At 53.1% G+C, this 57671-nt stretch carries 39 protein-coding genes (2 of these 39 running past the window's edge); 36 read left to right on the forward strand and 3 right to left on the reverse strand.

Features of this window, described 5'->3' with window-relative positions:
- A protein-coding gene (locus I8J30_RS18450; RefSeq protein WP_210660529.1) for an alpha/beta hydrolase crosses the window boundary here: on the reverse strand, nt 1-678 show its 5' portion. The gene continues 165 nt to the left of window position 1, outside the view; only the first 678 of its 843 coding nucleotides appear in the window; the start codon lies at nt 676-678; its stop codon lies off the left edge, out of view.
- Between the two features lie 231 nt (nt 679-909).
- On the opposite strand from I8J30_RS18450, the gene I8J30_RS18455 reads away from it, so the two are divergent.
- The 6 genes from I8J30_RS18455 (at nt 910) to I8J30_RS33760 (ending at nt 6101) form a co-directional block, all read left to right on the forward strand.
- The gene (locus I8J30_RS18455) at nt 910-2022 is read left to right on the forward strand and encodes a Gfo/Idh/MocA family protein (RefSeq protein WP_210660531.1); all 1113 of its coding nucleotides are present in this window, start codon (nt 910-912) and stop codon (nt 2020-2022) included.
- 32 nt (nt 2023-2054) lie between these two features.
- Nucleotides 2055-3110, forward strand: coding sequence for an oxidoreductase (locus tag I8J30_RS18460; RefSeq protein WP_210660533.1), 1056 nt, complete (start codon nt 2055-2057; stop codon nt 3108-3110).
- Between the two features lie 38 nt (nt 3111-3148).
- A complete protein-coding gene (locus tag I8J30_RS18465; RefSeq protein ID WP_210660534.1) occupies nt 3149-3979 on the forward strand; it encodes a sugar phosphate isomerase/epimerase family protein in 831 nt (276 codons plus the stop codon).
- A gap of 140 nt (nt 3980-4119) precedes the next feature.
- On the forward strand, nt 4120-4875 hold the full coding sequence (locus tag I8J30_RS18470; RefSeq protein WP_210660536.1) for a hydroxypyruvate isomerase family protein: 756 nt from the start codon (nt 4120-4122) through the stop codon (nt 4873-4875).
- A gap of 124 nt (nt 4876-4999) precedes the next feature.
- On the forward strand, nt 5000-5815 hold the full coding sequence (locus tag I8J30_RS18475) for a phytanoyl-CoA dioxygenase family protein (RefSeq protein ID WP_210660538.1): 816 nt from the start codon (nt 5000-5002) through the stop codon (nt 5813-5815).
- A gap of 160 nt (nt 5816-5975) precedes the next feature.
- Nucleotides 5976-6101: a hypothetical protein gene (locus I8J30_RS33760; protein WP_276316149.1), complete on the forward strand. Its 126-nt coding sequence runs from the start codon at nt 5976-5978 to the stop codon at nt 6099-6101.
- Nucleotides 6102-6308: 207 nt separating this feature from the next.
- Here the strand turns inward: I8J30_RS33760 and I8J30_RS18480 are convergent, their stop codons facing one another.
- Both I8J30_RS18480 and I8J30_RS18485 read right to left on the reverse strand, forming a co-directional pair.
- A complete protein-coding gene (locus I8J30_RS18480; protein ID WP_210660540.1) occupies nt 6309-8273 on the reverse strand; it encodes a methyl-accepting chemotaxis protein in 1965 nt (654 codons plus the stop codon).
- 207 nt (nt 8274-8480) lie between these two features.
- Complete coding sequence (locus tag I8J30_RS18485) at nt 8481-9143, reverse strand: GntR family transcriptional regulator (RefSeq protein ID WP_210660542.1); 663 nt, start codon at nt 9141-9143, stop codon at nt 8481-8483.
- A gap of 263 nt (nt 9144-9406) precedes the next feature.
- On the opposite strand from I8J30_RS18485, the gene I8J30_RS18490 reads away from it, so the two are divergent.
- The 30 genes from I8J30_RS18490 to I8J30_RS18635 all read left to right on the forward strand — a co-directional run.
- Nucleotides 9407-10525 (forward strand): mandelate racemase/muconate lactonizing enzyme family protein, encoded by a 1119-nt coding sequence (locus I8J30_RS18490; RefSeq protein WP_210660543.1) that lies wholly within the window; start codon nt 9407-9409, stop codon nt 10523-10525.
- Nucleotides 10526-10540: 15 nt separating this feature from the next.
- Complete coding sequence (locus I8J30_RS18495) at nt 10541-11326, forward strand: SDR family NAD(P)-dependent oxidoreductase (RefSeq protein ID WP_210660545.1); 786 nt, start codon at nt 10541-10543, stop codon at nt 11324-11326.
- 66 nt (nt 11327-11392) lie between these two features.
- Nucleotides 11393-12430: a zinc-dependent alcohol dehydrogenase gene (locus I8J30_RS18500; RefSeq protein ID WP_210660547.1), complete on the forward strand. Its 1038-nt coding sequence runs from the start codon at nt 11393-11395 to the stop codon at nt 12428-12430.
- Nucleotides 12430-12756 (forward strand): cupin domain-containing protein, encoded by a 327-nt coding sequence (locus I8J30_RS18505; RefSeq protein WP_210660549.1) that lies wholly within the window; start codon nt 12430-12432, stop codon nt 12754-12756. The genes I8J30_RS18500 and I8J30_RS18505 overlap by 1 nt, the downstream gene beginning before the upstream one ends.
- A 65-nt stretch (nt 12757-12821) precedes the next feature.
- Nucleotides 12822-13826 (forward strand): DUF4432 family protein, encoded by a 1005-nt coding sequence (locus I8J30_RS18510; protein ID WP_210660551.1) that lies wholly within the window; start codon nt 12822-12824, stop codon nt 13824-13826.
- A gap of 1312 nt (nt 13827-15138) precedes the next feature.
- Nucleotides 15139-16848: an outer membrane protein assembly factor BamB family protein gene (locus I8J30_RS18515; protein ID WP_210660552.1), complete on the forward strand. Its 1710-nt coding sequence runs from the start codon at nt 15139-15141 to the stop codon at nt 16846-16848.
- 27 nt (nt 16849-16875) lie between these two features.
- Nucleotides 16876-17589: a hypothetical protein gene (locus tag I8J30_RS18520; RefSeq protein WP_210660554.1), complete on the forward strand. Its 714-nt coding sequence runs from the start codon at nt 16876-16878 to the stop codon at nt 17587-17589.
- A 154-nt stretch (nt 17590-17743) separates the two neighbouring features.
- Nucleotides 17744-18793, forward strand: a complete 1050-nt coding sequence (locus I8J30_RS18525; protein WP_210660556.1) for a zinc-dependent alcohol dehydrogenase — start codon at nt 17744-17746, stop codon at nt 18791-18793.
- A 569-nt stretch (nt 18794-19362) separates the two neighbouring features.
- A complete protein-coding gene (locus I8J30_RS18530) occupies nt 19363-20214 on the forward strand; it encodes a helix-turn-helix transcriptional regulator (RefSeq protein WP_210660558.1) in 852 nt (283 codons plus the stop codon).
- Between the two features lie 26 nt (nt 20215-20240).
- Complete coding sequence (locus I8J30_RS18535; protein ID WP_210660559.1) at nt 20241-21248, forward strand: Gfo/Idh/MocA family protein; 1008 nt, start codon at nt 20241-20243, stop codon at nt 21246-21248.
- Nucleotides 21249-21286: 38 nt separating this feature from the next.
- The gene (locus I8J30_RS18540; RefSeq protein WP_210660561.1) at nt 21287-24079 is read left to right on the forward strand and encodes an alpha-L-rhamnosidase-related protein; all 2793 of its coding nucleotides are present in this window, start codon (nt 21287-21289) and stop codon (nt 24077-24079) included.
- 839 nt (nt 24080-24918) lie between these two features.
- Nucleotides 24919-26664, forward strand: coding sequence for a sensor histidine kinase (locus I8J30_RS18545; RefSeq protein WP_338044891.1), 1746 nt, complete (start codon nt 24919-24921; stop codon nt 26662-26664).
- On the forward strand, nt 26665-28044 hold the full coding sequence (locus I8J30_RS18550; protein ID WP_210660563.1) for a response regulator transcription factor: 1380 nt from the start codon (nt 26665-26667) through the stop codon (nt 28042-28044).
- A 167-nt stretch (nt 28045-28211) separates the two neighbouring features.
- Nucleotides 28212-29960, forward strand: a complete 1749-nt coding sequence (locus I8J30_RS18555; protein WP_210660565.1) for an extracellular solute-binding protein — start codon at nt 28212-28214, stop codon at nt 29958-29960.
- Nucleotides 29961-30024: 64 nt separating this feature from the next.
- Nucleotides 30025-30918: an ABC transporter permease gene (locus tag I8J30_RS18560; RefSeq protein WP_210660567.1), complete on the forward strand. Its 894-nt coding sequence runs from the start codon at nt 30025-30027 to the stop codon at nt 30916-30918.
- A gap of 19 nt (nt 30919-30937) precedes the next feature.
- Nucleotides 30938-31822 carry a carbohydrate ABC transporter permease gene (locus tag I8J30_RS18565; protein ID WP_210660747.1) on the forward strand — a complete coding sequence of 295 codons (885 nt, stop codon included), beginning with the start codon at nt 30938-30940 and terminating at the stop codon, nt 31820-31822.
- 21 nt (nt 31823-31843) lie between these two features.
- On the forward strand, nt 31844-33265 hold the full coding sequence (locus I8J30_RS18570) for an alpha-amylase family glycosyl hydrolase (RefSeq protein ID WP_210660569.1): 1422 nt from the start codon (nt 31844-31846) through the stop codon (nt 33263-33265).
- Nucleotides 33266-33339: 74 nt separating this feature from the next.
- Nucleotides 33340-39852, forward strand: coding sequence for an S-layer homology domain-containing protein (locus I8J30_RS18575; protein ID WP_210660571.1), 6513 nt, complete (start codon nt 33340-33342; stop codon nt 39850-39852).
- Nucleotides 39853-40041: 189 nt separating this feature from the next.
- A complete protein-coding gene (locus tag I8J30_RS18580; protein WP_210660573.1) occupies nt 40042-43254 on the forward strand; it encodes a CARDB domain-containing protein in 3213 nt (1070 codons plus the stop codon).
- Nucleotides 43255-43448: 194 nt separating this feature from the next.
- Nucleotides 43449-46307 (forward strand): S-layer homology domain-containing protein, encoded by a 2859-nt coding sequence (locus tag I8J30_RS18585; protein ID WP_210660575.1) that lies wholly within the window; start codon nt 43449-43451, stop codon nt 46305-46307.
- Nucleotides 46308-47105: 798 nt separating this feature from the next.
- Nucleotides 47106-48020 carry a sugar phosphate isomerase/epimerase family protein gene (locus I8J30_RS18590; protein ID WP_210660577.1) on the forward strand — a complete coding sequence of 305 codons (915 nt, stop codon included), beginning with the start codon at nt 47106-47108 and terminating at the stop codon, nt 48018-48020.
- Nucleotides 48020-49096, forward strand: a complete 1077-nt coding sequence (locus tag I8J30_RS18595; protein WP_210660579.1) for a Gfo/Idh/MocA family protein — start codon at nt 48020-48022, stop codon at nt 49094-49096. The genes I8J30_RS18590 and I8J30_RS18595 overlap by 1 nt, the downstream gene beginning before the upstream one ends.
- Entirely contained in the window at nt 49093-49917 is an 825-nt protein-coding gene (locus tag I8J30_RS18600; protein WP_210660581.1) for a sugar phosphate isomerase/epimerase family protein, read from the forward strand. The genes I8J30_RS18595 and I8J30_RS18600 overlap by 4 nt, the downstream gene beginning before the upstream one ends.
- A gap of 119 nt (nt 49918-50036) precedes the next feature.
- On the forward strand, nt 50037-50528 hold the full coding sequence (locus I8J30_RS18605) for a serine hydrolase domain-containing protein (RefSeq protein ID WP_210660583.1): 492 nt from the start codon (nt 50037-50039) through the stop codon (nt 50526-50528).
- Nucleotides 50529-50577: 49 nt separating this feature from the next.
- Complete coding sequence (gene coaW / locus I8J30_RS18610; protein WP_210660585.1) at nt 50578-51399, forward strand: type II pantothenate kinase; 822 nt, start codon at nt 50578-50580, stop codon at nt 51397-51399.
- Nucleotides 51400-51570: 171 nt separating this feature from the next.
- The gene (locus tag I8J30_RS18615; protein ID WP_210660587.1) at nt 51571-53292 is read left to right on the forward strand and encodes a cache domain-containing sensor histidine kinase; all 1722 of its coding nucleotides are present in this window, start codon (nt 51571-51573) and stop codon (nt 53290-53292) included.
- Nucleotides 53289-54707 (forward strand): response regulator, encoded by a 1419-nt coding sequence (locus I8J30_RS18620; RefSeq protein ID WP_210660589.1) that lies wholly within the window; start codon nt 53289-53291, stop codon nt 54705-54707. Before I8J30_RS18615 ends, I8J30_RS18620 begins: the two co-directional genes overlap by 4 nt.
- A gap of 177 nt (nt 54708-54884) precedes the next feature.
- Nucleotides 54885-56618, forward strand: coding sequence for a type 2 periplasmic-binding domain-containing protein (locus I8J30_RS18625; RefSeq protein ID WP_210660591.1), 1734 nt, complete (start codon nt 54885-54887; stop codon nt 56616-56618).
- A gap of 81 nt (nt 56619-56699) precedes the next feature.
- Nucleotides 56700-57599, forward strand: coding sequence for an ABC transporter permease (locus I8J30_RS18630; protein ID WP_210660593.1), 900 nt, complete (start codon nt 56700-56702; stop codon nt 57597-57599).
- 18 nt (nt 57600-57617) lie between these two features.
- Nucleotides 57618-57671 carry the 5' portion of a carbohydrate ABC transporter permease gene (locus I8J30_RS18635; protein WP_210660595.1) on the forward strand. Its footprint extends 834 nt past the window's final position, so the window shows 54 of its 888 coding nt (coding positions 1-54); its start codon is at nt 57618-57620; the stop codon falls past the right edge of the window.

Below are 57671 nucleotides of genomic sequence, written 5' to 3' on the forward strand. Positions count from 1 at the left end.
GTCGCTCCCACCATGCATGAGCAGCAGCGGCAAACGCCATTCGGCAGCATGTTTTAACGCCCACATCCCGGCACCTTGAACGCTGAGGAAGAAACGAGCGGTGATGGAGCCGTGGCCAAGCGGATCCTCTTGATATCGTTTGAGCATGACCGGATCAGAAGTCAAATGGTCACCGTTCATAGGTCTTTTATTGGTATAAGAGGGGAATAATCGATTGATCACCCGCGCAATCATCACTTGGAGCGGAGGCGGGTTGAAGGCGAGCATTAGCCAAGGGCCAGTTACGATCACCCCGTTCACGTCCGGTTTCCGCCGGAGAACGTAGTTCAGCGTAACGTTGCCGCCCATGCTATGTCCGTATAGGAATACCGGTGTATCCGGGTAGCTCTCTTTTGCCGCAATCAGCATCGAATCAACGCCGTGAAGCAGCGCATCATAAGTAGGTGTATGCCCGCGTTTGCCCTCGTTCTTCCCATGTCCGACCTGATCGAAGCCGAAGACCGCATACCCCGCTGCCGTAAACATTTCAGCAACATGCTCATAACGGCCGATATGCTCACCCATTCCGTGGATGAGACCAATAACGGCTCGAACGAGCTGCCGATTCTCGGGCCTCCATTCACAAGCATAACGAACGGTGCCATCTTCGCATTGCAGCTGAAAACTACGCTCAATCATCGTTCTGCCTCCCGTAGGCGCTCATTCCGCCAGATGCGATTTTTCCGAATTGTTCTCTACATTGCTAATTCAAACTTTACCATAGTAGAACCGGGAAAATAAATGTGAACGCGAATCCCCCAAATTTTAGACTGGAAAGAAAGAAGGAGATACGGCATTATAGAGAGAAGTTGAACGGTAGCAAGTTTATTCTATTAAACCTAACGGTGTTGGATCAGGAAAGGTGGACGTATGCGTAAAACGAAAGTAGGTATCATTGGCAGCGGCGCAATCAGCGGCATTTATCTGGAGAACTGCATGGGCATCTTCAGCGGCGTGCTTGAAGTTGTAGCCATAGCGGATCTGTTCGTAGAATCGGCGCAAAAGCGTGCAGAAGAGTTCGGCATTCCCAAAGCGTGCTCACCTCAAGAATTACTGGCAATGCTTGAGGTCGAAATCGTCATTAACTTAACTTCCCCGACTGTTCATACGGATGTAAACTTGCAAATCCTGCATGCGGGCAAGCATGTCTATGCGGAAAAGCCGTTCGCGCTAACACGTGAAGATGCCGACCGCGTCCTCGACCTGGCTCGCGATAAAGGGCTCCGCGTCGGAATCGCGCCGGATACGTTCCTAGGTGCAGGCCTTCAAACCGCTCGGAAGCTGATTGAAGATGGCTGGATCGGTACGCCTTATGCGGCAAGCGGCTTGATCATTATGGGGAACGCTTACGATGCGATGCATCCTCAGTTCCACAATTACCTGCAAACCGGCTGGGATCCACTTTTTGATATGGCTCCATACTATTTGACGGCATTCGTTAATTTGCTTGGTCCGGTTCGCAAAGTGTCGGGCTCCGTAGGCAATGTGAACCGTGAGTTTACGGTTACGAATCCCAAATCGCCTCGTGTTGGCGAAACGGTGCCTATTACGGCGCCTATGCATGTTTCGGCCTTGCTGGAGTTTGATAACGGTGTATCCGCAACGCTGCAAGTTGGCAAAGAGAGCTTCGGTTATACGCCGCGCCTCGAGATTTACGGTACAGAAGGCAATCTGGTAGTGAACGATCCTAACATGTTTGACGGTGCAATTACGCTCCAGCAAGCAAACGGTACGGTGAAAGAGTTCCCGTATTCCCACGGTTTCTCGAAGAACAGCCGCGGCATTGGCGTAGCCGACATGGCTTACGCGATTCAATCCGGCAGACCGCACCGGGCAAGCGGAGAGCTGTCCCGTCATGTGCTCGATATTACAATTGGCATACTCGATAGTGCCGAGAGCGGCAAACATATTGCAGTTGCAGCACCTTGCGAAGTTCCGGCTCCACTGCCGCTTGGCTTGAAATATAATCAACTAGACGTTTAGCACATTTGAAATAAGATGGGGGTCTTAAAATCATGAGTGAAAAAATTCGAGTTGGACTGATCGGTTACGGTTTTGCCGGCCGTATTTTTCATGCGCCATTTGTAGATGCTGTTGACGGGCTGGAGCTGGCTGCCGTTGTTGAGCGCAGAACCGCCCATTCGAAGGACAAATACCCTGGGGTAAATGTCGTGAACGACGTCCGTCATTTGTACGAGGATCCGAGCATCGACCTCATTATCGTTACGACGCCGAGCACGGATCACTACGCTTTCGTAAAAGACGCGCTGCTCGCTGGCAAGCATGTGGTTGTGGAGAAGCCGTTCACACCGACTTCCGCAGAAGCGGACGAGCTGATTGCGCTGGCCAAAGAGCAGGGCAAAGTGCTGAGCGTCTATCATAACCGCAGATATGACGGCGATTACTTGACCGTCAAGGAGCTGCTTCGTCAAGGCATGATCGGCGAAGTAAGAGACTGCACTTTCTCATGGGACGGCTTCGACCCGGTCATGAGATCGACGAACTGGCGTGAAGGAGCGCAGCCGGGTACAGGCGTGTTCTACGATCTGGGCGTTCATCTCTTCGACCAAGCCCTTACGCTCTTCGGCATTCCGGATGCCGTTAACGGCGATGTCCGCGTGCAGCGAGAAGGAGCAGAGGCTCATGATTTCTTCGATGTGACCTTGTTCTATGGCAATCAGATGAAAGTAAGAGTGAAATCCTCGAAGTTTGTGCGCGAAGCCAGCCCGCGTTATGTATTGCATGGCACGGAAGGCTCTTTCGTCAAATACGGAACGGATCCGCAAGAGGCCGCGCTGATTGGCGGAGCGATGCCCGGCGATCGCGGATTCGGCATTGAACCGCGCGAAAATTGGGGAAAGCTCAATTCTTCGATCGGAAGCATGCACTTTGAAGGCGTTGTTGAAACGTTTCACTCGTCTTACAAGGGATATTATGACAATATTTACAAGCATATCACCGGACAAGCGGAGCTGAATGTAAAACCGGAAGAAGCGCGAAATGCGATCCGTCTGATCGAGCTTGCGCTTCAAAGCAGTGAGGAAGGCAGAACGCTGCCGGTTAAACTGTAGGCTGATTCACTCGTCTGCAAAATAGGAGGAACGAAGCTATGTTTCCATTCCAAGCGTCATTGAACGCGTCGACATTATTCCCTTTTAAGCTGAATGTGCTGGAGCAGATCACGGTTGCTGCCGAAGCAGGTTATGAAGGTATTGAGCTGTGGGTTTCGGATATTGAAGCTTTCCTTGCGGGCGGCGGTACTGCGGAGCAAATCAGAGAGTGCTTGACTCGGAACAACGTTGCGTTTGCGAACGCAATCGCATTCTTCAAGTGGGCGGATGCCGATGCAGCCGTTCGTGCCGAGGGTTTTGCCCAAGCGGAGCGAGAGCTGCGCATGCTTGCTGAGCTGGGCTGCCGCGCTGCGGCTGCGCCTCCTTTTGGCGATGTGGCCAGTGTTTCCTTGAGCGAAATGGGACAGTATTATGCGGAACTGACGGCGCTTGGCCGCGAGATCGGCATTGATGTTTATTTGGAGTTCTGGGGAAAAGCGAGCAATCTTTCGAACGTTAACGAAGCGAAGGAAGTCGTTCTTGCTTCCGGCATCGAGCAAGCACAAGTATTGCTGGACCCGTTCCATATGTACACGGGTGGAAGCAGCGTTGAGGACTTGAAGCAGCTTCAAGGCAGTCAGATTGGCATCGTGCATGCCAATGACTATCCGGCTGCTCCTTCAAGGGAAGTCATTACGGATGCTCAGCGGGTATTCCCCGGAGAAGGCGTTGCTCCTTTGAAAGAAATAGCCGAAGTGTTGTACGCTTCCGGCTACCGCGGTTTTCTGTCGGTGGAATTGTTCATCGAGGACTTCGGAAGCCTTACGGCTGCGGAAGTGGCGAGCAAAGGAATTACGACATTGAAGCAAGCTTTTCAGGTGGAAGTTTAACGAATTGGCGTAACCAGAGGGCTGGGCATTCGGATCAAATCCGGTGCTCGGCCCTTTTCCATTATCTTCTTTACAGCCGGGCACTTGCAGTCCTATAATCGACTCGATAGCGCCAAGTCAGGTTCTAAGGGGATGCTGTAATGAAACTGTCCGTATGTTTGGATGCTTTGTATCATGGGAAGGATTTTTTCGCGAGCTTAGAGGAAGTTCGCGGCATCGGGTATGACACCGTCGAGTTCTGGTCGTGGTGGGATAAGGATGTGGAACGTCTTGCACAACTTGCGAGCGATTACAACATGACGGTAGCGTCCATGTGCGTGAAATCGGCGAACTTGGTCGACGAAGCATTGCGAGAGGTCTATCTGGAAGGACTTCGAGAGAGCATTGTCGCTGCCAAGCGGCTTAACTGCCGCACTTTGATTTTGACGGTCGGGCAGGAACTTGCCGATGTGCCGCGGGAAGTGCAGCAGCAATCCATCATTGACGGACTTCGCGCGAGCGCGCCGCTTGTCGAGGAAGCCGGCATCACGATCGTGCTGGAACCGCTAAACACGCTTGTTGATCATAAAGGTTATTATTTATCTTCATCGGAAGAAGCTTTTCATATAATCCGTCAGGTCGGAAGTCCGAATGTGAAGCTGGTCTTCGATATCTATCATCAACAAATTATGGAGGGCAATTTGCTTGCCAACATTCTTCCGAATTTGGAGCTGATCGGTCACTTCCATGCTGCGGGCAATCCGGGTCGCCATGAGCTGAGCTCGGGGGAGCTGCATTATGGGCGGATATTTGAGGCCATTGATGCCGCTGGTTATGAAGGCTACATGGGACTGGAATATTTCCCGGTTGCCGCGCCGGAGGTTGGGTTGAAGGAGCTGCTCGCCGCTTCCCTTTAAGGAGTATAGTGGGGCGGTCGCGGTCACGGCAGCGGTATCGGTTACGGATGCATGGGCATAGGCGGGGGCAGTTCAGTAGTTCAAGATAGAGTATTGCGCATGAAAGACAATGGGAGGAGCATGAATGATGAAGTTGACGGATGAGCAGCTTGCGTTCTTTGATACCTTTGGCTTTATTAAGTTTGCCGGACTCTTGAAGGCTGATCATGAATGGATCACGGAGGAATTCGAAGCGGTTTTCCCGATGCTGGAGGAAAAACATGACGGCTCCAAGCGTACGATGATCGTTCCGTTCGTCGACCAGCGCGAGCGGCTGTGCTCGTTGGTCGATGACCCGCGGATTGCCGGGATAGCGAAATCGCTGCTGGGCGAGGATTTCAACTACATGGGCAGTGACGGGAACTACTACACCGGCGACACGCCTTGGCATCGGGATGGGGAGAACCGGGCGCGCCGGCATATCAAGATGGCCTTGTATCTGGATGAGCTGGACGGGTCAAACGGAGCGCTTCGCGTAATGCCCGGGACGCATCGCTTAGATGACCAGTATGGACAGGATGCGGCAAAAGTTTGCCGGTCCATTGGCCAGCTTGGCATCCATGGCGCAGACCTGCCGGCACAGGTACTCGATGTCGCGCCCGGCGATGTGCTGGTGTTCGACCACAATCTGTTTCACGCTTCCTTCGGAGGAAGCTCGCAGCGCCGAATGTTCACCTTGAATCTGTGCCAGCGCTTTAAGGATGACGAGATCGATGAGCTGCGCAGCTATATCTTGATGCATGCCCATTTTCGCGGCGAGCACTATTACGGCAAAGCGATGCTAAACAGTGCCACTGAGGAGCGGCGCACCCATTTGGAGCAGGTCGACTCCGTCTGCGGCGACTTCGCCAAACGGACCGAGCACCTCCCGCGCCTGCCGATGCGGATCGGCAGGCCTTAAATTGAAAATCCCCGCCGGGGAACGGTTATCCGTTCCTTGGTGGGGATTTTATATTTTTGTGGCGGGAAGAGTTGAGGTCTCAGCGAAAGAAGGGTACGAGGGGATCTACATGAGAGTGAATTTGGCGGAATGAGCGAAAGAAGAATACGAGGGGATCTACATGAGAGTAAGTTTGGCGGAATGGGCGAAAGAAGGGTACGAGGGGATCTACATGAGAGTAAGTTTGGCGGAATGGGCGAAAGAAGGGTACGAGGGGATCTACATGAGAGTGAATTTGGCGGAATGAGCGAAAGAAGAATACGAGGGGATCTACATGAGAGTAAGTTTGGCGGAATGGGCGAAAGAAGGGTACGAGGGGATCTACATGAGGGCAAATTTGGCGGAATGGATAAATTTCGGAGCATTGGCAGCGCCAGCACAGCATCATTAACAAAGGGGCAGCAGCCTTAAGCCATCTCGCGATGCGCCTGAGAGCCGCTGCCCCTTATCCTATTTACAACTTAAACCGATCTACACGTTCCTGCAAATCCTCGGCCATCTTGGTCAGGAAGGCGGCCGATGCGGCGATTTCTTCCATCGATGCAAGCTGCTGCTGCGCGGCGGCGGACACATTTTGCGTAGCCATTGCGTTCTCTTCCACAACCTCGGAAATCGCCCCAATTGCAGCTACTGTTTCTCTGCCGTCATTCGAAATCTGCTGGGAGACATAAGTAACCTCTTTAATCTGCGATTCCACCTCGAGCACAGAGCCTTGAATTTGCTTGAACAACACGCCCGCGCGGCTGATAACGGCAATTCCCTCCGTTACTTCAACCGATGTGGCTTGCATGGATTCAACGGCCATATGCGTACTGCTCTGCATCGATTGGACGACCTCGATAACGCCCTTGGAGGAAAGGGCGGTTTGCTCGGCCAGCTTCTTTACCTCTTGAGCGACCACGGCAAAACCCCTCCCATGCTCGCCGGCTCTGGCTGCTTCAATCGATGCGTTCAAAGATAACAGGTTTGTTTGGCTCGATATCTCTTGAATCATACCGACCATTTGACTGATTTCTAGCGATTGCTCGGACAAATTGGTAATGACGTGGGACAGATGCTCAAAAGTGCGCTCGATCGACTGCATTTGCGCTACCGCAGTTTGAATCGCTTCGTTGCCCTCCGCCGAGATATGGGAGGTTTGAACCGCCACTTCGGTTACTTGCTGTGCATTGGAGGCGATCTCTTCCACACCTTTAGACATCTCATCGACCGAAGAGGAGCCGAGCTTTACGCTGTTCACTTGCTTCTCGGCGCCGACTGCCATCAGTTGAATGTTTTCTGCGATGAATTGTGTAGCGACCGACGTTTGATCGGAGCTGGCGGAGAGCTGCTCGGAAGAAGCGGCGAGCTGATGAGAGGTTTCGTTCACCTCGATGAGCAACGTCTTCAGGGAATGAATCATATCGTTGAAGCTTGTGCCCAGCTGCGAAATTTCGTCACTGTTGCCGCGCGACGTATCGATAGCAACTGTTAAATCACCGCCGCTGATTTGTTTGGAAACGGCGATCAATCTTCGAATCGGAGCGACGATGGAGCGGATGATGAAATAGATGAGCGCTGCGCCGACAACCATGCAGATTACGATAACAAGAATGGTTTGATACAGAATGGCCGCCGCATCCGCATTGATTTCATCCACGCTGAACGTTCCCGCAAGCTTCCAGCCTGTCATGGTGTTCGTAATGACGGATTCCTTCATCGTCTGGCCCTTCTCTTCGTAGGTGAATAAGGCGGAATCAGCTGCATACATCGGGGTTGCGATTGCTGTAGGCACGGGAGCTCCGGGCTGCGCCTTCGGGTGAATCAAGTAGGTTTTGTCTGCGCCGGAGATCGTCACATAACCGTCTTTGCCGATCTTCACCATCTGAATTTGCTTGGATAGAGCGCCTAGATTAAGGTCAACGCCGATAACGTACGAATGATCCGGCGCGGATTTGGCGATGGTCACGACGATTTTGCCGTCCGTTGCATTGACATAAGGAGCCGTAACGATAATTTGACCGTTCTGCTTCATTGCTTGCTCATACCAAGGCCGTGTCCGTGGGTCAAAATCCTCCGGCAGCTCCTGCTTAGGCGTGAGGAGCATTTCACCCGTTGCGGTGCCGGCGAACGTATTGTCAATCTCCGGATGAAGCTTCCCAAACTTCTCGAGTTTGCCTTGCAGGTCAACGGCATCAGCCGCGGATAGACTTTGCGAGAGGAAATCGACGTCCCTGCGAATCGGCTCGACATAGCCGGTAAGCATTTGATCCAGCACGCGGACATTTTCGTTAACGGTCGCGTTCATTCGTGCTTCAATTTGATCTTTGGCGGTACCGTACGAGAACCAGCCAATGGCAAGGCTCGGAATAAGCAGGATAGCCGTAAAAGCCAGAATAAGCTTGTTTCGAAGCGTTAGTGCGAATAAATTGCGTTTCATGACTAGGACCAACTTTCTATTGTCTCATTTTATGGAAGCTGTGGTTCATTGCAGGCATTGTTGTGACATGAATCATTATCCACCTAAACTATTAAATAATGTTGTGAAAAGGTGCGGAAAACGATTAGGTTTTTGTTAGTTCTGTTAGCGCGCACAGGGAGAAATAAAAAAAAACGAGACCATTGCGGTCTCGTTTAAGGAGATGAATCATGATTTGGTAAAGCAAAGCAGATTGTCGTCGCTGTGGAGATGGTTCAGAATCGCTTGCTGGATCAGCTCCAGATCCTTCGTTCGAAACGCATCGAGCAGATCCTGATGATCCTTCTCCATGTGGTCCAAGTCGTAGAACGGCAGGTTTTTGGAGAAATGCAGGCGGATCTGATTGACGATGCTTTGCCATGTGAGCATGACCGTGCGTTCAGCGGCCATTTCCAGAATGGACTGGTGAAAAAGAATATCCAGATCAACGAGCCGACTCTTCGTGCCGCTCGCCACAGCTTCTCTCATCTCATCGATGATGCCCTGCTGCTTGCTGAAGAATGGCTCGTCCAGCTTGTCCAAATACCGTTTCACTACAAACCACTCGATATGGAAGCGGATCGGCATGAGGATGTGCTGCACTTCATCGGCATCCAGATCGGCGACGATCGTTTCTTTATAGGGAACGGAGTGCAGCAGGCCTTCGCGTTCGAGCTGGCGGATCGCTTCGCGAATAGGGCCGCGGCTGACCCCCATTTGCTCTGCAATCTCCATCTCTTTAATGCGCGCGCCGGGCTGCAGATGTCCGTTAAGGATCGCTTCTCGTAAATCATGCGTCACTTTCTCGCGAAGTGACGTATTTGCTTGCTGCTTGAATGTGAATTCAGCCATATCAGAATTGCTCCCTTATAAGAGTAAGACCCCCATGATGGTGCCGGGTTAACCGGATAAATCCTAGTATACGTTGTATGCTTAGAAAATGCACTTATTTTGTATTTTGTTAACAAACGGCAATAAACAATTAGGATGAATATTGTTGACAATAATTCGAGCCCAGAACTACAATAAGTTTAATTCAATGTAAGCGCTAAACATTATGAATGCGGCGAACATTTTACGGCATGAAGATATTACGCGAGCAGGGGGAACCGGCAATGAGAATTACAGAAGTGGAATCGATTTATTTGCGTATTCCGGATTTGGATGCTGAGCGCTGCGATGGTACGCAGGATACGCTTATGATCCGCATTCATACGGATGAAGGGATTACCGGCTATGGTGAGGTTGACTCTGTTCCGCTTGTGGCGAAGGCTGCCATTGATGCACCGCCTTCTCACTCGATTGCTACGGGTCTCCGCTCGCTTCTAATTGGCGAAAATCCGCTTGAAATCGATCGTCTGTGGGATAAAATGTACCGCGGTACGATCTATTTCGGACGCGGCGGTCCGGTCATGCATGCGATGAGCGGCATCGATATGGCGCTGTGGGATATTGCCGGCAAGAAGGCCGGACGTCCGGTGTCCGAGATGCTCGGCGGCACGTACCGTTCCAAGCTGAAAGCTTATGCGAGCTCGCTTATGCCGGACACGATTGAAGAGGCGGTTCGCCTTGCAGGTCAGTTCGCTTCGGAAGGTTACAAGGCGATGAAGTTCGGCTGGGGGCCGATCGGCCGCGATCCGAAATTCGATGAACAGCAAATTCGCGCGATCCGCGAAACCGTCGGCGAAGACATTGACGTGATGATCGACGGCGGTCTGGCTTGGGATTTGAAAGGCGCGCTCCGCATGGCGGAAGTGTATGAGAAGTACGGCGTGTTCTGGCTCGAGGAGCCGCTTCATCCGGAGGATCTGATCGGCTATCAGGAGCTGTCCAGACGGACGACGCTTCGCATAGCAGGCGGCGAGCAGGAGAGCGGCGTGACCGCGTTCCGCCGGTTGATTGAAGATGGCGGACATGATATTGTCCAGCCGGATTTGGGCCGCTGCGGCGGGCTGACCGAAGGCAAACGCATCGCGTACATGGCGCATGAGCGTCATAAGCTTGTTGTACCGCATGCGTTTAAGACGGGGATTCTGGTTGCGGCGAGCACGCATTTTGCTGCGGCGATTCCGAACGGATTCATGATCGAGCATACCGCTTCCACTTCGCCGCTGGCACGCGACTTGGTTTCGGAGGCGATTACGTTTAAGGACGGCTACGTGTACGTACCGGATCGTCCGGGTCTTGGCGTTACGGTCGATGAAGCAGTCGTGGAAAAATATCGCGTCAAATAGGAGGATTCATCTCACATGGCGAAAGCGGGCAGGTTTGACGGCAAGGTGGCTCTGATTACAGGCGGAGCAACAGGTGTCGGCTATGCAACGGCATGCCGCCTGGCCTCGGAAGGCGCATCGGTTGTCCTTACGGGCCGTCGCACGGATGTCGGAGAGCGTGCTGCTGCAGCGCTGGTCGAGCAAGGGTATCGCGCTGCATTTATCGCATGCGATGTGTCGGACGAAGCGGCGGTTGCCGCGATGTTCGCGCAAATGGAGAGCGTCTACGGGCAGCTTGATATTCTGGTGAACAATGCGGCGACGTTCGAACCGATGCGATTCCTCGGCGCGGAGATGAAGGACTGGCGCAAGGTGTTCGATATTATCGTCGACGGCACCTTCCACTGCACACAAGCCGCTGCGCGCATGATGTCGGCCAAGGGAACTCGCGGCTCGATCATCAATGTGTCCTCGATTAACGGCAGCCGCGCGCTGGATGAATCATCGAGCTACAATGCGGCGAAAGGCGCGATGGACCAGTTGACGCGCAATACGGCGCTGGAGCTGATCGATGCCGGCATTCGGGTGAACTCGGTCGCGCTCGGGTTTATCGAGACGCCGATGTCGGTGGTGGATGGCGTGAAGGAGCATGAGACGGCGTGGTTTCAAGATATTTATGTCGCCCGCGGCAAAATCGCCCAAAGGCGTCAGGGCCAGCCGGAAGAAGTGGCAGGCGTCATCGCGTTCCTTGCATCGGAGGATGCATCGTATATGTGCGGCGCGGTCATTCCGGTTGATGGCGGATTGTCGATAACCTTTTGATAAACGAGAGAGGTGCGGGAGCATGGTCTCCTTGCGCCTCTTCATCCTGAGAGGAGATTAGAGGCTATGCGAGCACTTATCTATGAAGGCCCGAAGGAAATGAATGTAAGGGAAGTCGAGGCACCGATCGCCGGGGAAGACGAAGTTGTCATTCAGGTCGCGTACAGCGGAATCTGCGGTTCGGAGCTGAGCGGATACTTAGGCAAAAACTCGCTCCGAAAGCCGCCGATGATCTTCGGCCACGAGTTCTCCGGCACGATTGCCTCCGTGGGCAGCCGGGTTGAAGCCTCCGGCGCATGGGCGATTGGACAGCGCGTCACGGCGAACCCGCTTGTGACCTGCGGCCATTGCGACAGATGCGCGAGCGGCAGGCAGCAGCTGTGCGTCTCGCGGAAGCTGCTTTCCGCGGCGCTGCCGGGCAGCAACGCGGAATATGTGAAGATTCCGGCGGCGTTCGTCTATGCGGTGCCGGATGGAATGACGATGCAGCAGGCTGCTTTGGCGGAGCCGACTGCGTGCGCGGTGCGTGTTGCCGAGCTCGCGGCTGCGAAGCCGACGGACAAGGTGCTCATTCTCGGCATGGGGCCGATTGGGCTGCTGGCTCTGCAAGCGGTGCTGCAATATGGCGTAAGTGATGTCATTGCCGTTGACATGAACGAGGATCGCCTTGCGATAGCGCGGCGTCTTGGCGCGAAGCATGTGATTTGTCCAGCCGGCGTTGATACGCTGGAGGAAGTGAAGCGGCTGACCGGCGGCAGCGGCGTGAACATTGCTATAGATGCGGTTGGCGCTGGCTTGACGCGCAAGCAGTGCGTACTGGCTTGTGCGACCGGAGGCCGGGTGGTTTTCACGGGGCTGCATGAGGAAGAGTCTGCGCTGCCGATTAATATCGCGATTCGAAGCGAGATTACGATGACGGGCTCTTTTGCCTATTCGGCTATGAATTTCCGTACGGCGCTCCAGTGGTTGGAGGAAGGCCGCATAGGGCTTGATGAAGGCGTAATTGAGGCGCCGCTTAGCGATGGCGCGAAATGGTTTGAGACGTTGCTCGGGTCGCCGGGCAACGTGTCGAAAGTATTGCTGGTTCCGGGAGGTGCATCGTAATGCCGCGTTTTGAAGAATGGCACTCGCCGATTGCCGGCATCAGCCGCAAAATTTTCCGCCCGGGCCAATCGATCATGAGCATGATGCTTACGCTCGACTCGGGGTCAATCGGTCCCGCGCATTCGCATCCGCATGAGCAGCTTACTTTTGTCATCAGCGGCAAAATCGCCATGACGATGAACGGCGAAACGACAATTGTCAGCGCAGGCGAGCAAATTCACGTGCCCGGCGATGCGGTGCATGAAGTGAAGGCGCTGGAGAATACGGTGATGATCGAGAACTTTACGCCGCTGCGCGAGGATTTGCTGGCTACGATAACGGAGTAGGGTGCGGATTCGGGCTTGAAGCTGGTTAACGAAGTAACCTGTGAGGCGAAAGGGTGGGCATGCCTGTGACCGTTACGGTGGATACCAATTGGACGTATAACGACATTCGAACGGTGCTGCTGGAGAATGAGCTGCTCCGTGTCATCATTATGCCGGATCTAGGCGCGAAAATATGGCAGATCACGTTCAAGCCGCGCGGCAAGGATCTTCTGTGGCATCATCCTCGGATGAAGCCGCGAAAGCTTGCGCTGCATACGGTCTATGACGATCATTTTTTCGGCGGCTGGGATGAGCTGTATCCGAATGATATCGCGGAGACGATCGATGGCGAGCCGTTCCCGGATCACGGGGAGATTTGGACGCTGCCGTGGCAGTATGCGCTGGAGCGGGTGGACCCTGAAGAAGTCACGCTTCACATGTGGGTGGAGACGCCGATCAGCGCATCGCGCCTGAGCAAGCGAGTTACGCTTCGCGCCGGTGAATCCAAGCTGCGTTTTGCCCATACGATTACGAATCTCGGCCGCAAGCCGCAGCCGTATTTGTGGAAGCTGCATGCGGCGATGGCAGCCGATGAGCATTCGCGGATCGATTTGCCTGCCCGTACCATGGAGATGGAGGGCTTCGGCACGCCGCGTACGGGTAAAACCTCATACAGCTACCAGTGGCCGTATTCCGAGGATGACGCTGGTGTCGTGCACGATATGCGCCAAGTGCTGCCGCATTCGTCAGGCGTCAGCGAGTTCCAATACGCTACGGATATGCAGGCTGGCTGGTGCGCTTTGACGCATACGCGGGAAGGCATCGGATTTGGTCTGAGCTACGATAACCGCGTGCTGCCCACATGCTGGCTGTTCGCCTCCTATGGCGGCTGGCGCGAGCTGCAAACCGTCGTGCTGGAGCCATGTTCCGGTTATCCGGTCGGGCTGCAGGACGGGCTGGATCGCGGAACGCATCAGATCTTGCAGCCGGGAGAGACGGTGTCTTGCACCGTCATCGCTACGGTGTACGAAGGGCTGTCCGCCGTCGAGCATATCGATGCAGACGGCGAAGTGACGGGCACGGCGGGTTGAGCAACCTGTTGCTTTAATGCTAATTAGCGGTTCGCCGAGAGTAGGATTTTCCTACTCTCGGCTATTTTTTTGTGCTGATTTGGAGCTGAGAGTCGGGTTTTCCGCCTCTCGGCCTCGGAACAGGGGGTTAGTTGGTTGGATGTTAGCTGAGAGTAGGATTTTCCTACTCTCAGATCTTTTTATGTGCTGATATCGAGCTGAAAGTCGGACTTTCCGATTCTCAGTCTCCGAATAAGGGGGGGAGTTGGTGCTGATTTGGTGCTGAGAGTTCGGTTTTCGAACTCTCAGCTATTTTTAAGCGCTAATTTGGATCTGAAAGTTCGATATCGGAACTCTAAAACGCCGAATTGGAGGTTGGTTGAAGGGATCGCCAGCTGAGCGTTTGATTTTGGAACTCTCAGTTGCATTTTGATGCTAGTTTGGTGCTGAGAGTACCGTTTTCGAACTTTCAGACGGCAAATGGTGGGTTAATAGTAGGTGCAGCCAGCTGAGAGTAGGATTTTCCTACTTTCAGCTATTTTTATGTGCTGATTAGGTATTGAGAGTCGGGTTTTCCGCCTCTCAGCCTCCGAACAGTGGGTTAGTTGGTGGAAATGTTCGCTGAGAGTAGGATTTTCCTACTTTCAGCTATTTTATGTGCTGATTAGGTATTGAGAGTCGGGTTTTCCGCCTCTCAGCCTCCGAACAGTGGGTTAGTTGGTGGAAATGTTCGCTGAGAGTAGGATTTTCCTACTTTCAGCTATTTTTATGTGCTGATTAGGTGTTGAAGAGTCGGGTTTTCCGCCTCTCAGCCTCCGAACAGGGGGTTAGTTGGAGGGGGCCGGCTGAGAGTCGGGTTTCGGCTTCTTAGAGGGAGAACCTTGCGAGAGTGGAGTCAAATATGGAGCGATGGCGACAACTTAAGCGGTATATTCGCTTAAGCAGCCCCAATCGAGCCAGTTTGCTGCACGCGTAAGCGGAATAGTCGCTTACAGCAGAAAAACAATGCGAGAAAGAAGCGAATTCGGGGCGTGGGAGTTACCTTAAGCGGAATATCGGCTTAAGTACTCTAGGCTGAGCCAGTTTGCACGCTGTAAGCGGAATAGTCGCTTGCAGCAGGAGAACTTTTCGAGAGTGGAGCAATTATGGAGCGAGGGCGACACCTTTAGCGGAATAGCCTCTTACAGAAGAAGGACTGTGCAAGCAAGGAGCAAATTTTTACGCGTTTGCAGCAGCGTTAGTGGAGCAGTCGCTGGAAAGGCATGTAACTTTTCCCTGTGAGCCTCGTCTATAGAGATGAATCGCAAACGAGAGTTGAGAGGAGCATGTCGCAATGAAGTCATGGAAACATACCACGCTTGCGCTGGTGGCGGCCGGAATGATCATGTCCAGCACCGCCGTAGCTGCAGCCTCTGCACAAACGAACCCGGATCCGAATGCGAGCTATGATGGCCAAGAGATGCCGGCCGCGTCGAATAAGGTACCTTTTACTAAGCCGGTCTGGACGGTCGAACTGGACAAACCTACGATAGAGAACAGCTACCAAGCCCCGATTGTGATCGATAACGGCACATTTTACACCATTAAGGCCGGCGTGCTGCAAGCGCGATCGATACAAACCGGCAAGCTGGTCTGGTTTAACGGCACGAAGCTGCAGGCCGGAGCTATCCAGCTTCAAAACGGCAGCTTATATGTAAGCGGCCAAGACGGCGCGGTTTATCAAGTGGCTGCCAAAACAGGCACGGCCAAACGTATCTATCAAGCGAATAAGAAGTCCACATTCAGCCAATTTAAGGTGGAAGGCAATACGCTGTATTTTGCCTCCTCGCTGGGGCTTGTTTCGGTCAATCTCGCAACGGGTCATGAAAAATGGCGCAATACGGATGTGAACAGTATTCCTGCGAAGGTCGGCGGCAAGCTGCTCGTGATGGCGATGGAGTCCGGCGCGATCACGGTGACGACTACCTATGCCATAGACGAAGCTACCGGCAAAACCATCTGGCGGCTGGCGGGCAGCCATTCGCATGTGCTGAAGGTGGACGGCGAGAAGCTTTATTTTGAAAACGATTGGCCGAAGTACGATACCGCCAAATTTCTCGTAGAGCTGGATGTTGTCGATCTGCAAACGGGCAAGGTCATCGATACGAAATCTTTTGTCCCCGTCAAGCAAGGGGAAGACCCGATGTACCAATACGCGACGAAGCTAGTGATTGATGGCGACGAGGTCTATGTATCCACCAAGGACCATCAGGTCTATCACTATAATTTGAATGCCGATCCTTCGGTTGTGAAACCGGAGATTATCGCGGATGAAGGGACATGGATCGCCGGACCCTATAACGGCAAGCTGATTTATAAGAACGGAGACAACATCGGTCTGCATGCGCGCAAAATAGTCGATCATTCGCCGGTTTACTATCAGGGGCCTGACAATCCGGCCAGCCGAGTCGATCTTATCGATTCGGGTCTGTATGTCGGGCAGACCGACGGCGAAGTGTATGCGCTGAACGTTGCGACAGGCAAAGCCCTTTCCCGCTATCAAACTTCCGCGCGGAGCTACGGTCCTTTCCAAGTGGCGGGAGATAAGCTGCTTGTGCAGGCTGAGGGGAAGCTATATGCGTTTACGCTTCCGGCGGAACTGCGTAAGCCGATCAGCGGCACTGGGCTCGGAACCGGAGCTTTTACTAAAGCGAATGCCAGCCTCTCGATTAATGGCGAGCTCAAGAAATTCGAGCCCAGCATGATGTCGACCAGCAATCGGATGCTGGTTCCGCTTCGTTTTCTCGTGAGCGAAATCGGGGCCGCAACCAGCTACAATGCACAAACCAAACAAACCACGGTCACGCGCGGCGACCGCTCGATTATTTTGGCGGAGGGAGCTCCGTTTGCGACTGTGGGAGGCGGGCAGACCGCGTTGTCTTATGCGCCTGTTGTGCTGGGCGGCAGCCTATACATTCCGGTCAGCGATATCGGCAAGCTGCTCGGAGTCACGGTGACGTGGAACGGGGGAACGCGAACGGTTGAAGTGAGCACGAAAAATTAGCCATGCGATCATGCCGGAGATGATGATATGAAGAAAAGGATAGTATCGCTCCTTCTGCTGCTTGTTTGCCTGACGGGATGCAAGAACGATGAGACTTCGATCTCGCTCGCGGATGTCACAGAAATCTTTGGCCAATCCGGAATTATCCTCTTACCGATGCAGGACCCGAATCCGGCGGCAGTATTTTCAAAGGCGTACAATGGCGTCGCTCCCAGCCGGTTTGAAGTGGATACGAAGCAGTCCATTAGCATTTATGTTTATCCCTCCGCATCGGAAGCTGTTAAGGGGATTAAGGATTTTGAAGACAAGACGGCAGCCGCCGATGTCATTGCGCATACCCGTTATCAGATCAACAATATCGTGCTTTATGACATCACGGATCTTAAGCCGAACAGGGATCGTGTAGCGAAGGTGATCAAGGATCTGCGAGGATTTGCTGCGTTGCCCAATTCACCATTGGAATTGACAGAAACAAGCAAAGCGAAGTACCGTGAAATCGCTTGGGCTACCGTCGATGAGGAGCAGCGCAAGCATGTGATTGGACACAGCACAGATGCCGAAGTGACAACGATGATCATGAACAATCAGTGGCTTGTGCCGAATAAGGATCGTACGAAGCTCCACTACCTTAAGCTGGTTACCGTAACGTTCAAAACCGATCAAGACGGGCTGCTTGGCCCTATTGTTGTCGTTATTAATCCTGTTAATCATGAAGTGGAAGGCTTCTTTCCAAGGTATTAATTGTCGCGCGCGGGCTCTCCCTAATCACCTGTAGAAATGACAAAAACCGCTGGCGTTCGGAGATGGAGCGATCAAACGGTGAATGCTACGATAGCTTCAGGTTCCACTTGGTTACTTGCCAGCATGTGGATGTCGAGGAGAGAGGGATGAGGATATGACGGCACAACGGTTGGACTTTATTGCTCCAAAGGAAGTTGCTTTTGCAGCCATTGACGATAATAAGCTGGAAGCGAAGGAAGTCAGACTTACGACGCTGTACTCGGGCATTAGCGCCGGAACGCAATTGACGGCCTACCGAGGAATGAATCCTTTTGTGAAAAAGCAGTTCAATCCGGAGCAGCGGATCTTCACGGATCGAATCGAGGAGGAATCCTCCTTGTATCCGGTGCGGGGCTGCTGGGGGTATGAAGAGGTTGGCGTCGTTTCGGAAATCGGATCGGCCGTTAACGCTATTAAAGAAGGCGATGTCGTATACGGAACATGGGGGCATAAAAGCTCGCATGTCGTGACAGAGGACTTCGCGCGCGATCATCTGCTGCCGCAAGGACTCGATCCACTCGCCGGTATTTATTCGCAAATGGGTGCGATCGCGCTGAATGCGATTTTGGATGCGGACATTCACATCGGGGAAACGGTTGCCGTGTACGGACAAGGTGTGCCGGGGCAGCTTGTTGCTCAGTTGGCTAGACTGAATGGCGCGGAAGTGATCGCGATCGATCTCGACGATTATCGGCTCGGGTTCTCCGAGCGCTTCGGAGCAGCGCATACGATCAATTCGCGGAATTGCGGCGATGTTGCGAGCCGTATTAAAGAGCTGACAGGCGGCAGGGGAGCCGATATCGCGATTGAAATTTCCGGTGCTTCCGGTGCGCTGCATGAAGCGATTCGCTCGGTAGTCTACAACGGGCGAGTGGTGACTGCGGGTTTCTATCAAGGCGGAGCGAAGGACCTGTATCTCGGCGAAGAGTTCCATCATAACCGTGTGCAGCTCATCGGCTCGCAAATCAGCGGCATCAACCTGCAGCTGACGAATCGCTGGGATCGTCTGCGAATGGAACGGACGATCATGGAGCTGGCATTGTCCGGCCGCCTGAAGCTGTCGGAGCTTGTCACGCACCAAGTACCGTTCGAACAAGCGGCAGAGGCATACCGGATGCTCGACGCCAATACGGAGAAATCCCTGCAGGTCGTATTGAAATTTTAGTGGTGGTGTACGTAAACTCCGGCGAGCTTGCCGGAGTTTTTGTTTAGACGGGGTGCGGTGGGGAGGCCGGAGTGGTGAAAGGCTGCACATTAGCGCCTTGGCAGCTCAGAGTTAGATATGCTGCATTTACGCTAACGAATTGTAGAGGTCTTATTTCAGCTAATTTGGCGGGTTTGAAATTCTAACGAATCGTACAGCCGTTATTTGGTGTCAAATCGCCTATTTTCGCTTCACCATTCACAGAATAAGGCTCTTACAATTCGTTAGATTCCGAAAGGGGCTTATTTTGTGAAAATAAGGCTTGTAGGATTCGTTAGCGCTAAACCATAGTGAAACTGGATGGCCGACCGAGGTTTAACATCTGAACCAAGATTCGGGGGAGAACACCTCCGAGCTCTTGGTTCTTGATGTAAAACCTCGGAATAAACCTCCCGAGGCTTTACATCACCAGTGGACGGAAATCCCCCCGCAGCAGACAGTTTTCCCTCACGAGGTCAACCGAGGTGTTTGTATAATAGAAGGACAACCGCCCACGCGCCTCATCGAGTAGGGCAGTGAGGAGTCTGACCATGAAGAACAATCATCCGTGGCTTCCGCTTATTGAGAAAGCTTCGCTGCATATGCTGGAGCATGATTTGCACAGACGAACAGAGCTGCGGCAAGTGAACCGCAAGCTCCCTTTCTATATTGCATCCTACATCAAAGAAGGCTCGTGCAGGCTGCATATTGCGGGCCGCGATTATTTTGCGGGACCTGGGGATGTCGTGCTCATTCCGCCCTACGAGCTGCATGACCATGTCAAAGACACGAACGAGGAAACGGAATTTCTCTGGTGGCATTTTACGCTGCAGGTTGCGGGATGTATCGATGCCCTGCAGGCTTTTCGTTTTCCGGTTATTTTTCGATTGCCGAAGCCGGAGCAATTTGAATCGGTGTTTCATGAATACAGCAGGATTGCAGGCGGAATGAGCTCGCTGTCGGGCAGCCTGATGAAGAAAGCCAAGGCGCTCGAGCTGGTCGCCATTCTGATCGACGCCGCCATCCATCATCCGGATGTGCTGCTGAAAGCGGAGCATTCCGATCCGTTCATGAGCATGATGACGGAGCTGCTGGACAATCCGGATCGCAGAATCGATCTTGCCGAGCTCGGCAAACGCTATTATATGCATCCCACCTACATTGCGGAGCGCTTCAAGAAGCTGTTCGGCATTACGCCGACAAGGCTGCAGTTGCAGCTTCGGCTTCGCAGAGCGAAGCAGCTTCTCGAAACCGAGAGCCGCCCGATCACGGAGATCGCGCGGTTGACCGGATATGAGGACATTGACGATTTTTCACGCTTTTTCAAAAGCAAAACGGGCCTCTCCCCGCTCAAATACCGGACAAGCCGCTTAGCCGGCGGAGGAGGCAGCCAATTCAACTAACCTTAACTCACTGGAGGAGTATCAATATGCTGAAATCGATTCGAGTCGGTATTGCAGGCCTTGGCATGATGGGACAGAAACACGCGCGCCATTTGCTTAACATCCCGGGCGTTGAAGTCACCGCGGTTTGCGGTACGACGCTTGAGAAAGCGGAAGCTTTCCGCGAAGCGCACACAGGCGGCGCGGCTAACGCTTACGAGGATTTCAACACCATGCTGGAGAAGGAAACGCTCGATGCGGTGTATATCTGCCTTCCGCCTTATGCGCATCAAGGGCAAGTGGAAGCGGCGGCGAGCAAAGGCATCGCGGTTTTCCTGGAGAAGCCGATCGCGCTGAATACCGAAATTGCCGAGCGCATGACTGCGGCGGTAGAAGGCGCAGGCGTCGTGTCGCAGGTTGGCTACCACAATCGCTTCGGCGCTGCGGTCAAAGAGTTGAAACGGCTGATCGAGAACGGTACGGCCGGCATCCCGACACTGTTCGATGGACGTTACGATTGCAACTCGCTGCATTCGTCTTGGTGGAGTGATCGCAATCTCTCAGGCGGACAGGTGTTTGAGCAGGTCATTCATACGTATGATCTGGCGATGCATTTCTTGGGTACGCCGGATAAGATCAGCGGCTTTACAGCGAACTTAAACCATCGCGAAGCGGAAGGTTATACGGTTGAGGATACAAGCGCTGCTATTATTCGCTTCCGCTCCGGGGCGATGGCATCCATCACGGCTTCCAATTGCGCCGTGCCCGGAGAATGGAACTGCAGCTTTACGGTTATTTGCAGCAAACTGACAGCTTACTTCACGAGCGCGAACGATGCCGAGTTCGTGTTTACCGGAGGATCACAGAACGAACGTCAAACCTATGCCTCCGAACTCGACGTGTACGAGGATGAAACGGTTGCCTTCATCGCGGCGCTGCGCGGGGAAGGACCTGAGGTTTGCCCGATTCGCGAAGGGCTCCGCAGCTTGCGGTTAGTTGAGAATGTGATGCAATCCGCCGACGATGACGGCAGACAGATCGCTTACGTCGAATAAAGAACGAACCATTTTGAAAAAAAGGTGTGTGTACGCTCATGCAGGCAAAAGCGATTTGGTACGATGAGTCCGGACAAGGACGCAATCTCTACGCGAGGTTCAGATTGACGCTGGATTTGAAGAGCAAGCCGGAGGACGCGATTCTCCATTTGTTCGCGGATACGACATACCAGCTGTACATTAATGGTAAGTATGTCCGTTTGGGCTCGCTGCGATTCGATCCCCGGCATCCGGTGTACGATTCCCATGATCTAAGCGGCTTGCTTCAAGAAGGCCGCAATGTGATTGCGGTGCAGGTCAACTACGTGGGGCACAAAACGTTTATCACGATGCTGTCGCAAGCCGGCTTCACGGCTTGGGGCGAAGTTGCGCTTGCGGGCGGCGAACGAATCGAGCTCGCGACAGGAAGCGCAGCGTGGAAAGCGTCCGCGGCGCTCGCTTATCGGTATGCGGCCAAATCGAGCTTGTTCTTGAAAGCAGGCGATCTCTATGATCAGCGTCTGGAGGAAACAGGCGATTGGCGCGGGATCGAATTCGATGACAGCAGTTGGCTGAGCGGAGTTGCGCTCGCGAATCAACAAGCTTGGGGCGAGCCCGAGGCGCGGGGAATCCCGTATATGTCCGGAGAGCCGGTTCCGGTTGAGCGCGTGCTGCATCTGATGCCGCTTGAGCCTCAAGAATTGCTCTGCTCATTCAGCGTGCCTATGCCGCATGTGAATGAAATTCATGAGCCGGAGCTGACCAGCCGATTCATGGCGGTGAAGACGTGGATTTATTCGCCGGAGGACGTCGTCATTACGATGGGACTGTTCTATCAGAACAGCTGGATCAACGGGGAGCCGATTGCCAAAGGGCTGTATGCCGACGACAAAAGCATGCGTCTGAATCACCGCGTAAGTCTGCGCAGAGGGTGGAATGCTTATTTTGCCAAATGCGATTCGCTTCAAGATATGTATCACCATTACCTTGCACTGCCCGAAGGCTTCGGGTTAGTCGTATCAGCGGATCGTGACCCGGAAGGAACCGTACTGTTCAACCGTTCGCCGGTTGTCTCTCATGAATTATATGCATCCGCGATAAAGGGACGCGAACTGCCTTTCGCAACGGAAGATGAGCTCGAGGATGCAGGAGGCTGGATCGAAGTCACGGTACATGAGCAAGGCGAAAGCCCGACGATGTCCACGGGCTGGGACACGTACGGCCATGCATTCGAATCGATCGAACCGGATCAATTAACGGATCGCGTCTTCTCTACTGCCGATTATCCGAATGGCTTCTCTTTGCTTATCGACTTAGGTCTGACTCGGCTTGTGCTTCCGCGCGTTGTGCTTGAAGGAGCTGGAGGCGCGACGGTCGACCTGACCTATGGCGAGCACTTGAACGCGGACGGCAAGCATCTGCGCCATTATCATTGGTACGGGCTTGGAGACAGAGCTTACGGAGACAAACGCTCCGCGCAATTGGATTGGCGGCTAACGCAGCCGCGAGGCTTCCGTTATATCCAATTGACGGTGCGGAATCCAAAACAAGATGTAGTGCTGAGAGGGTTGGAGCTTGCTTCAGCCAGCTATCCGGTAGAGACGAAAGGGACGTTCCGCTGCTCCGATCCGCTGCTTGAGCAGATTTGGGAGATGGGGGTTCGGACGGAAGCGGTTAATATGGAGGATGCTTATACGGACTGCGTGACGCGTGAGCGTGGGCAGTATATCCGCGATACCATTATTCAATACCATAACAATTTAGCGGTATTCGGCGATCAGGCGTTGATGCGGCGCAGCCTTCAGCTTATGGGGCAATCGCCCGATGCGACCGGTAAATTCAGAGCGGTGTATCCGAATACGGGCGACTATACGATTTCGGATTTTGCGCTCAATGCGCTGGAAGGGTTCTGGGCGTACTATGAACAAACCGGGGATGCGCAGCTGGTAGAAACGTATTGGGATGCCATCCAACATAACCTGGCTTGGTTCCACGAGCTGGCTGATGAGCGCGAAGATCTGCTGCTCGACGCGGAGTGGGATGTGAAACGCGGCATTAATGCGCATTACGGCGGTTTCCATGGCGACCTGGCCATTGTAAAAGGGTACCTGGACATCACGGGCATTCACTGCGTGTTCAGCTGTACGTATCTGATTGCCCTGCGCGCCGCTGCGAAGCTGGCAGGAGCCATCGGCAAACGGGAAGTGATCAGCGAGCTGGAGCGCAGAATCGCTACTCTTGAACAGTCCATCCGCGATACGTTCTGGGACGAGGAGCGCGGCTGCTACAGCGATAACGAGCGGAAGCTGTCTCACTCGGCGCACGCAAGCTTGTTCGCTGCACGCGCCGGCGTGCTGACGGCCGAGCAGCTGGAGCCGGTGCGCGCGCATGTACGCAGCGATCTCAAATCGCTGTTCGTGAACGGTTATGGGCCGGAGGATGGCGTGTATGTATCGCCGAGCTTCTCCTTTTATATTTTCGAAGGCTTGTATTTAATTGGCCTTACGGATACGGCTGAGCGGATGATGCGTCAAGGCTGGGGCTGGTTCCTGCAGAAGGGGCTGAAGCAGACGCCGGAGTATTACGACCTGGGACAAAGTCTATGCCACGCATGGTCTGCTTGCCCGACGTACTTCATGTCCACGCATGTGCTGGGCGTTCATCTGCCGACGATTGAGAAGCCGGACGAGGTTGTCATTCATGTGCAGACAGCTGAAGTAACGGAAGCCGAAGGCGCCGTGCCGCACGCACTCGGCCTGATTGAAGTGAAGTGGCATACGGACAAGAACGGCGCGCGCGTATTCGATTATGTTCGCGTACCGGAAGGCCTGCGAGCTACGATTGTGGAGTAACGAGTTGGATATAGATTGAGAGTCAACACCTCAGCCGGGAACGGCTGGGGTGTTTTTATTGTTGGCTGTTCTAGCTCGAGCAGGAATTAAAATGCTGCTCAAACTGCAGCATTTTTAGGGAAATCAGACTCGGGATCAGCAGATGTTGCTCAAACTGCATCATTTTACCGTCAAAGTGGCTCTCTGGAGTCCAACATGAGTGAAATGTTGCCTATCCAGCAGCGTTTTGCCAACAGCCCCATGCGCAAGCCGAAAAAGGATGCGGTTGAGTTGGGGGAGTTTGGGGGCTGAGAGCTCGCATTTGCGACTCTCGGCTTCTTTTTCCGATGGGTTTGGTGCGGAGAGTTCCGTGTATCTGATTCGATCCGCTAGACAGATGAGACGTGGAAAACAGCGTTATCGGACCTATCAAGTGGTCAATCTTGTCCATTAGAACAAAAATAAAGTACATTCACTGTATTTATGGACACCAGTGACCATTAGAATGAATACTTCGCGGTTTTTACTGTCTTTTTCCTCGATTACGGACACTAATGACCGTATGAAAACTAAAATTACAATTATTTGATGATAACGGACACTAATGACTGCATGAAAACTAGCTAACGAACCACAGTTAGATTGTCAAAGGTGCGAAATCCGGCCCAATAAGGCCTCTACGGTTCGTTAGCGTGAAAAGCCTTTATTCGAGGCAGTTCAATCCAGCAATGCCAGCCCTCACAGAGGGTTACTAAAATTTCTCCCCCTCTTTCAAGCAAATTGTCGCATACACAATTTGTCGTTTCAGGGTATGATAATAAGTTGGGAAGAGCTTTTCCCATCGGGCGGGCGACACAGAGGTGAGAAAGGGCGGATTGCTTACGAAGACGGACTTCTTGCGGCTTAGAAACGTAACCTTCAAAAACAGAATTATTTTCATCTTCCTCATTAGCAGCTTGACTCCGTTTATTTGTTTAGGGTTTATTTCCTTCTATACCATCGATTCTATAATCGGCAATAAAGTGGAAAGCGCGCTTCAAAGTAATTTGAAGCAAGATATTATGACGCTGGAGAATGCGATCAACAACTTAAACCATGTTTCCCAGCAGCTGGCGTATGGCGGCGGAACAAATAGGCTGCTCGAACAGCTCGCTGCCGAGCAGGAGCCTTATGAACGGCTGAAGCTGACGAACGATATTAAGACGGAGCTGAACGTCATCTCCTTTTCCAATCCGAATGTCGGATTGATGATGTTTTACGATCCGGAGAAAGATACGCATGATTTCGAAAATTTCAGAGTGCGGGGAACCTTCAGGCCGAAGGAGCTTCCCGTGTTAGCCGCGTATTCGGAGATCACCTACTATGGGCCGTATAAGAGCTACAATGGCTCTATCAATCAGTTTGTGTTCAGTATTATGAGGAAAGTGAATTTACCGGATCAGAACATTTACTTGTACATAGAGACGGGCCGAAGTGCCATCGAGTCGTTATTCGCCCCGCAGAATCGCAAAGAAAGCTCGCGCCGCCTGCTCATTCTGGATGATCAGCGCCGGATTGCGTTCAGCGAGGTGCAGGATGCTTTTCCGGAGAATACGGTGTTTCCGGACTCAGATCAGACATCCGGCTATCACGGCGATTATTTCTGGAATCGGGAGATCAGCAACCAAGGCTGGAGCATCGTCTCGGTTACGCCGGAGAATGAGCTGAATCAGGAGCGGAACCGCTGGTTATTCCAGATAACAGGGATTTTCTTGGCTTTCTTCGTCGGTGCCGTATTCTTCTCCTGGCTCTTATGGAAGATGGTATACCGGCCGCTGGATAAGTTTAATATGGAGATCAAATCGTTGATCCACTCCAGTGCGAAGGAGCATACGGAAGTTACGCATATTCCGGAATTCGATTATTTGCTCTATCAGACGCGAAGCATGAAGGGAAAGATATGGGCCTTATATGAAGAAATCGAATTGAAGGAGAAGCGGCGTGCGGATTTGGAGGTGGAGAAGCTGCTCTACCAGATCAATCCCCATTTCCTCATGAATACGCTCGATACCGTGCACTGGCTGGCTTTGATGAACGGGCAGCAGGAGATCGACAAGCTGGTGCTTTCCTTGAATAAATTGCTCTATTATAATCTTGGCAAAATGGGCGAGGTTTCGACGATCGGCGATGAGATCGATGCCTTGAAGGAATATTTGCAGCTGCAGCAGATTCGGTATGATTTCCAATTCGACGTGGATTTGGACGTGGACGAGAAGGCGCTGGCGATTCCTTGTCCGCGGTTCCTCATGCAGCCTTTAGTCGAGAATGCTCTCTATCATGGCGTGAGCGATGACGGGTATATCTATGTTGGCGTGCAATGGAATGAGCAAGCGCTGCAGATTACGATTCAGGATAATGGAGCGGGCATGCCGCAGGAAACGATTGATCGTCTGCTGGATGATGAGGCCAAAGACAGCCATAAGGTCGGCATGGGCATCGGGATGAGATATGTGAAGCGAATTTTGCAAGCCACTTACGGCGAGACGGCAGTGCTGGAAATCAGAAGCGAGATTGGAAAAGGGACGATTGTATCGCTGCGTCTCCCGATCTTAAGGAGTGGAATATAGATGATTCGCGTGTTGATTGTAGATGATGACAAGCTGGTACGCAAAGGCCTTGCTTCGGCCATGCCCTGGAAGGAATTCGGGATGGAGGTCATCGGCGAGGCGAATAATGGCGAGAATGCGCTCAAATTCATGGAAGAGAGCAAAGTCGATCTGCTCATTACGGATTTGTCGATGCCCGTCATGTCCGGTATCGAGCTGATGAGAATCGTTCGGCAGCAATACCCGCATGTTCAGATCGTGGTGCTGACGCTTCATCAGGATTTCGAATACGTGCAGGAGGCATTAAGGCTCGGAGCCATCGATTATATAGCGAAGGTGCAGCTGGAGAGAGAGCAGTTCGAGGAAGTATTGGGCAGAATCAAAACATTGATGGAGCAAAAGGAAGGCTCCAAGGCGGCATCTGCACCGGACGAGGAAGCGGAACAAGCCGATGAATGGTTTGTTCTGTACGCGCTGAATCCGATGAACGAAGATTCAAAGTCGTCGTCTTCTGCTGAGTATGCCCTCCCTGATCAGGCGGTTGAAGCGGAGGCCGGGATTTGGTACTGGAGCGGCAGTCCGCTTGTATCCTATCTGCCCGATCCCAATGCGGCATTGGTATGCTTTCAGCATCTATCCGGCCTAGACAGGAAGTCCGTTCTGCAGCTGATACGCGGGTATAAGAAGAGCGATTTGTTCTACGAGTTTGACCCAACGGAGTCGGTACTGTTCGTGAACGCCGCCGAACTGCTGCATCGGGAGAAGGCGGACAGAAGCTTCGGCGTGGATCAGATCAAGGGGAAATGGCTGTCTGCGGACTGGATCTATGAAGCAAACGTATTCGAGTCGATGATTCAGGAGCTGAAAGGCTATAAGATGCCGCCGATTCGGCTGGCCCGCATCTTCTTCTCGCTTTCCGATGAGTGGAACAGGCTGTATCAGCAGATTCTGACGGAGCCGATCCTGATCGAGGATTTCTTCTCCAGCTGGTTCCGATTCGAGGAGTGGCTCACGGATGTACGCGATCGGATAAGCAGCGCTAATACGAAGCCGCTGTTCTCCAAGGAGATCCAGAACAGCATCGTGAAGGCGATGAACCTGGCGCAGATGAACATCAGCGAGCCGATCGCGGCTGCCGATGTCGCCCAGCAGGTCAACATGAGCAGCAGCTATTTCAGCCAATGCTTCAAGCAATACGTGGGCCAGACGTATTCGGATTATGTGCGTGATATTCGGATGGAGAGGGCCAAGGAGTATCTGCGCAACACGACCAAGACGATTCAATGGATCGCGGAGCAAATCGGCTACAACGACGAGAAGTATTTCAGCCGTTTATTCCGGGAGCAGGTGGGCGTTCTCCCAAGCGAGTTTAGGCAGCTCTCGGAGGGCCGCACCAAATAGGGTAGAATGCGTACGGAAGATGGGTAGACATTTTTCGTACGCATTCTTTATTTTGCGAAGAATCGTCTACCTACTACGGAATAGCGCTCTAACTCGGGACTGCAAAGAGCCATGCTATATTGAATTTGTCAGAAACACATAACGAAATATCCACGAGGGGGAGCAATATGAGAAAGGGTATATTATCGACCATGGCTGTGCTGCTGGTGACGGCGAGTCTGGCCGCTTGCGGCAGCAACAACGATGGCAACAATGGTGCGGCGAGCAATAACGAAGCAGGGAACAGCAAGGAAACGGCAAACGCAAGCAACACGCAAGCAAGCAATAATGCAGCAACCAACACGGCAGCCGATGAAGCGATCGATCCATTCGCGAAGTTCGCGGAACCTACCGAGGTATCCATCGGCAGAGGGATTGATCCGAATTACAAGTTTGACGGTACCGATACGGCAGAAGACAATGTGTACACGCGTTGGTTGAAGGATAAATTCAACATTGTAGTCAAGCATGCATGGGAAGCGGCACAAGGTCCCGATTACCAGCAGAAGGTGAGTCTGGCGATCTCCAGTAATGACCTGCCGGATGCGATGGTCGTCAACGAGACGCAGCTGAGACAAATGGTCAAAGCGGGTCAGCTGGCAGATTTGAACGAAGTATATGACAAATACGCAAGTCCGGAATTGAAGGCGGTTTACGATTCCAACCCGGGTCTGCTGGATGGCGTAACTTTCGACGGAAAGCTGTATGCCCTTCCGGAAACGACGCTTCCTTCTGCGCCATTGACTTGGATTCGCAAAGATTGGCTCGACAAGCTGGGACTGCAGCCGCCTAAATCGCTGCAGGATCTGGAGAACATCGCTAAAGCGTTCATCGATAACAAGATGGGCGGCGACAAAACGGTGGGTATCGTAGGTACGCAGCAAGGCGGCACGCTGTACTCCACATTCCTGAACTCCACGGATCACTGGTATAACTTCTCTTCCTTATTCTTCGCTAACGATGCTTACCCGGGCATTTGGGTGAAAGACAAGGACGGCAATGCGGTATACGGCTCCACTACACCGGAGACGAAGCAAGCGCTGGCGATGATGAAGGACTGGTACGCGAAAGGTATTCTGGACAAGGAACTGGGCGTTCGCAAAAGCACGGCCGAAGTGGTTGCAGCCGGACAAACGGGCATATTCTTCGGACCTTGGTGGTCTGCCTATAACAACATCCCGGATAATATTAAGAACGATCCGAAAGCAAACTGGAGACCGTATGCGGCGCCGCTTGACGCAGCAGGCAAATTCAACTCCAACCAAGCTACGGGAAGCAGCTATATCGTAGTTAGCAAAAATGCGAAACACCCGGAAGCGATCGTGAAGATGACTTCGATTCATAAATGGGGCAAGGACGAGGAATTCAACAAGCTGACGGCAGGCAAGCAAATGACTTCGCAAGAGGTGCCGTTGTTCCTGATTCTCGGTGCCGGCGACCAGCTTGAGTATGCGGTAAACTCCCTGCGCAAACATCTGAAGGGCGAAATGAAGATTGAAGATTTCGATCAAGTCAACTACGGCTGGGCTTACGAAATGGCGAAGCATGTAGACGCGATTAAGAAAGAGCCATTCGACAGCTATGATATCGAAACGTTCGACCAAGCGGCGGATCCCGGATTCTTCACGCATATCTATGCCCATCTGAACGGCGGTTCCACATTCGTCGATGCCGATATCAATTGGGTACGAAGCATTGCGACGGCTCAAACGAAAACAATGGAATCGAGATGGACGAACCTGAAGAAAATGGAAGACGAAACGTTCCTCAAAATCATCATGGGCAGCGAAGAATTGGATGCCTTCGATACGTTCGTGACGAAATGGAAGGATCAAGGCGGCGACAAAATCACGGAAGAAGTTAACGAGCTTAAATAGTTTAAAACTGGTCAAGACGGGTACTCGCTACTCGTCTTGACTTCCTAATAAGGGGAAATCAAGGATGAAGATCAACAAAGGATTCGCGAAACATTATTATCTCATGCTGCTGCCCGGACTGGTTTGGTTGTTCTTCTATAATCTGTTTCCTATGTACGGCATCATGACGGCCTTTAAAGATTTTAATCCGGGCGTTGGCATTCTGAAGTCGCCTTGGATCGGTTTAGAAAATTTTCAATATATGTTTGAACTTGATGACAGCAAGATTATTTTCCGGAATACGATCTTCATTGCGTTAGCCAAGATGGTCGGAAATCTCGTTGTTCCGCTGGCCTTTGCGCTGATGCTTAATGAAGTAAAGAATAGAGTGTTTACCCGTACGGTTCAGACGGTCGTGTATTTGCCGCATTTTCTATCCTGGGTTATCGTTGCGGGCATGATGCTGGACATTTTCTCTTACTCCGGTCCCGTGAATCAGGTTTTAGCCGGTTTCGGACTGGAGAAGGGGCTGTTCTTTGCCGATGCGCAGATTTTCCCGGTACTCATCGTCGGAAGCGATGTGTGGAAGGAATTCGGCTTCAATGCCATCATTTTCTTCGCCGCTTTAACGTCGATTAATCCTGAGATGTATGAGGCTGCCGCGATTGACGGCGCGTCTCAGTGGAAACGATTGACCCGCATTACGCTCCCGAGCATCATACCGGTTGCCGTGCTTCTCGCAACGTTAAGCATGGGCAACATTCTCAACGCAGGATTCGATCAAATCTTCAACTTATATAATCCAACGGTCTATTCCACCGGCGACATTATCGATACTTGGGTGTACCGGGCAGGACTCATTGATATGCAGTATGGCTTAGCAACGGCGGTAGGGCTATTGAAATCGGTTGTCGGATTCGTCTTGATCGCGGTTTCGTACAGCTTGGCTTACCGGTTTGCCAACTACCGAATTTTCTAAGGTAAAGGATGAAAGCATGATGATTACCGAACGTTCAGCGGTTTCCAGACTTTTCAACGGATTGAATATCATACTCCTCTTGGCGACTATGCTCTTGTGCTTGTTGCCGGTCTGGTATACCTTATCCATTTCATTAAGCGATAAAGCTGCGGCGTCGGCAGGGCAGGTGTTCTTGTGGCCGAAAGGCTTCACGTTTGGTTCTTATGAGACGATCATGCAGGATGGGCAATTTTTCAAATCGTTCTTTATTTCCGTGCAGCGCGTCCTCTACGGATCTGCCATTTCCTTCATCGTCGTTCTCTTAATGGCTTATCCGCTCTCGAAGAGCGGGAAGGAATTTAAGGCCAGAAACGTGATCATGTGGCTGCTGGTCTTCGCCATGCTCTTCAATGGCGGCTTGGTGCCATGGTATCTGACGATGAAATCGCTAGGCATGATCAACAGCATCTGGGGCTTGGTGCTTGGCGGGGGCTTGCCGGTATTTAACGTCATACTCGTCATGAACTATTTCCGGAATATGCCGAAGGAAGTGGAAGAATCGGCATTGATGGACGGAGCGGGGCCGTGGCGGATCCTGTTCAGCATCTTCTTGCCGCTTGCTATGCCGGTACTTGCAACGGTGCTTGTATTTACGATCGTGTACCACTGGAACGAGTTCTTCCAAGCGCTCGTGCTGATGAATAAATCCGTTCATTATCCGCTGCAGTCCTACATCAGGCAGGTCGCGGTGGTAATCGATCCGACCAAGATGGATGAGGAATCGGTCAAACGGATGTCGGAGCTATCCAACCAGACGCTCAATGCGGCCAAAATTTTCATTTCCATGCTGCCGCTGCTCGTCATTTACCCCTTCTTGCAAAAGTATTTCGTCAAAGGGATCACCCTTGGCTCGGTAAAAGGTTAATACGAGAACGGATGGTGAGTCATGAAACGCTTTGTTGCTCTGCCTCTGGCGGTCTGTCTGTTCAGCTTGGCATGCCTGGTTTCCGCCTGCAGCAGCTCGAATCGCGAAGCGGATAAACCGGCGGCGAACGCGGTGTCTGAACAGAAGCAGAATCAGGTGCAGAAGAGCCTTGGAACGGCGGTACCGGACTGGTCGGAGAAGGCCGTCATGTACGAGGTCAATATCAGGCAATACACGAAAGAAGGGACATTCAAGGCATTCGAAGCCCATCTGCCGCGGCTCAAGGAGCTTGGCGTGGATATTTTATGGCTCATGCCGATTCACCCGATCTCCAAGAAGAACCGGAACGGAACGCTTGGGTCTTACTATGCGGTTGATGATTATAAAGCGGTCAATCCGGAGTTCGGGACGGAGGCGGATTTCCGGGCATTGGTGAACAAAGCCCACTTGATGGGCTTCAAGGTCATGCTGGATTGGGTGGCCAATCATACGGGCTGGGACAATCCTTGGCTAGCTAATCCGGGCTGGTATACGACGGATGAGAATGGCGATATCGTGCAGCCTGCCGGCACGAATTGGACGGATGTTGCCGACCTGAATTATGACAATGCGGATATGCAGGCGGCGATGATTGATGCCCTTAAATATTGGGTCAAGGAGTTCGACATTGACGGCTATCGCTGCGATTATGCAGGCGGCGTGCCAACGGCCTTCTGGGAGAAAGCGCGAGCGGAACTGGAGCAGATCAAGCCGGTCTTCATGCTGGCGGAGGATGATCAACAGCTTGGACTGTTGAAGCATGCGTTCAATGCCAATTACGGCTGGCAGCTGTACAACATGATGAATCGGATCGCCAAAGGACTTGGCAATGCGGAGCAAGTCAAGAAGTACGGGGAGCGGCTTGCGAAGACGTATCCCGGGGGCACCTACCCGCTGAACTTCACGTCCAATCATGACGAGAACTCCTGGACAGGGACGGAATATGAACGGCTGAAGGATGCGGTGGAACCGATGGCGGCTCTCAGCTTCTTGATGCCGGGTATGCCTTTGATCTACGCGGGGCAGGAAGCAGGCTTGAACAAACGGCTTCAGTTCTTCGAGAAGGATGAGATTGAGTGGGATGATTTAGCGATGTCGGCGTTGTACACGGACCTTATTCGGTTGAAGCATGACAATCCGGCGCTGTGGAACGGCGCATCAGGCGGTGCTTATCACACCTTAGCGGCCGGCGACAACGGCGATATCCTAGCTTTCGAGAGAACGAAAGACAGCAACACGGTTATCGTCGTGATGAATTTGTCGGGCGAACCCGTGAAGAGTACGATCCAAACGGGGGGAGCCGCAGGAAGCTATCAGGCGTTTCCATCCGGGGCAGCAGCGGATGTTCAAGCTGAGCAGCCGATTGAGCTAGCCCCATGGGAATACCTGATTTATACGCATTAAGAGGAACGGAGTCCGGGGCTGCCCGGGCTCCGAGCATTAGGAAGCCCAAAATTTGATCAAGGTGGAATCTATTTATGCGGAAAAGCCAGATGCGCCGTTTATCGATGCTCGTTATGGTCCTGTTTGTGCTGGGCACTTACTTCCCTGTTTTTCCCGGCGGGGGAGCTCAGACTGCGGAGGCTGCCGAATTAGCGGAAGGAAGCCTGACCCCATTCGTAACGATACAGAACAATTACACGGGGAAGCTGCTGTTGGCCTCGGAAGATGGGAAGGTTGCCTACGGTACACCCGAAGAGACGGATCAAGCGTCACATTGGCAACTGGAGACGATCTCCTCGGCGGAGGATGTACAGACCGTTCGGATTAAGAATCGCGAGACCGGCACCTATATGTCGGTGGAGAACTGGGAGAATTACGGAAGTCCGGTCCAATTATCGGCTTCAAGCGCAGATTCATCCGTTTTGGAATGGAATATTATGAATGCGGTTTCAAATGGGTTCGTGAACATCCAAAGCAAGGTGAATGCAGCGAATTATCTACATATGGAGAATAAGACCGGCTATGCCCAGTCCAGCTCCATCCCGCCGGAGTGGGGGTCCGCTCAGTGGAAGCTGACGCCGGTAACCGACTATGTCCGGTTCAAGAATTACTATAAACCGAATCCGGCAGACCCGGATAAGTACTTAATGGCCAAAGACGGCAAAGTCGGCTATGGCAACCCTGATCCGGCAGACCCGGCTTCGCATTGGGCGATCGAACAAGACGGCGAGCAAGTGAGGATCAAGAACCGAGCAACCGGCCAATTCATGTCGGTAGAGCATTGGACCGATTGGGCGAGCCCGGTCGAGCTGCTGGACGCCGGTGACAATCCGGCGTATGTGCAGTGGAAGATATTAAATGCCGTTAATGCCGGTTTCTATGTCATCCAATCCGCGGTCGATGCGAATCGCTATATTCATGTTCAAGACAACACAGGGTATGCCCAAGGAGGCGTTATCCCGCCTGATTGGGGAACCCCGCAGTGGGCAATCGAAACGGTAACCGTGAAGGAAGCGTACAATCCGAATCCAGATCCGGGAGAATCGGGTCCGGCCTATGTCCGCATCAAGAACGACTGGCTCGGCTTGTATATGGTGGAAGACAACGGAGAGCTCAAATACGGCAACGCGCTGATCGGCGACCGCGCTTCGCATTGGTTGGTTGTGAAGGAAGACGGGGTACAGCGGCTGCAAAATCGGGAGACCGGCCATTATATCAGTCTATCCGGCGTGACTTCCGACAAAATGGCGGTCAAGGTCGTGGCGGCAGATGAGAGCGCGCCACCGGAGCAGCTGATTATCGACAACTTGAATACGGAAGGCAACAAGCTGATTCGCAGCTCTTCGGTGGAAGGTCGGTATCTCCATGTGGAGAAGAAACTTGGTTTTGTGCAGTATGGACCCATTCCCGCGGAATGGGGCAGTCCGAAATGGTCGTTCATTCCGGTGCGCGATCAAGATATTCCTCATTATATTCGATTGAAAAACAGCTACAGAGGCTCGTATTTGGTCGAAGCGAACGGTCAAGTCATGGCCCGTGATGCAGAAGCGGACAACGCGCTGTCCCACTGGCAGCTGGTGGATGCAGGCAACGGATTCATGCGAATCAAGAACCGGGCCACGGGTCATGTCATGAATGCAGAGGGCATGCAGGAAGGGGCGGAACCTCACAAGAATCCGCTGCGCAGCTCGGACGTGGAGGAGAGCTGGACCAGTGCCAAGTGGACGGTAACGGAGCCTGCCTCCGGCGTGTATGTGTTCAGGAACGGCTATCAGACGGATCAAGTGATTCATGTGGAAGACAACTTGGGTTACGCCCAATCCAGCAATATTCCCGAGTTCTGGGGAAGCGCGCAGTGGGTAGCGGAGGATGCGCCGGCATCTCAGGAGACGGTGCTGCCGGATGGATTTACTCGCCTGAAGAATGCGGACACCGGCTTATATATGCTGGAAAACGAGCATGGCGTTGTTCTCTGCGGAACTGCGAATGCAGACGATGCCCGTTCTCATTGGTCCTTCAGCCAGCTAGGGCAGACGGAAGGACATTATCAACTGATCAACCGAGCAACCGGTCATGCCGTAGTCATGGATGCTAAGCTCCCGTATCTCCAAGGCAAACCGGCAGCCGTCAGTACCGCTTCCGATCAATGGGCGGTGGAAACGGCGCAGGGCAATTCGAACCTGCTGCTGCGCAGCGTGGAGCGTCCGCTGGAATATGCCCATGTGCAGGACCGGATGGGATTCGTGCAGCTGGGACTCCGTTCGATAGAATCGCCTGCGCTGCAATGGGTTTTGGAGACCGCACCGGAGGAAGGTCATATTCCGGACGTCGGCAGCGCCTCCGACTCCGTCTGGACGGGACGGACGGATGCCGGTTATTTCAAGCTTGTGAATGAAGCAGGCGGTAAAGCCGTTGCCGATGTGAACGGCGTTCCGGGAACGGCGGCTTCGGACGCCGGCGCGACGAATATGGATTGGCTGCTGCAGGACGAGAACGGCTACAAGCTGATCCGCAATCTGGCGTCAGGGGCGTATTTGGCCGCTCAATATGGCAAGCTTGTCATGCAGCCGTCGATAGGAGTCGACAGGGCTTCGGAGGCTGCCATGCAGTGGCAAATGACGGAACGGAACGGCATAACCGTGCTGGAGAGCGTGGATGAAGCGGGAATGCTGCTCCGGGTTTCAGGCGGCGGGGTTGATTTAGCAGAGGGGCAGGCCGATTCGCCTGCTGCAGGGCAGAGATTTGCGCTCGTGCCGGTGAAGATGGACGTAGACTATGAGGCGGAGCAAGCCTTTGTAACCGGCGGCGTGGCAGCCTCGATAGAGGCGAAAGGCTACACGGGTACAGGATTTATTGAAGGCTTCCAAAGCGTTGGTGCTGCTGCGGTATTCTCCGTTTTCGCAGATCAAGCCGGCGATTATGACGTGGTGCTGCGTTATGCGAATGGCGCTGCGTCCGGTCAGCGATTGACAGCTAAGGTGAATGGGTTGAAAGCGGACAGTTTGAATTTTGGCGCGGGATCGTCTTGGGATGATTGGAAGGCGCTTAACCTGAAGCTGAAGCTTCGCAGAGGCTTGAATACGGTAACGATCGAGTATGGAACCGGGGATACGGGCTCCGTTTTCTTGGATCGACTGACTTTGAAAAACGCGGTGTCTCCTGCATATAGGGGAGCAAGCGTAACCTATGATCAATTGGAAGCAGAGCACGCGAATACGAATGGTGAAATTCTCGGACCGGATCGGACCTATCATGCAGCGGTTTCCGAGGCATCGGGCAGGCAAGCGGTACGCCTCCGTGAGACGGGAGATCGAGTGACATTCACGCTGAACCATCCAGCTAACCGAGTAACCGTCCGCTATTCGATCCCGGATTCGGCAGATGGAGTCGGCACGGAGTCGAAGGTTGGCCTGTATATCAACGGCGAGAAGCAGTCTGATCGCGTATTGACCTCTAAGTACGCATGGGTATACGGTTCCTATCCATGGACGAACCGTCCGGAGGATGGCGATGCCCATCGCTTCTTCGATGAAAGCAGCTTTGAGCTAAGCGATCTTCCGGCAGGAGCCACGCTTGAGCTTCGCAAAGAAGCGGGCAGCGAGGCGGATTACATCCTTGTCGATTTGATTGAGACCGATTGGGCAGATGCTCCCTATGAGATGCCTGCAGGTTTCCTGTCCATTACCGAATATGGTGCTGTTCCGGCTGACGATCAGGATGATACGGAAGCGATTCGGCGTGCGATTGCGGCGGCTAAGCAGCAAGGCGCCCAAGGAGTCTGGCTTCCGGAAGGGACCTTCCGCGTAGACGGCGGGCCAATCGAGCTGTCGGATATTACGATTCGCGGTGCAGGCAAATGGCATACGGTGCTGGCAGGCGGCGGGTTTATGGGGAAAGGCAATCACATTCAAGTGTTTGATTTGGCGATTGACGGCGAAGTTACCGCAAGGCGGGATGAAGAAAAAGAGTCCGGCTTCGACGGCACCTTTGGCGCAGGGTCGACCATCCAGCAGGTGCGCATCGATCATACGAAGGCCGGAATTTGGGTCACGCGCCAAGAGCTGGCTGACGGCACGTCGCTGGCTACGGACGGACTGTACATTGCCGGCGTACAAATCCGCAACACCTTTGCGGACGGCATCAACTTCAGTACAGGGACGAAACATGCCATGGTCGAACAAAGCCAATTGCGCAATACAGGGGATGATGCCCTTGCAATATGGGCAAACGGCGAACAGTCCGTAGGCAATACGTTCCGCTTCAACACGGCGGAACTGCCATGGCTCTCCAACAATATTGCCGTTTACGGCGGCCAAGATATTCGGGTATCCGACAATCTGGTTTCGGATACGGTAGCCTTCGGGGCGGGCATAAGCGTGAGTACGCGCCATAACCCGCAAGCCTTTGAAGGCGAGACGATTGTGGAACGCAACACGCTGCTTCGCACCGGAGGACGGGAGCACAATTGGCCGGCAGACTTCGGCGGATTGTTCCTGTTTACCGACAGCAGGGAGATGACGGGGCAGATTGCGATTCGGAACAATCTCATCCAAGACAGCACCTACCAAGGCATATCGCTGCTCGGCGAGAAAGCAACGGCAGGTATCGTGCTTGAGCATAACGTGGTGGACGGAGCCGGAACTTGGGGCATCCATGCTGCGGGTAATATTAGCGGCATGGCTACGTTCGGGAATACCGTCGTCAGAGGTGTCCGTGTCGGTGAATTTATGGACGGGGCGCAAGGCTTTGAATTCCGGACTAAGGATGCCGGGTTTAGCTTCGACGCGAAGCCTTTTGAGGTACTGCTAGGCGGCGTTTCCACTTCCATTGCATCGTATCGACTGGAAGCAGGAACGAGCCGGCCAGCTGCTGTTATCGTGGATCAGCTTCCGGTTACGGATGGTGTAAGCTGGTCGATCTCGGATTCCGAGATCGCATCCGTGGATGAGGCCGGTCTGGTAACTGCCAAACAAGCCGGAAGAACAACGATGACCGTCACGAAGGACATGATGGCCAGAGCGTTCACTCTGGAGGTAGTAGATAAGACAGCTCCGGCGTGGAAGGAAGGCAGCAAGCTGAAGCTGACGGCAGAAACCGACGCCGCTTGGACGGTTGAATGGCCTTCTGCACAGGATAACGGCGCCGTCTCGGCATACCGGGTTACTTGGGGCGGGAAGTATCGGATTGTATCTGCGGATGTGCTTCAACTGAAGCTAACGGAGTTGGCTTCAGGTACAGCGTACGCGGTCCGAGTCGATGCACGGGACTCGTCCGGCAATTGGACGGCGCTTCCGCTTACGGCATCCTTCACAACCGCGTCAGTATTGCCTTCTCTACCGGCAGGCGGAGCAGATCATGCATGGATTGATGAGAGCGAGACTGCGCAAGGAGTACCGGTATTCAAAGTGGATCAGGCTGAACTGAAACGCAGATTGCTTGAGCTGCAGAGCGGAAGCGAGGCCAAAGAACTGGTCATTGCGACGGGATCGAAGGAGCCTGCAGCTGAGGTCGTGCTGCCGGCTGCGACTCTGCGTGAAGGCGCAGAGGGAGCAGGGGACACCGTCATTGTCATCAATCACGCCGGAGCGTCCTATGTGCTGACGCTTAGCAAGATTGCCGCGCTGCTCCCAGCGGACTCAAACGCAGAGCTGCGGATCATTATCCGGCAGGTAGCACCCGGAGAAGAGGGCAGCCTTTCTGAAGGTTCGACGGGAATCGAACTGCGCAGCAGCATCTATGAGTTCCGCTTATCCTTGGAGGTTAAAGGATCAGCAGCTGCAGAGCTGCATGATCTTGGCGGCGTGTATTTTACGAGAGTGATCCCGGTAAGCGGCGATATTTCGTTCGATACGGCAACCGGTGTCGTCTATGACGAAGCCGCCAAGCAGTGGCGCCATGTTCCGACGCATTTCACTAAACTGGCAGACGGTACGGTAGAAGCGACCATCCGGAGCGTGACGAACAGCCTGTATGCTGTCATCGACCAGCCCGTTTCTTTCAAGGACCTACAAGGGCATTGGGCAGCATCAGCCATTCAGGCTCTGGCATCGAAGCGGATCGTATCCGGATCGGACGGCGCGACTTTCCGGCCGAATCAAGCCGTAACTCGTGCTGAGTTTACCAAAATGATAGCCGAGGCGCTGGGACTTCCGGCTGCTGCAACTAACCGATTCAAAGACGTATCGTCAGAGGCTTGGTACAACGGAGCAGTCGGCGCCGCAGTGAAGGCAGGCATCATTAGCGGCTATACAGATGGCAGCTTCCGCCCGAAAGACTTGATCTCCAGGGAGGAAATGATGGTTATGCTGATGCGGGCGTACCGTGCTGCCGGCCATGCCAAGGATTCGACTATTAGGGAACAGAACGTAACGTTCAAGGATGCCGATCAAATCGCTAATTGGTCGCTTCCATCGATTAAAGAAGCGGTCGCGCTGAAGCTTGTTCAAGGCCATGCAGATGGCAGCATCGGACCGAAGCAGCAGGCAACGCGGGCGGAAGCGGCGATGATGCTGACGAATCTGTTGAAAGCATTGGCATTCCAGAACTAGAGGCATCATCTCATCACTGGATTCCACTCGCCTTCTCTTTGCTTAATGAGGGGGCGAGTGGATCATCTATTGAAGCAATCGTTAAGGAGGTGGGGCCAGCCAGCAAAGCTAGCATGATGGCTAAGGTACAGAGTTACATAATTGTAGATGTTCCGCGGCTTGGATGGATAACAATGAGGAGGTCTGTTAATGCGTAGTAGAAGTAAACTTGCCGTATATGTAATGATCGTGGCACTCATCTTTTCCCAATTGGTCATCTTCCCCCACATGGCGAAAGCCGCCGGTGGACCTGACTTGGTTGTAACGGGCATTACATGGACGCCCGCAAACCCTGTCACAGGCAATGAGATCTCCTTCAGCGCGACGATTAAGAATCAAGGTGCTGATCCGAGCCCGGCAGGCGTTGTCCATGGCGTGTTATTCGCGATAGACGGAACGTCCGTAAGCTGGAGCGACAATTACACTTCTTCCATTCCGGCGGGTGCATCCGTAACGGTAACGGCTACAGGAGGTCCGAGCGCGAAAGCCTCATGGACCGCAACTTCCGGTAGGCATACGGTGAGCGCCTATGTGGATGATGTAAACCGAATTGCGGAATCCAATGAAAGCAACAATACTTGGAGCCAAAGCATATCGTTGTCCGGCTCGGGAACGCCTGACCTGGTCGTAACCGATATTACATGGACGCCGGCATCCCCTCAGACAGGCAATGAAGTTACCTTCAGTGCTGTCATCAAAAACCAAGGAACTGCAGCGACATCGGCAGGTACCATACACGGCGTGCTGTTTACCGTAGATGGGACCTCCGTGAACTGGAGCGATAATTACACCTCTTCCTTAGCTGCCGGTGCGTCCGTGACGGTAACGGCAACCGGAGGCCCGAACGCTAAATCTTCGTGGACTGCGGCATCCGGTACGCATACGGTGCGTGCTTTTATCGATGATGTGAACCGAATTGCGGAATCCAATGAGTCGAACAACACGTTTGACAAAAGTATTACTATGGGTGCGGGAGCCGGAACAGCGGATCTCGTCGTCACCGATATTGCCTGGTCACCGGCATCCCCTCAGACAGGCAATGAAGTGACCTTCAGCGCGATCATTAAGAACCAAGGAACAGCGGCAACTCCGGCAGGTACCATTCATGGCGTCGTATTCTCCATTAACGGTACGTCCGTCAATTGGAGCGACAACTACACCTCATCCATACCGGCGGGCAGCTCTGTCACGGTAACAGCTACGGGAGGCCCTAACACCAAGGCTACTTGGACGGCTGTGGCCGGCACGCAGACCGTAAGAGCTTTTGTGGATGATATTAATCGGATTACGGAATCAAATGATAATAATAACACGCTCGATGAAAGCATCTTAGTGAGCGTACCAAGCAAGCCTGACCTCGTCGTAACAGATGTTACATGGTCGCCTGCGGCACCTGCGGCAGGGAATGCCGTTACCTTCAGTGCAGTAGTGAAGAATCAGGGAACGGCTGCTACGGCTGCCGGGACGGCGAGCAACGTATCCTTTTATGTAAACGGTACCAAAGTAAGCTCCGTCATCAACTACACCACATCCATCGCAGCGGGCGCTTCCGTAACGCTCACGCAGAATTCCGGATCATGGACAGCCGTCAACGGCATTCATACGGTAAACGCTGTTGTAGACGAGACATCGCTGATCAGTGAGTTAGATGAGAACAACAACAGCTACAGCAAAAGTCTCACCATCGGAGTCGTCCAGAACTATGGCGCAACCGTACCTTATGACAGCTATGAAGCAGAGGACTTAACAATCGTCGGCGGATCCGTAACCGGTCCAAGCACGACATGGACGACTGCGGAATCGGAAGCATCAGGCAGAAAAGCAGTACGCCTGGCACAAGGCCAATCCGTTGAATTAACGCTGAGCAACCCTGCACAGGGAATAGTAGTCCGTTACTCCATGCCGGATAGCGCAACGGGTGCAGATATTTCCCAAAATATCAGCCTCTATGCGGGCACTGTCCATGCAGCGGATATTTCGTTGACCAACCGATACGCCCACCAATATGGACAATATGGCTCTGACGGCGCGGAGATGCAATGGTCGAATACGCCGGGCATCAATCACCATCGCTATTTTGACGAAAGCCGTGTCCTTCTAGGTCAGCAATATGCGGCAGGTACGAAGATCAAGCTCCAGTGGGATGCCAATGATTCCAATCCTTCGGGAAACAGCTATGTACTGATCGATTTCATCGAAACAGAAGCCGTTCCTGCGGCGATTGCCAAGCCATCGGATTATGTGTCGATCACGAACTATGGGGCAACGGCCAATGACGGCGTAGATGACACGGTAGCTATGACCTCGGCTATTGCGGCAGTGAATGGCACATCCATTAAAGGCGTATGGATCCCTGAGGGCACCTTCGACTTCAAAACCGGAACAAGAGGCACGACTAAAATCAAACTGCCGAGCGGAGTGTCCGTTAAGGGGGCAGGTATGTGGCGCTCGACGCTGCAGGGCGCTTATGCCGGCATTCTTTTGCAGGGCGGGAATGTAACGCTCTCCGATTTCATGATCAAGGCTGAGGAGACTTATCGCTCGAACGCGACGGGTATTGCCGGCATTGAAGGAAACGCACTCAATTCCACGATTATGAATATTTGGATGGAGCACACGAAGGTTGGCCTGTGGTTGAACGAAGGAACGGCGAATGCGCTGGTTTCCAAACTAAGAGTACGGGATACTTGGGCGGATGGAATCAACATTAACGGTGGCACGCTGAATACAATTGTGGAGCAAAGCAACTTCCGTAACAATGGTGATGACGGGATGGCCATGTGGTCGAAGTCGTTGAATGGCGGTACGGGAACGGTAGAGGGCAGCACATTCCGGTATAACACGGTACAGATCCCGAACCTCGCGAACGGCATCGGCATTTACGGAGGCGAAAATAATACGGTAAGCAATAATCTCATCCTGGATACGGTCGATAACGGCTCGGGCATCCAGTTCGGCACCAATCATAGCCCTACGGCGTTCACGGGTACGCTTACGATTACGAATAACAAGCTTGTGCGGAGCGGCTCGTACCACCATGATTACGGCTACCAAATCGGAGCAATCTGGGGGTATTGGGTCAATAATAACGGTCTGGCCCAAGGCTTGACCGTCAATGTGAGCAGCAATGTGATCGACAGCAGCACGTATTCCGGCGTATTTATCGAAGAACCAAGCGGGGGCGCGGTCGTGAATTACACGGCGAATACGATCAACAATTCGGGCACTTATGGGGTCTATATAAGAGGCTCCGCGAATGGATCGGCAGCGTTCAACACTAATACGGTCAATGTCGCTCCGTCCGGGAAGTTCAAGAATGATTCGCCGAGCTTTACGGCAACGGGTTCGGGGAACAATTGGTAAGCTTTTTGGTGGATTAGAGTGATGGAACAAGCCGGCGCCTGCAGGGTGCCGGCTTGTTTGCTTTGCTGCGCGGGAAGAGGTTAATGGATAGCAAGGAAAGTCAATAGGATGCAATAGTAACGCTCATGTCGCGATTGTACAATTAGTAGGAAATGTAAGCTCTAGGAGAAACTTAATCAGAGAGGAAAGATGAGATGAAGAAGCGAATAGGCGCTTTCGCGATGGCCATGATGATGCTTGCACCTATGAATTCGTACGCGGCTGATGCTGTGGTTCCCTCGACGGACGGCGTAGTTTACGGTAACAATCTTGTTCCTAACGGTGATTTTGAAAGCGGTGCCATTGATTGGCCGAACTGGGTCAATATTAATATCGGCAAGGAAGCTCCACATGGGAAAGAGCAGGCTTTGAAAATCCCTGCCGGCTTTGGCATCACCGGACTTGATTTCGGTGCGCTTGAACCGAATCGGACCTATCGTTTTGGCGCTTGGTACAAGTTTGTGAATGGGGATGCAGGCGGTAATTTGAAGCTGACGCTTGGCAAGAGCTTCTCGAAGCAGCTGGATTTTACGGAGAATGATGGGGAGTATCACTATGTCGAAACGATATTTACCGCACCTCCTGAGCTGATGCCTACCTCGAATTCGAATCTGACGCTTGTGAAGTGGTCAGGCGCGGATTTCTATCTCGATGATGTGGTGCTGGAGAAGGTTTCGAGTGCGGAGGATGTGAAGAAAGAGGCCATTGCGCCGGCTTTCCTGCATGCTACAGATAATTCGGAAACCGCAGTCGACCTCGTGTGGGAGAAGCCGAAAGGGAATCCGGACGTGAAGTATACGGTGTATCAGGATGATAAGGCCGTCGGGGATACGGCGAATCCTTCGTTTACGGTGGAGGGGCTTGAGGCCGGAGGCGTCTACAACTTTAAGGTTGTTGCAGCTAAGGACAACCAGACTTCTTTTGCAACGAATACGCTTAATGTGCATACGGTAACGCCGCTTCCCGCGCTGACGAAGGAGCTGTATCCGGGCCAAATCGGCGTAGGACTGGAGGGGCTTGGCGGGCGTGGATACGAATTCGCCGATGCGGCCAAAACGTTGCGCCAATGGGTGAAGGCAGACGGCAGCGAAGGCGTAAAGGTGGATGCCAATGGCTGGCCGACGGAGGATGCGGCGACCGTATTCTTCGACCATCGCCCGGTTGCGGCGTGGTTGAACGATATCGATGATCCAACGAAGCAATTTCCGGATATTAGCGGCGTGTATAAGCTGTCGTTCAAAGGGCAAGCGGTGCTTGGCAATATGGATGCCTCGAGTCCGTTCAAGGTAGAGAATCAGAAGTATGACAAGAAGTCGAACACGACGACGGCAGATATAGTATTAGCTAAAGGCAGCGGCTTGCTGTATATGACTTTCACGAAGACAAGCGGCGGCGTTAGCGACGTGAAGCTCATGCGTCCGGGTTATTCTGCAGGCGTTACGTTCACGAAGGAGTTTCTGCAGGCGCTTCAACCGTTTGGCACGCTTCGTTTCATGGACTGGCTGAGCACCAACAATAACAATCCGGCTTATCCGGCGGTTACCGAGTGGAAAGATCGCAAGCTGACGACAGACGCTACGCAGCTGCTTCAAGATGGGACGCATGGCGTAGCCTGGGAGTATGTCATTGCATTAGCTAACCAAACGGGGAAAGACATTTGGATCAATATTCCGGTTGCGGCAAGCGATGATTATGTGAAGTCGCTCGCGTCCCTGCTGAAAGCGAAGCTTAATCCCGGAATTAAGATTTATGTGGAGTATTCCAATGAAGTGTGGAACGATCTGTTCACGCAGCAGGCGTACAACAAAGCCGCGGCTATTGCCGAAGGGGCGAAAGAGGGATCGGCGCTGAGTCAGTATACGATGCAGTCGTATTTTGACGATCCGAACGATGGCGATTATACGCCGCAGAAGCGTTCATGGACGCGCCACCGGATTGCGCAGCGGTTGATCGAGATCGGTCAGCAGTTCCAGACCGTCTTCGGCGAAGATGCGCTGAATACGCGCGTTAGACCGGTGCTCAGCTGGTTTGCAATCATTCCGGATCAGTACGAGGATATGCTGAACTGGGTTAGCAAAACGTACGGTGCTCCGAAGAACTATTTCTATGCGATTGCCAGCGCGCCGTACTTTAATTCGAGCGCGGCAAGCGATGCGGCATCGACAACGGAAGTACTGACGGCGATGCAGGAAGACAGCAAACGGTTCAGCAGCCCGGATGAAACGAAGCAGGAACTGATTGGTTTGGCAGATCAATATGGCCTTAAGTCGTACACCTATGAAGGCGGTCCGGACTCCGGCGGCGGCAGTACGATCAACGTGGAGAATCGCATTGCCGCGCATCGTTCGGAGCGTATGGGCGATCTCGTCAAATACGACGTCGGCAACAACTTCCTGGATCAGAACGGCGACATGTTCATGTACTTCACATTGACGAGCGGTTACAACCGTTACGGCATGTGGGGGGCATCTGAGGATATCCTCGACAATCTGGACACGCCAAAATACGAAGCGCTGACTTCATTGCTTGGTACCGATGTGCAGCCGTTCAAAGACGTGGCGAAATCGCATTTCGCTTCGGAAGCTATCAAATCGTTGTACGCCGCCCACATCGTGACAGGCGAGAATGGAAGCTTCCTGCCGAAGCGGCTGCTCACGGGCGGCGAGCTCGAAGGGATGCTGAATCGCGTAGGGACGTACGTGCAATCGCGTTCGGTCGCAGCGCTTGCCGATTATAAGGCAGCGGATTTAGGCGATGGCGCCGTTACCCGCGAGCAGCTGGCCGTGCAGCTGGTGCAGGTCTATGAGGCTGGCACGGGCCGGAAGGTGAAGCACCCTGAAGCGGTGGCGCTGAAGGATGCGAAGCAAGTGACGGCCAAAGCGCTGCCTGCGGTGGAGGCCGCAATCGCAACGGGCCTCTTGTCGGCAGACGGCGGCAAGTTCAAGCCGCAGGCGAAGGTCACCCGCGCGGAAGCTGCAGTCGCGCTCGCGAGATTGCTCGAGTACGTGCGTTAAGGCGAGGAAGCTTGGGGTGTAGGAGTTTGACGGAACGGAACGCCTGGCATGGGCATGGAATGCCATGACGAAATGGGACGGGCAAGTTAACCGGTTACGGTTGGCTTGCCCGTTTTTCTGTGTTGTAGGCGGTGCCTGATATTGCACTTTCGCTTCGCAGTCTCTGCTCCTGCCGCGCGTGAGTACCGTACCCCGTACCCCGAATCCGAACCCGAACCCCCACCCCCGAGCGCCGAAGTTCGCTATTACTTCCAACTAACTGGATTGTTTCAGTAGCTTCGACCACTTGGCTGGTGCTTTAAGCGGCTATTCCGCTAATGGAGTGTATTTTGGCGGGGGTTGTTTACTGTTAGCGGATATACCGCTTACAGAGACGGGCATGGGGGATTGAGGTTAGTTTGAGAGCTGAGAGTAGGTTTTTCCGACTCTCAGAAGCGAAATGGCAGAGTTTAGCAGCTGAGAGTCGGGTTTTGCGATTCTCGGGAGCTGATGCGGGTGGGATTAGGTTAGTTTGAGAGCTGAGAGTAGGGATTTCCGACTCTCAGAAGCGAAATAGCAGAGTTTAGCAGCTGAGAGTCGGGTTTTGCGATCCTCGGGAGCTGATGCGGATGGGTTAGGTTAGTTTGAGAGCTGAGGGACCGGCATGGCGACGTTCAGCAGCCGTCATAAGTAAATGAAAAGCAACGGATGTCAATATTGACGCATAGTACCGCGGCGGGGCAGTTGCTACAATCAAGACAAAGGCTAATTTTGTCGCATACGGCTGAAGTTCAGGGATGGAAGGGATGAGAGGCTACAATGGTTTTCGATGATGGAAGCAGTCCGAATTGGTCGAGCGGGGGAGGGGCACGCCGGCCGTTAACATGGGGATATGCGCTCGTGTGGTACCACGGTTTTATTCGGCAGGGCGACGATTCGGTGTTGGGCAAACTGGATTTTCTGAAGCGGCATGGGCTTGTCACCACCGGCATAGACTTGAGAGAAATGGCAGCTATGGACGAGGCACGCCGCGATCACATAGGTGAAGAGTTGACGAAACATGGGCTGCAGCTGACGCCGCACATCGGCTTTAACTACTTAAACGCCGGCAAAGACGAGCGAGAACGGGAGACGGAGCGCATCGCGGAGCAACTGCGATTATGCCTGCCGCTTATGCGAGGCCAGATTGTAACGACGGGGATGCGAGCCGGTCATCGGTTTGACCGCGTGATGCCGCTCGAAGACAAGCTGGCTCGGATATCGGAAGCGATGGCGCCGATTGCGGCCATTTGTTCGGAGCTCGGGGCTCCGCTAAGCGTGGAAAATCACGGCGACTACTACATCGCGGACTTGGTGCAGCTGTGCCAAGCGACCAAGCAGCTTTACATTTACTTGGATACCGGAAACACCTATCTAATCGGGGAACGACCGCTTCCTGCTTTTGAGCTGGCAGCGCCGTACACGATTGGCACGCACTTTAAAGATCACATCGTAGGTCCGCGTCCGGACGTCTATCCGCTTCAATTCGAAGTGAAAGGCGCAGCGCTTGGTGACGGCGATGTACCGCTGCGCGAATGCTATGAGCTCCTAATGAAGCATGCACCGCTGAAGGATAAGCTGGTCATGGAAATCGAGATGATCAGCCCAACGGATATGGATCCCCAGCTGTGTCTGGAGCGCTCCCTTCGATTCATCCAATCGCTGGAACCTATTGCCAAAGGAGACATTATATAATGAGTGAAGCTAGATTACGCGCAGTCATTATCGGCTGCCGAATGGGATTAAACCATGCGAAGGCGATTGCCTCGCTGCCCGAGTTTGAGCTTGTTGGCTTATGCGATCTGAACGCGGATACGGCTCGTGACGCTGCTATCCAATCAGGCGGCTCCGCTGCGATTTATACCGACTTCGCCCAGATGCTGCAAGAAGTAGAGCCCGATGTTGCAATCATTGCAACACCGACAGGCTCTCACGCGCGTCTTACCATCATGGCTGCGGAAGCGGGAGTGAAAGCCGTCTATTGCGAGAAGCCGATGGCCGTAAACATGGGGGATGCTCGCAAAATGATGGAAGTATGCGAAGCTGCCAATACCTTGCTCATTATCGGTCACCAACGCCGCATGTCCGCGCCATTCATGACGATGCGCAGATTAATTCAAGAAGGTGCAATCGGCAAGCCTCGCCTGCTGCGTGCCACTTGTGCGGGTGATTTCTTAAGCGATGGCACCCATAGCGTAGATATCCTGCTCAGTCTTACGGGCGATGAGAAAGTAAAATGGGTGCTTGCCGCCATGTTCAGACAAGACGTAGAGCCGGGCTTGCCGGATCAATACGATTATGCGATCTTTACCGGCCGCAGGTACGGGCATGCGGTAGAAAGCGGCATGATGGTGACGCTCGAATTCGAAAGCGGTCTCCGCGCGGAATTTCTGACAGGCGATGCGAGACTGCCGGGCAGCGGCTACCAAGACATCGAGGCGATCGGCGATCAAGGCCGCCTATGGCGTGCCGGCGATAGCGCGAACCCGCAGTTGCAAATTCATGATGCACAGGCCGGAGGCTTCCGCGCTGCCGAGCTGGATGCGCCTGACAGCTTCAACGATGGACTGCCGGGCGTGTTCCGTCAGTTGGCGATTTCGATGCATACCGGTGCTCATCATCCGCTTGCAGCATCCATTGCAATCGATGTGATGGAAGTCGTCATGGCTGCATACGAATCGGCAAGACTTGGACGCAGAATCGACCTGCCGCTTCAGCAAGACCGATTCCCGCTGGACATGATGCTGGAAGGCGCGGTGACGGCACCATGAGCATAATTGCTTGTTCCACCTCCGTTCGCTGCGGCTCTACCTTTGAAGAAGCATTAGCGTCCATCTCATCGGCAGGCTTCCGCTACGTGGATATTCTCACCATCGACGGCTGGGTTCACGTCCATACGAGCAAGCTTGCAACCGAACAAGATCTGGCTGAACAAATCAACCGATCCAAGCAGCTGTTGGCCCAATATAGCTTACAGCCTGTGGCCACGAACAGCGGGGTATCTCCACAGCTTCATGACCGTTCGCCCGAAGCCGTATCCCGCAGAAAGGCGGAAACGGCCGGACTAATGCAGTGGATGAAGGCACTCCAAATCAATGTCGCAGCGATTCAGCCGCGGCAGCCCGATCGTTCCCGTCCTTGGGAAGAGGTGCTGGACGATTGCATCGCATCGCTCCAAGAGCAGCTGGAAATCGCACATGCGGCAGGCATCCGGATGGCGCTGGAGTTTCACGCGAACAGTCCGTTTGAGACGATGGAGCAATGCTTGCGATTCATGGAGCGCATGCCGGACATGCCGATCGTCTACGATCCGACCCATTTTGTGATGCAGGGGGTCCCGCTCGAAGAGACGTTCGTATTCCTGGAACGGGCAGCCCACGTCCATCTGCGGGATGCGGCAAAGGATCAGATGCAGGTTCGTTACGGTACAGGTGCGGTCGATTTCCACCGGGTTCTCGAAGAACTGAAGCAGCGCGGTTATCAAGGCGGCTTCTCCATCGAATACTTGCAGACGGATCAATTCGACGTGATGGAGGATGCCGTTCAGCTTTACGAGCGCATCATAGAAGCTTTTCCGGCGGTAACGATTTAGCAGCAGCCGGGCCAAACCCATGGACAATGTTCGTGGGTTTTCGTCGTGCAAAGGATATTTCATGCTGCAAACGAATGTATGAGGATAGAATGGGAATAGTTGATGGAGGCGTAATAATAATGGCAGAGACCCCAATATATAGAGGAACAAATCTTTACACCGCTAGGAATGACGATGACTTCATTCCTCCTTCGCCAGAGCATGAACCGCTCGTTTCGCTTGTGTTTCCGCGAGAAGCCGACTGGCTGGATTCGCCGCTTTTTCGCAGAGGGACTATACCAATGGCTTGCGGCGGGTTATTATCTACTTTGGACGATATACGGAAGTTGGGCGAGATGCTCCTGAACAACGGCGTATATGCCGGAACACGTATCCTAGGCGAGCCACTCGTTCGGCAAATGACGACCGAAGGACTCGGGCTGTTCCTGGATGGCGAGCGGATTGGCACGATGTCGGCGCAAACCTTCTCCCACCATGGATATGGCTGGTCGATGTTCACCGTCGATCCCGAGCAGAAATTGGCTGCGGTCGTATTCGTTCCGGGAGTGGAGGACTTCGTAGCGGAATCGCTGCATCCGACCATGGCCATTATCGGTTCCGGGGTTCAGTAGAATAAAGCAATAGCGCAAGTCTGATCGAGGAAAGCGAAGTGTCTGCAACATGGTAAAAATCGGTGTCGATGCCGGCGGCACATTAATCAAACTGGCTTATACGTATAATCAAGGCGAATCCATCTCGTTTAAGACGTTTCCGGCCTTGCAGCCGGAGGAAGTCGTGAAATGGATTCAAGCTTTCGACGACGAGGCCGAGATCGGCATAACGGGCGGAAAAGCAAGCCTATTGCAGTCCATGCTGGGTCGACCATCGCTTGGGATGGTTGAGTTTGAAGCGACATGCAATGGGGTTCGTTATCTGCTTCGGCAATCAGGGGTCACCGAGGAAGCGCACATCCTGACCAACGTGGGAACAGGCACGTCGATTCATTATTTTGACCAGAGCGGTCAGAAGCGGCTTGGCGGAACCGGTGTCGGCGGCGGAACGCTCATGGGGCTGTCTCAGGTGCTAACCGGGATAACCGACTATCATGAGCTTATACAGCTTGCGGCAGCGGGAGATCGCGACCGAATCGACTTGAAGGTTAAACATATCTATCAAGGTGCGGAGCCTCCGATACCGGGGGATTTGACGGCAAGCAATTTCGGGCGAGTCTTCGCTTTGGCGGCTACGGATACGTTGTCCAAGGAAGAGCTGCTGGCTTCCGTAGTGGGGCTTGTCGGAGAGACTGTGGCAACAGCCAGCGTGCTGGCGGCCACGCCATACGATAGTGCTTCGATTATTTTCGTAGGTTCTTCGTTTATTCAGAACGATCTCCTTAAAGAGGTGGTCGAAGGGTACACCAGGCTGCGCGGTGCTACTCCGCTATTCATCGAGAATGGCGAGTACAGCGGCGCCATTGGCGCGCTTCTGAGTTTACAAGAATAGCCAGGCCGGATTTCCGTTTCGACGGAAGTCCGGTTTTTTTGTGCTCAAATTCAGCGGCTAATTCCACGACAGGAAAAAAAAGTGCTTACAAAAGGACGGATTTCTCTGATAAACTGGAATACAACTTCATCTGCAAGAGTCATTCCCAATAGAAGAAAACGAGGTAATCCTATGCTGTCGCTGCTGCGAGATTCCATTAAAGGCCGCATGATTGTCATCCTGCTCCTCAGCTCCGTTGTGCCCTTGGCTTTAATCGGGAGCATGTCGTATTATTCGTTTCATTCCTTTATGGAAAACAAGCTGAAGCACGGCATCAACGAGAATGTGAAGAAGGAGCTTGTCAGCCTCGATAATATTTTGAAAAATATGAATTTCGCCTCTCAACAGCTCGCACTGGACAAAACGATCACTTCGCGCATTCAAGAGTATCTCACGACCGATGATCAGATTCGCAAAACCGATATTTTGCTGCTCGTTCAGGATCGGATGTCGCTTATCAATTACACCAGTCCGTACGCAGGAGTGCTTGCGCTGGTCGATGCGAAGGATAACCATGCTTTTATTCAGAGTTATCCCATCATGGACAAGATCACGATGTTTGATAATCCGCTGCTGCTGGAAGCGAACGGTGTCTCGTACTTCGCTCCGCATCGTTCGACGGACAAGTACAACAACGACAATACCGAAGTATTTTCCATCGTCCGCAAAGTGAATGATTTCGATACGAACTCCTCGTTCTATGTGTATACCGAAAGCAACTTCAACACATTGAAGCGTTTGTTTGAGAACGTGCAGTATGGCGAGCCTGTCAAGCACCTGCTCCTTGATGCCAAGAATCGGATCGTATTTAGCGAAGATCGCACGAATTTCCCACTGTATGCGCAGTTCAAGATGGAGGATCAAATCTCTGATGATCTGCGTTTCATTGCATCCAGCGAGCAGGGCTGGAAGATCGCCGTGATTATGAAGGGCGATGCCTTTCAGAAGGAAATCAATTCTTGGCTTGGCAAATTCGTCACTGTCGGCTTGTTTACGCTGCTCCTCAGCTTGCTGCTTGCCTACATCTGTTGGCGGACGGTATATAGACCGCTTCATGTATTCCGCCGCGAGATTGAGTGGGTAGGGGATAATCCGTCGTATCGTCCGCAGAAATGGCTGCGGCTTCGGGAGTTCGACGAGGTGCTGGGCCGATTCTATGCGATGAAAGAGCGTGTATTCGATCTGCTGAAGGAAATAGAACGTCGGGAGAAGGCCAGGAGTAACGTGGAGGTCGAGAAGCTGCGGCATCAGATCAACCCGCATTTTATCCATAATACGCTGAATACGGTACAAGTCATTGCGAAGATGAATAAGCAAAATGAGATTGTGAAGCTTATCACTCATTTCACCCGCATTCTGCACTACAACCTGGGCAAAGAAGGGACTCATGTGCGCGTGCAGGAGGAAGTGGATAACATCAACGATTATATGGCGCTGCAGAGTATCCGTTACAGCCACCAGTTTGAAGTGCAAATGGAGGTGGATCCGTCGACGCTGGATGTCCTGATCCCGCGGTTCGTGCTGCAGCCGCTCGTCGAGAATGCGATTTATCACGGCTTCCGCAACCAAGACGGCACGATTAGCGTTCGGATCGAACCTCATACGGGGGGCGGGATTACGATGTGCGTATCCGATAACGGGGAAGGCATGTCGGAGGAACGGCTGCAATCGCTGCTTGAAGAGAAACATCCGGATTCGCGTTCGGTCGGCATGGGCATTGGCTTAAGTTTCGTACATCGTTTAATTCAGGCCTACTATGGAGAGAGCTCCGGACTGCGAATTGAAAGCAAGCTGGGCGTCGGTACCGCGATTACGATTGAAATATGGACAGGGAAGGGAGGCGAGCAGCCATGATCCGAGCCATACTGGTCGATGACGAACATATCGTACGCAAAGGACTCATTCATATTCTTCCATGGCAGAAGCATGGGATGGAGGTTGCCGCCGACTTTGAAGGCGGAGAGAAGGCGCTGGCTTGGATGGAGCATGAGCAGGTCGATCTGCTCGTCACCGATTTGTCGATGCCGGGAATGTCAGGCTTTGAGCTGATGCGAATCGTGAAGGAGCGGTTTCCGAATACGGAAACGGCGATTCTCACCTGCCATCAGGATTTTCAATATGTACAGGATGCGCTGCGGCTTGGCGCGATCGATTATATCGTGAAGACGGAGCTCGACGATGAGAAGCTCGACCGGTTGTTCGGCCGCATTGCCGAGCGGCTGCTCGCGGATCGAGAAGAGAAAACTTCCCGCTCGCAGCCGGCACCGGCTTTCGCGCAGTCTTCGGTAACCTTGCTGCTCGCGCTTAATGCCGACTGCAAAGTGCAGGAGCTGTACGCGCAGCCCGGCTTGAATGACAAACCGCTTGTCCCGCTGCAAGGGAATGCCTGGTTTACGGAGGAACTTGCGTTTCAGCCGGAAGGGGAGGCGCAGGCGGGATTGTCTGCGCGCTGGGCAGTATTTTGCCTGCATCAAGTTGGCGTGAAGGATCGGAGCCGGCTCAAGTCGGTGCTGGATACCTACATTAAGCGTCACTCCTTCTACGTGATGGCAACGACCTCGTCGGCTGCAGCCGTGCATGATTCCATGCAGGATGTGCTGCTGTGGGAAACCAAGCCGGTCCGCGAGGATTGGATCAGAAGCTGGCGGCATTTCGATTGGCTGTTTCAGGATGAAGCGTTCCAAACGTTCCTCGAACAAATTGCCGAGCAACGGCCTGATCCGAACAAGCTGTGCGGCATGATCCACCAGACGGTCTGGGCTTGGAGAAGCATGCTCAGATGGACGGAACGGGAAGAGCTGCTGCAGGAGCTCGGGGGCTTGCAGACCTGGTCGCAGTGGCAGAGCTTCCTGCACCGGCTTCGCCGTTCGCTTCGGGCTATTCTGGATCAGAGCGGGATTGATAAAGATATTACGGCGAGAATGATCCAGTCGATCGAATGGTCGCTGCTGCGATTGGATCAAGGCATCACGCAGGAGGAGGCCGCTGCGGAGGTGCATCTCAGCCGCGGTTATTTCAGCGACTGCTTCAAGCGGACAACCGGCGCGACCTATAACGATTTCATGCGAATGCTGCGCATGGATCAGGCTAAGCGGCTGCTCGTTCACGGCAGCCAGGCGATTCAGGAGATCGCGGCCAAATGCGGATTCGCCGATGAATCGTATTTCCGCAAGCTTTTCCGCCAGGAAACCGGCCGATCACCGCGCACTTACCGCGAGGAAGAAGCAGCCTTGGATGAGTTTATGCACTGGCCCCCGGTGGGCAAGTAAGACGACGAAGCGAAAAATGTCTTCCGATCAGTGAAAATTGTACGATGAAGGACGCATGTTCTGACAAAGTTCAGTCAGGAGATGCGTTTTTTCCATCTAATCCCTAAACGAAAACACGTTATGATTGGAATCGAATCAACACAATACTCATTGTCATAGAGAGGGGCTTTTGACAGCATGGTCAAAAAGTGGGCAAGTTTGAGTTTGCTTGGTCTTATGGTTTTTGCAAGCGCATGCAGCAACAATGGCGGCAACAACAACGCAGCCAACACGGCGGAAGGCAACAAAACCAATACAACGGCTGAACCAACAGAGACAACAGAACCGGCAGCCGAACCAGAGGTTGCAGCGGATCCATTCGGCAAGTACCCGGAGCTGATTGAATTTACGACGATCAGACCGACAATGAACAACCCGAAGTTCCCTGAAGGCGAATCGTATGAAGAGAACGTCTTCAACAAATTCATGGAAGAGAAGCTGAATGCGAAGCCTAAATTTGTGTGGATGGCGCCGCAAGATGGTGACGCTTACAAGAAGAAGCTTGATCTCTCCATCGGCGGAAACGACATCCCGGATGTCTTCCAAATCGTCGGCAAAAACATCACGGAAGTACAATCCACGGTGAAACGTCTCGTTGAAGCGGATATGATCGAGGATTTGTCGACCGTGTATGAGCAATACGCTTCCCCGGCTATCAAGGAAGCCTTCGCTTCCGCGGACAACCGCGGACTAGACCTGTACAAAGTCGACGGCAAGCTCTACGGCATTCCGAGCCAAGGCGGCTTGGAGAACTTCAACTTTGTCTGGGTTCGCGACGACTGGCGCAAGAAGCTGAACCTGGCTGAGCCGAAGACGATCGAAGACGTTGAGGCAATCGCCAAAGCGTTCAAAGAAAAAGATCCGGCGGGCAATGGCACAACGGTACCGATGGCGATGCAGATGCAAACGGAAACAGACGGATTGTTCGGTCCGGGCTACATCTTCGACCAGTTCGAAGCTTTCCCTCGCCTGTTCTATAAGGATGCTTCCGATCAAGTCGTCTACGGCGGCATCCAACCGCAAATTAAAGACAGCTTGAAGCTCATCGCGAACTTCTACAAAGAAGGTCTGATCGAGAAAGACTTCGCGCTTAAAGATACAGGGCAGCTGCAAGAGGTTCTGGCAAGCGGCCGCGCAGGCATCGTCGGTCAAGCATGGTGGGGCGTATGGTACCCCTTGTTCATGACGCTGCAGAACGTACCTGACGCAGATTGGAAGCCATATGCGATCCCTGCCAAAACAAACGGCAAGCTGAACATGGGCGCTATGAACACATCCGGTTCCGTCATGGTCGTTAAGAAAGGCTTCAAATATCCGGAGCTGCCAATGAAATGGCTGAACGTCGTCAACGAAAACGACGATACGGAATGGTGGATCAAAACGACGCAAGAAAAGTATAAAGACGCCAACGAAAAAGGAACTGTCTGGGGCGGCATGACCATCATGCGCACGGACGATATCCTCAACCAAGCGAATGACATCGTAGCTGCCGTAAACGGCGAGAAGGATCCGGCAACGCTTCCGTTCAAGAACAACGATGCGTTCCTGAACATCAAGAAGTTCATTGACGAGCTGCAAACGCAGCCGGCGAGCAAAAACGTGCTGCAGTGGCAAAATACGCGCAGCTGGTATGACGCCATGGGTTCTGCAGCCAAGCTGGGATTCAATACCGTCTACTCCGCATTCGACGGCCAAACGCCTACGATGGAGAAGAAGCTGACGGCGCTTAACGAGCTGCAAATGAAAGCCTACCACCGCATCATTATGGGTAAAGCCGATGCAGACGCCGAGTTCGACCAATTCGTTGCGGATTGGAAAGCGCAAGGCGGAGACGATATCTTGAAAGAAATCAACGAGGCATTAAGCAAATAACTTGGACTTGAATTCCGGAAGGACGCGAGGCAGTGTCTTGCGTCCTTCTGTTCATTACGAATGATATCTGAAGCGGAGGTAATGCGAGTGCGCCGCAAATGGTCTGAGCAAATCCATTTTAACCTGATGCTGCTCCCCGGCATGTTACTTGTCTTATTATTTACGATCTGGCCCATGGGCGGCATTGTGCTGGCGTTCAAACATTTTATTCCGACTAAAGGAATTTGGGGTTCGCCATGGACAGGCTGGGAGAACTATTCCTTCGTCTTTGATACGCCCGTAGCATTGCGCGTTTTTAAAAACACCGTTATTATCGCACTGATGAAAATCGCGTTCGGCTTCTTTATTCCCATCGTATTCGCGCTCATGCTCAATGAACTGCGCATCCATTGGTTTAAGCGCACGGTTCAAACCATCGTCTATTTGCCGCACTTCCTGTCATGGGTTCTGCTCGCGGGTATTCTGAGAGATTTCTTCGCCGTAGACGGCATCGTTAACCAGTTTCTTGGCAAGTTCGGCATTAACGAGATTATGTTCATGGGTGATAACTTCTGGTTCCGTACCATCATTGTCGGCTCCGATATCTGGAAAGAGTTCGGCTTCGGTACGATTATCTATTTGGCGGCACTGACGGGTATTAATCCTTCGCTCTACGAAGCAGCCGATATTGACGGCGCAACTCGGATGCAGAAGCTGAAATACGTCACCTTGCCGGGCATCGCAACCACGATCGTTCTGGTCGGCACGCTCAGTTTGCAAAACGTACTGAATGCCGGCTTTGATCAAATATTCAATTTGTACAACACGCTGGTTTACGATTCCTCGGACATCATCGACACGTACGTGTTTAGGGCCGGTATCGAGGAAGGGCATTATGAGGTCGGAACAGCCATTGGTTTGTTGAAATCGGGCGTCAGCTTCATACTGATCATCATCTCATACGGGCTGGCCAGTCGATTCGCCAACTATCGCATTTTCTAGCAAAAGGAGGAATTCCGCATGGTCCGCAGTCAAACGATGGGCACAAAAGTTGCAGAAGCGGCTCTGATTCTC

Origin of the sequence: Paenibacillus lignilyticus (assembly GCF_017942085.1) — a bacterium.
Taxonomy (GTDB): domain Bacteria; phylum Bacillota; class Bacilli; order Paenibacillales; family Paenibacillaceae; genus Paenibacillus_Z; species Paenibacillus_Z lignilyticus.

Excerpts from the sequence above, each read along its gene's own strand:
- I8J30_RS18495 (WP_210660545.1), top strand. The coding sequence starts at position 10,541 with ATGGCGAAAGCGGGCAGGTTTGACGGCAAGGTGGCTCTGATTACAGGC.
- I8J30_RS18580 (WP_210660573.1), top strand. The coding sequence starts at position 40,042 with ATGCGTAGTAGAAGTAAACTTGCCGTATATGTAATGATCGTGGCACTC.
- I8J30_RS18585 (WP_210660575.1), top strand. The coding sequence starts at position 43,449 with ATGAAGAAGCGAATAGGCGCTTTCGCGATGGCCATGATGATGCTTGCA.
- I8J30_RS33760 (WP_276316149.1), top strand. The coding sequence starts at position 5,976 with ATGAGAGTAAGTTTGGCGGAATGGGCGAAAGAAGGGTACGAGGGGATC.
- I8J30_RS18535 (WP_210660559.1), top strand. The coding sequence starts at position 20,241 with ATGCTGAAATCGATTCGAGTCGGTATTGCAGGCCTTGGCATGATGGGA.
- I8J30_RS18575 (WP_210660571.1), top strand. The coding sequence starts at position 33,340 with ATGCGGAAAAGCCAGATGCGCCGTTTATCGATGCTCGTTATGGTCCTG.
- I8J30_RS18565 (WP_210660747.1), top strand. The coding sequence starts at position 30,938 with ATGATTACCGAACGTTCAGCGGTTTCCAGACTTTTCAACGGATTGAAT.
- I8J30_RS18505 (WP_210660549.1), top strand. The coding sequence starts at position 12,430 with ATGCCGCGTTTTGAAGAATGGCACTCGCCGATTGCCGGCATCAGCCGC.
- I8J30_RS18490 (WP_210660543.1), top strand. The coding sequence starts at position 9,407 with ATGAGAATTACAGAAGTGGAATCGATTTATTTGCGTATTCCGGATTTG.
- I8J30_RS18480 (WP_210660540.1), bottom strand. The coding sequence starts at position 8,273 with ATGAAACGCAATTTATTCGCACTAACGCTTCGAAACAAGCTTATTCTG.
- I8J30_RS18475 (WP_210660538.1), top strand. The coding sequence starts at position 5,000 with ATGATGAAGTTGACGGATGAGCAGCTTGCGTTCTTTGATACCTTTGGC.
- I8J30_RS18520 (WP_210660554.1), top strand. The coding sequence starts at position 16,876 with ATGAAGAAAAGGATAGTATCGCTCCTTCTGCTGCTTGTTTGCCTGACG.
- I8J30_RS18615 (WP_210660587.1), top strand. The coding sequence starts at position 51,571 with ATGCTGTCGCTGCTGCGAGATTCCATTAAAGGCCGCATGATTGTCATC.
- I8J30_RS18555 (WP_210660565.1), top strand. The coding sequence starts at position 28,212 with ATGAGAAAGGGTATATTATCGACCATGGCTGTGCTGCTGGTGACGGCG.
- I8J30_RS18530 (WP_210660558.1), top strand. The coding sequence starts at position 19,363 with ATGAAGAACAATCATCCGTGGCTTCCGCTTATTGAGAAAGCTTCGCTG.
- I8J30_RS18485 (WP_210660542.1), bottom strand. The coding sequence starts at position 9,143 with ATGGCTGAATTCACATTCAAGCAGCAAGCAAATACGTCACTTCGCGAG.
- I8J30_RS18625 (WP_210660591.1), top strand. The coding sequence starts at position 54,885 with ATGGTCAAAAAGTGGGCAAGTTTGAGTTTGCTTGGTCTTATGGTTTTT.
- I8J30_RS18550 (WP_210660563.1), top strand. The coding sequence starts at position 26,665 with ATGATTCGCGTGTTGATTGTAGATGATGACAAGCTGGTACGCAAAGGC.
- I8J30_RS18590 (WP_210660577.1), top strand. The coding sequence starts at position 47,106 with ATGGTTTTCGATGATGGAAGCAGTCCGAATTGGTCGAGCGGGGGAGGG.
- I8J30_RS18595 (WP_210660579.1), top strand. The coding sequence starts at position 48,020 with ATGAGTGAAGCTAGATTACGCGCAGTCATTATCGGCTGCCGAATGGGA.
- I8J30_RS18620 (WP_210660589.1), top strand. The coding sequence starts at position 53,289 with ATGATCCGAGCCATACTGGTCGATGACGAACATATCGTACGCAAAGGA.
- I8J30_RS18630 (WP_210660593.1), top strand. The coding sequence starts at position 56,700 with ATGCGAGTGCGCCGCAAATGGTCTGAGCAAATCCATTTTAACCTGATG.
- I8J30_RS18460 (WP_210660533.1), top strand. The coding sequence starts at position 2,055 with ATGAGTGAAAAAATTCGAGTTGGACTGATCGGTTACGGTTTTGCCGGC.
- I8J30_RS18540 (WP_210660561.1), top strand. The coding sequence starts at position 21,287 with ATGCAGGCAAAAGCGATTTGGTACGATGAGTCCGGACAAGGACGCAAT.
- coaW (WP_210660585.1), top strand. The coding sequence starts at position 50,578 with ATGGTAAAAATCGGTGTCGATGCCGGCGGCACATTAATCAAACTGGCT.
- I8J30_RS18600 (WP_210660581.1), top strand. The coding sequence starts at position 49,093 with ATGAGCATAATTGCTTGTTCCACCTCCGTTCGCTGCGGCTCTACCTTT.
- I8J30_RS18500 (WP_210660547.1), top strand. The coding sequence starts at position 11,393 with ATGCGAGCACTTATCTATGAAGGCCCGAAGGAAATGAATGTAAGGGAA.
- I8J30_RS18515 (WP_210660552.1), top strand. The coding sequence starts at position 15,139 with ATGAAGTCATGGAAACATACCACGCTTGCGCTGGTGGCGGCCGGAATG.
- I8J30_RS18560 (WP_210660567.1), top strand. The coding sequence starts at position 30,025 with ATGAAGATCAACAAAGGATTCGCGAAACATTATTATCTCATGCTGCTG.
- I8J30_RS18470 (WP_210660536.1), top strand. The coding sequence starts at position 4,120 with ATGAAACTGTCCGTATGTTTGGATGCTTTGTATCATGGGAAGGATTTT.
- I8J30_RS18525 (WP_210660556.1), top strand. The coding sequence starts at position 17,744 with ATGACGGCACAACGGTTGGACTTTATTGCTCCAAAGGAAGTTGCTTTT.
- I8J30_RS18465 (WP_210660534.1), top strand. The coding sequence starts at position 3,149 with ATGTTTCCATTCCAAGCGTCATTGAACGCGTCGACATTATTCCCTTTT.
- I8J30_RS18570 (WP_210660569.1), top strand. The coding sequence starts at position 31,844 with ATGAAACGCTTTGTTGCTCTGCCTCTGGCGGTCTGTCTGTTCAGCTTG.
- I8J30_RS18605 (WP_210660583.1), top strand. The coding sequence starts at position 50,037 with ATGGCAGAGACCCCAATATATAGAGGAACAAATCTTTACACCGCTAGG.
- I8J30_RS18455 (WP_210660531.1), top strand. The coding sequence starts at position 910 with ATGCGTAAAACGAAAGTAGGTATCATTGGCAGCGGCGCAATCAGCGGC.